Origin of the sequence: Microcoleus sp. N3A4 (genome assembly GCF_036701805.1) — a bacterium.
Taxonomy (GTDB): Bacteria; Cyanobacteriota; Cyanobacteriia; order Cyanobacteriales; family Microcoleaceae; genus Microcoleus.
Window position 1 is genome coordinate 1 of the sequence record NZ_JAUBRJ010000027.1, and the last position, 57,026, is coordinate 57,026.

The 57,026-nt window shown below is 46.2% G+C and carries 57 protein-coding genes and 3 pseudogenes (1 of these 60 running past the window's edge); 22 read left to right on the plus strand and 38 right to left on the minus strand.

Features of this window, described 5'->3' with window-relative positions; all coding sequences use genetic code 11:
* Positions 1–245: 245 nt before the first annotated feature.
* The 3 genes from QUA56_RS16895 to QUA56_RS16905 form a co-directional block, all read right to left on the minus strand.
* Entirely contained in the window at positions 246–533 is a 288-nt protein-coding gene (locus QUA56_RS16895; RefSeq protein ID WP_332948930.1) for a YggT family protein, read from the minus strand.
* Between the two features lie 231 nt (positions 534–764).
* The gene (locus QUA56_RS16900) at positions 765–1,088 is read right to left on the minus strand and encodes a hypothetical protein (RefSeq protein ID WP_333359559.1); all 324 of its coding nucleotides are present in this window, start codon (positions 1,086–1,088) and stop codon (positions 765–767) included.
* A 74-nt stretch (positions 1,089–1,162) separates the two neighbouring features.
* Positions 1,163–1,531 (minus strand): YkgJ family cysteine cluster protein, encoded by a 369-nt coding sequence (locus QUA56_RS16905; RefSeq protein ID WP_333359561.1) that lies wholly within the window; start codon positions 1,529–1,531, stop codon positions 1,163–1,165.
* 490 nt (positions 1,532–2,021) lie between these two features.
* On the opposite strand from QUA56_RS16905, the gene psb30 reads away from it, so the two are divergent.
* Positions 2,022–2,162, plus strand: a complete 141-nt coding sequence (gene psb30 / locus QUA56_RS16910) for a photosystem II reaction center protein Ycf12/Psb30 (RefSeq protein ID WP_333198166.1) — start codon at positions 2,022–2,024, stop codon at positions 2,160–2,162.
* Positions 2,163–2,268: 106 nt separating this feature from the next.
* On the opposite strand, the gene recJ is transcribed toward psb30, so the two are convergent.
* Positions 2,269–4,365: a single-stranded-DNA-specific exonuclease RecJ gene (gene recJ / locus QUA56_RS16915; RefSeq protein ID WP_333359563.1), complete on the minus strand. Its 2,097-nt coding sequence runs from the start codon at positions 4,363–4,365 to the stop codon at positions 2,269–2,271.
* Between the two features lie 371 nt (positions 4,366–4,736).
* On the opposite strand from recJ, the gene QUA56_RS16920 reads away from it, so the two are divergent.
* Positions 4,737–5,642 carry a bestrophin family ion channel gene (locus tag QUA56_RS16920; RefSeq protein ID WP_333359565.1) on the plus strand — a complete coding sequence of 302 codons (906 nt, stop codon included), beginning with the start codon at positions 4,737–4,739 and terminating at the stop codon, positions 5,640–5,642.
* A 255-nt stretch (positions 5,643–5,897) separates the two neighbouring features.
* Here the strand turns inward: QUA56_RS16920 and lnt are convergent, their stop codons facing one another.
* From lnt to QUA56_RS16935, 3 genes are all read right to left on the minus strand, one after another.
* A complete protein-coding gene (lnt, locus tag QUA56_RS16925) occupies positions 5,898–7,649 on the minus strand; it encodes an apolipoprotein N-acyltransferase (RefSeq protein WP_333359567.1) in 1,752 nt (583 codons plus the stop codon).
* A 316-nt stretch (positions 7,650–7,965) separates the two neighbouring features.
* A complete protein-coding gene (psbA, locus tag QUA56_RS16930; RefSeq protein WP_333359568.1) occupies positions 7,966–9,048 on the minus strand; it encodes a photosystem II q(b) protein in 1,083 nt (360 codons plus the stop codon).
* Between the two features lie 548 nt (positions 9,049–9,596).
* On the minus strand, positions 9,597–9,944 hold the full coding sequence (locus QUA56_RS16935; protein WP_333359570.1) for a histidine triad nucleotide-binding protein: 348 nt from the start codon (positions 9,942–9,944) through the stop codon (positions 9,597–9,599).
* Between the two features lie 258 nt (positions 9,945–10,202).
* Between QUA56_RS16935 and QUA56_RS16940 the strand changes: the two genes are divergently transcribed.
* The gene (locus tag QUA56_RS16940) at positions 10,203–11,732 is read left to right on the plus strand and encodes a YifB family Mg chelatase-like AAA ATPase (RefSeq protein WP_333359572.1); all 1,530 of its coding nucleotides are present in this window, start codon (positions 10,203–10,205) and stop codon (positions 11,730–11,732) included.
* 250 nt (positions 11,733–11,982) lie between these two features.
* Here QUA56_RS16940 and QUA56_RS16945 read toward each other — a convergent pair whose 3' ends face one another.
* Positions 11,983–12,600, minus strand: coding sequence for a Uma2 family endonuclease (locus QUA56_RS16945; protein ID WP_333359574.1), 618 nt, complete (start codon positions 12,598–12,600; stop codon positions 11,983–11,985).
* A gap of 128 nt (positions 12,601–12,728) precedes the next feature.
* Positions 12,729–14,132: an NB-ARC domain-containing protein gene (locus QUA56_RS16950; protein WP_333359576.1), complete on the minus strand. Its 1,404-nt coding sequence runs from the start codon at positions 14,130–14,132 to the stop codon at positions 12,729–12,731.
* Between the two features lie 418 nt (positions 14,133–14,550).
* On the opposite strand from QUA56_RS16950, the gene QUA56_RS16955 reads away from it, so the two are divergent.
* Both QUA56_RS16955 and QUA56_RS16960 read left to right on the plus strand, forming a co-directional pair.
* A complete protein-coding gene (locus QUA56_RS16955) occupies positions 14,551–15,063 on the plus strand; it encodes a hypothetical protein (protein WP_333359578.1) in 513 nt (170 codons plus the stop codon).
* 33 nt (positions 15,064–15,096) lie between these two features.
* The gene (locus tag QUA56_RS16960) at positions 15,097–15,627 is read left to right on the plus strand and encodes a hypothetical protein (protein ID WP_333359580.1); all 531 of its coding nucleotides are present in this window, start codon (positions 15,097–15,099) and stop codon (positions 15,625–15,627) included.
* A 106-nt stretch (positions 15,628–15,733) separates the two neighbouring features.
* Here the strand turns inward: QUA56_RS16960 and QUA56_RS16965 are convergent, their stop codons facing one another.
* The 4 genes from QUA56_RS16965 to QUA56_RS16980 form a co-directional block, all read right to left on the minus strand.
* Positions 15,734–16,216, minus strand: coding sequence for a DUF433 domain-containing protein (locus QUA56_RS16965; RefSeq protein ID WP_333359582.1), 483 nt, complete (start codon positions 16,214–16,216; stop codon positions 15,734–15,736).
* Positions 16,217–16,322: 106 nt separating this feature from the next.
* Positions 16,323–16,580 carry a type II toxin-antitoxin system HicA family toxin gene (locus QUA56_RS16970; RefSeq protein WP_333359584.1) on the minus strand — a complete coding sequence of 86 codons (258 nt, stop codon included), beginning with the start codon at positions 16,578–16,580 and terminating at the stop codon, positions 16,323–16,325.
* A complete protein-coding gene (locus tag QUA56_RS16975; protein WP_333359586.1) occupies positions 16,573–16,779 on the minus strand; it encodes a type II toxin-antitoxin system HicB family antitoxin in 207 nt (68 codons plus the stop codon). The genes QUA56_RS16970 and QUA56_RS16975 overlap by 8 nt, the downstream gene beginning before the upstream one ends.
* A gap of 113 nt (positions 16,780–16,892) precedes the next feature.
* Positions 16,893–17,123: a hypothetical protein gene (locus QUA56_RS16980; RefSeq protein WP_333359588.1), complete on the minus strand. Its 231-nt coding sequence runs from the start codon at positions 17,121–17,123 to the stop codon at positions 16,893–16,895.
* Positions 17,124–17,275: 152 nt separating this feature from the next.
* Here QUA56_RS16980 and QUA56_RS16985 point away from each other — a divergent pair, with 152 nt between their 5' ends.
* Positions 17,276–18,166 (plus strand): ABC transporter permease, encoded by an 891-nt coding sequence (locus QUA56_RS16985; protein ID WP_333359590.1) that lies wholly within the window; start codon positions 17,276–17,278, stop codon positions 18,164–18,166.
* Positions 18,167–18,358: 192 nt separating this feature from the next.
* Here QUA56_RS16985 and QUA56_RS16990 read toward each other — a convergent pair whose 3' ends face one another.
* From QUA56_RS16990 to petN, 3 genes are all read right to left on the minus strand, one after another.
* Positions 18,359–18,613: a DUF167 domain-containing protein gene (locus QUA56_RS16990; RefSeq protein ID WP_333359592.1), complete on the minus strand. Its 255-nt coding sequence runs from the start codon at positions 18,611–18,613 to the stop codon at positions 18,359–18,361.
* 116 nt (positions 18,614–18,729) lie between these two features.
* Positions 18,730–19,323, minus strand: a complete 594-nt coding sequence (locus QUA56_RS16995) for a DJ-1/PfpI family protein (RefSeq protein WP_333359593.1) — start codon at positions 19,321–19,323, stop codon at positions 18,730–18,732.
* 91 nt (positions 19,324–19,414) lie between these two features.
* Positions 19,415–19,504 carry a cytochrome b6-f complex subunit PetN gene (gene petN / locus QUA56_RS17000; RefSeq protein ID WP_071883976.1) on the minus strand — a complete coding sequence of 30 codons (90 nt, stop codon included), beginning with the start codon at positions 19,502–19,504 and terminating at the stop codon, positions 19,415–19,417.
* Between the two features lie 447 nt (positions 19,505–19,951).
* On the opposite strand from petN, the gene QUA56_RS17005 reads away from it, so the two are divergent.
* Positions 19,952–20,431 (plus strand): hypothetical protein, encoded by a 480-nt coding sequence (locus QUA56_RS17005; protein ID WP_333359596.1) that lies wholly within the window; start codon positions 19,952–19,954, stop codon positions 20,429–20,431.
* Positions 20,432–20,506: 75 nt separating this feature from the next.
* Here the strand turns inward: QUA56_RS17005 and QUA56_RS17010 are convergent, their stop codons facing one another.
* The 7 genes and pseudogenes from QUA56_RS17010 to QUA56_RS17040 form a co-directional block, all read right to left on the minus strand.
* Positions 20,507–21,181, minus strand: a complete 675-nt coding sequence (locus tag QUA56_RS17010; protein ID WP_333359598.1) for an SDR family oxidoreductase — start codon at positions 21,179–21,181, stop codon at positions 20,507–20,509.
* 157 nt (positions 21,182–21,338) lie between these two features.
* On the minus strand, positions 21,339–21,950 hold the full coding sequence (locus tag QUA56_RS17015) for a methyltransferase domain-containing protein (protein ID WP_333359600.1): 612 nt from the start codon (positions 21,948–21,950) through the stop codon (positions 21,339–21,341).
* A gap of 234 nt (positions 21,951–22,184) precedes the next feature.
* Positions 22,185–23,228 (minus strand): biotin synthase BioB, encoded by a 1,044-nt coding sequence (gene bioB / locus QUA56_RS17020; protein WP_333359602.1) that lies wholly within the window; start codon positions 23,226–23,228, stop codon positions 22,185–22,187.
* Between the two features lie 17 nt (positions 23,229–23,245).
* Entirely contained in the window at positions 23,246–24,550 is a 1,305-nt protein-coding gene (gene bioA, locus QUA56_RS17025) for an adenosylmethionine--8-amino-7-oxononanoate transaminase (protein WP_333359604.1), read from the minus strand.
* Positions 24,551–24,764: 214 nt separating this feature from the next.
* A complete protein-coding gene (locus QUA56_RS17030; RefSeq protein ID WP_333359606.1) occupies positions 24,765–26,177 on the minus strand; it encodes an adenylate/guanylate cyclase domain-containing protein in 1,413 nt (470 codons plus the stop codon).
* A gap of 391 nt (positions 26,178–26,568) precedes the next feature.
* Positions 26,569–27,288, minus strand: a pseudogene (locus QUA56_RS17035) (adenylate/guanylate cyclase domain-containing protein); the annotation flags it as partial.
* A 135-nt stretch (positions 27,289–27,423) separates the two neighbouring features.
* Positions 27,424–28,038 (minus strand): annotated as a pseudogene (locus QUA56_RS17040) (Tll0287-like domain-containing protein); the annotation flags it as partial.
* A 291-nt stretch (positions 28,039–28,329) separates the two neighbouring features.
* Between QUA56_RS17040 and QUA56_RS17045 the strand changes: the two are divergent.
* Both QUA56_RS17045 and QUA56_RS17050 read left to right on the plus strand, forming a co-directional pair.
* Positions 28,330–29,079, plus strand: a complete 750-nt coding sequence (locus tag QUA56_RS17045; protein WP_333359608.1) for a class I SAM-dependent methyltransferase — start codon at positions 28,330–28,332, stop codon at positions 29,077–29,079.
* 150 nt (positions 29,080–29,229) lie between these two features.
* Positions 29,230–30,588 carry an FAD-binding oxidoreductase gene (locus QUA56_RS17050; protein WP_333359610.1) on the plus strand — a complete coding sequence of 453 codons (1,359 nt, stop codon included), beginning with the start codon at positions 29,230–29,232 and terminating at the stop codon, positions 30,586–30,588.
* Positions 30,589–30,719: 131 nt separating this feature from the next.
* Here QUA56_RS17050 and QUA56_RS17055 read toward each other — a convergent pair whose 3' ends face one another.
* Together QUA56_RS17055 and QUA56_RS17060 are read right to left on the minus strand one after the other, a co-directional pair.
* Complete coding sequence (locus QUA56_RS17055; protein WP_333359612.1) at positions 30,720–31,109, minus strand: hypothetical protein; 390 nt, start codon at positions 31,107–31,109, stop codon at positions 30,720–30,722.
* Positions 31,110–31,508: 399 nt separating this feature from the next.
* Complete coding sequence (locus tag QUA56_RS17060) at positions 31,509–31,676, minus strand: hypothetical protein (protein WP_333359614.1); 168 nt, start codon at positions 31,674–31,676, stop codon at positions 31,509–31,511.
* 163 nt (positions 31,677–31,839) lie between these two features.
* Here QUA56_RS17060 and QUA56_RS17065 point away from each other — a divergent pair, with 163 nt between their 5' ends.
* Positions 31,840–32,121, plus strand: a complete 282-nt coding sequence (locus QUA56_RS17065; protein ID WP_333359616.1) for a hypothetical protein — start codon at positions 31,840–31,842, stop codon at positions 32,119–32,121.
* Between the two features lie 222 nt (positions 32,122–32,343).
* The gene (locus QUA56_RS17070) at positions 32,344–32,532 is read left to right on the plus strand and encodes a CsbD family protein (RefSeq protein WP_333359618.1); all 189 of its coding nucleotides are present in this window, start codon (positions 32,344–32,346) and stop codon (positions 32,530–32,532) included.
* 276 nt (positions 32,533–32,808) lie between these two features.
* On the opposite strand, the gene QUA56_RS17075 is transcribed toward QUA56_RS17070, so the two are convergent.
* From QUA56_RS17075 to QUA56_RS17085, 3 genes are all read right to left on the minus strand, one after another.
* Positions 32,809–34,776 (minus strand): calcium-binding protein, encoded by a 1,968-nt coding sequence (locus tag QUA56_RS17075; RefSeq protein ID WP_333359620.1) that lies wholly within the window; start codon positions 34,774–34,776, stop codon positions 32,809–32,811.
* Between the two features lie 6 nt (positions 34,777–34,782).
* Positions 34,783–34,971 carry a hypothetical protein gene (locus QUA56_RS17080; protein WP_333238797.1) on the minus strand — a complete coding sequence of 63 codons (189 nt, stop codon included), beginning with the start codon at positions 34,969–34,971 and terminating at the stop codon, positions 34,783–34,785.
* Positions 34,972–35,240: 269 nt separating this feature from the next.
* Complete coding sequence (locus tag QUA56_RS17085; protein WP_333359622.1) at positions 35,241–36,374, minus strand: cob(I)yrinic acid a,c-diamide adenosyltransferase; 1,134 nt, start codon at positions 36,372–36,374, stop codon at positions 35,241–35,243.
* A 227-nt stretch (positions 36,375–36,601) separates the two neighbouring features.
* Between QUA56_RS17085 and fraC the strand changes: the two genes are divergently transcribed.
* The 5 genes from fraC to larE all read left to right on the plus strand — a co-directional run bounded on the left by fraC (position 36,602) and on the right by larE (position 40,972).
* On the plus strand, positions 36,602–37,123 hold the full coding sequence (gene fraC / locus QUA56_RS17090) for a filament integrity protein FraC (protein ID WP_333359624.1): 522 nt from the start codon (positions 36,602–36,604) through the stop codon (positions 37,121–37,123).
* 9 nt (positions 37,124–37,132) lie between these two features.
* Complete coding sequence (locus QUA56_RS17095; protein WP_333359626.1) at positions 37,133–38,131, plus strand: DUF5357 family protein; 999 nt, start codon at positions 37,133–37,135, stop codon at positions 38,129–38,131.
* 217 nt (positions 38,132–38,348) lie between these two features.
* Positions 38,349–39,122, plus strand: a complete 774-nt coding sequence (locus tag QUA56_RS17100; protein ID WP_333359628.1) for an ABC transporter permease — start codon at positions 38,349–38,351, stop codon at positions 39,120–39,122.
* A 123-nt stretch (positions 39,123–39,245) separates the two neighbouring features.
* Positions 39,246–40,025: a Uma2 family endonuclease gene (locus QUA56_RS17105; protein ID WP_333359630.1), complete on the plus strand. Its 780-nt coding sequence runs from the start codon at positions 39,246–39,248 to the stop codon at positions 40,023–40,025.
* Positions 40,026–40,144: 119 nt separating this feature from the next.
* Complete coding sequence (gene larE, locus QUA56_RS17110; protein ID WP_333359718.1) at positions 40,145–40,972, plus strand: ATP-dependent sacrificial sulfur transferase LarE; 828 nt, start codon at positions 40,145–40,147, stop codon at positions 40,970–40,972.
* Here larE and QUA56_RS17115 read toward each other — a convergent pair whose 3' ends face one another.
* Entirely contained in the window at positions 40,973–41,431 is a 459-nt protein-coding gene (locus tag QUA56_RS17115) for a hypothetical protein (protein WP_333359632.1), read from the minus strand. It abuts the gene before it with no gap.
* A 5-nt stretch (positions 41,432–41,436) separates the two neighbouring features.
* Positions 41,437–41,730, minus strand: coding sequence for a polymorphic toxin type 24 domain-containing protein (locus QUA56_RS17120; RefSeq protein WP_333359720.1), 294 nt, complete (start codon positions 41,728–41,730; stop codon positions 41,437–41,439).
* 288 nt (positions 41,731–42,018) lie between these two features.
* On the opposite strand from QUA56_RS17120, the gene QUA56_RS17125 reads away from it, so the two are divergent.
* Positions 42,019–42,741: an SGNH/GDSL hydrolase family protein gene (locus tag QUA56_RS17125; RefSeq protein ID WP_333359634.1), complete on the plus strand. Its 723-nt coding sequence runs from the start codon at positions 42,019–42,021 to the stop codon at positions 42,739–42,741.
* A 232-nt stretch (positions 42,742–42,973) separates the two neighbouring features.
* Here the strand turns inward: QUA56_RS17125 and QUA56_RS17130 are convergent, their stop codons facing one another.
* Complete coding sequence (locus tag QUA56_RS17130) at positions 42,974–44,815, minus strand: polysaccharide biosynthesis/export family protein (protein WP_333359636.1); 1,842 nt, start codon at positions 44,813–44,815, stop codon at positions 42,974–42,976.
* A 330-nt stretch (positions 44,816–45,145) separates the two neighbouring features.
* Here QUA56_RS17130 and QUA56_RS17135 point away from each other — a divergent pair, with 330 nt between their 5' ends.
* The gene (locus QUA56_RS17135; RefSeq protein ID WP_333359638.1) at positions 45,146–45,841 is read left to right on the plus strand and encodes a class I SAM-dependent methyltransferase; all 696 of its coding nucleotides are present in this window, start codon (positions 45,146–45,148) and stop codon (positions 45,839–45,841) included.
* A gap of 13 nt (positions 45,842–45,854) precedes the next feature.
* Here QUA56_RS17135 and QUA56_RS17140 read toward each other — a convergent pair whose 3' ends face one another.
* Genes QUA56_RS17140 through QUA56_RS17150 form a run of 3 tightly spaced genes read right to left on the minus strand, consistent with a single transcriptional unit; the run spans position 45,855 to position 46,785 of the window.
* Entirely contained in the window at positions 45,855–46,211 is a 357-nt protein-coding gene (locus tag QUA56_RS17140) for a DUF4864 domain-containing protein (RefSeq protein WP_333359640.1), read from the minus strand.
* A 42-nt stretch (positions 46,212–46,253) separates the two neighbouring features.
* Positions 46,254–46,571, minus strand: coding sequence for a hypothetical protein (locus tag QUA56_RS17145; RefSeq protein WP_333359642.1), 318 nt, complete (start codon positions 46,569–46,571; stop codon positions 46,254–46,256).
* 43 nt (positions 46,572–46,614) lie between these two features.
* Positions 46,615–46,785: a hypothetical protein gene (locus QUA56_RS17150; RefSeq protein WP_333359644.1), complete on the minus strand. Its 171-nt coding sequence runs from the start codon at positions 46,783–46,785 to the stop codon at positions 46,615–46,617.
* 63 nt (positions 46,786–46,848) lie between these two features.
* On the opposite strand from QUA56_RS17150, the gene QUA56_RS17155 reads away from it, so the two are divergent.
* The 4 genes and pseudogenes from QUA56_RS17155 to QUA56_RS17170 form a co-directional block, all read left to right on the plus strand.
* Positions 46,849–47,487 carry a histidine phosphatase family protein gene (locus QUA56_RS17155; protein ID WP_333359646.1) on the plus strand — a complete coding sequence of 213 codons (639 nt, stop codon included), beginning with the start codon at positions 46,849–46,851 and terminating at the stop codon, positions 47,485–47,487.
* A 105-nt stretch (positions 47,488–47,592) separates the two neighbouring features.
* Positions 47,593–48,360 carry a YebC/PmpR family DNA-binding transcriptional regulator gene (locus QUA56_RS17160; RefSeq protein ID WP_333359648.1) on the plus strand — a complete coding sequence of 256 codons (768 nt, stop codon included), beginning with the start codon at positions 47,593–47,595 and terminating at the stop codon, positions 48,358–48,360.
* Between the two features lie 10 nt (positions 48,361–48,370).
* Positions 48,371–49,930, plus strand: a complete 1,560-nt coding sequence (locus tag QUA56_RS17165; protein WP_333359650.1) for a hypothetical protein — start codon at positions 48,371–48,373, stop codon at positions 49,928–49,930.
* 261 nt (positions 49,931–50,191) lie between these two features.
* Positions 50,192–50,371, plus strand: a pseudogene (locus QUA56_RS17170) (YebC/PmpR family DNA-binding transcriptional regulator); the annotation flags it as partial.
* 9 nt (positions 50,372–50,380) lie between these two features.
* Here the strand turns inward: QUA56_RS17170 and QUA56_RS17175 are convergent.
* From QUA56_RS17175 to QUA56_RS17190, 4 genes are all read right to left on the minus strand, one after another.
* Positions 50,381–50,983 (minus strand): Uma2 family endonuclease, encoded by a 603-nt coding sequence (locus QUA56_RS17175; protein ID WP_333359652.1) that lies wholly within the window; start codon positions 50,981–50,983, stop codon positions 50,381–50,383.
* Between the two features lie 270 nt (positions 50,984–51,253).
* Positions 51,254–53,128 (minus strand): adenylate/guanylate cyclase domain-containing protein, encoded by a 1,875-nt coding sequence (locus tag QUA56_RS17180; RefSeq protein ID WP_333359654.1) that lies wholly within the window; start codon positions 53,126–53,128, stop codon positions 51,254–51,256.
* Between the two features lie 159 nt (positions 53,129–53,287).
* Positions 53,288–56,596 (minus strand): PAS domain S-box protein, encoded by a 3,309-nt coding sequence (locus QUA56_RS17185; protein ID WP_333359656.1) that lies wholly within the window; start codon positions 56,594–56,596, stop codon positions 53,288–53,290.
* A 382-nt stretch (positions 56,597–56,978) separates the two neighbouring features.
* Positions 56,979–57,026, minus strand: partial view of an AAA family ATPase gene (locus QUA56_RS17190; protein WP_333359658.1) — the end only. 3,072 nt of this gene lie beyond the right edge of the window; the window shows 48 of its 3,120 coding nt (coding positions 3,073–3,120); its start codon lies off the right edge, out of view; the stop codon is at positions 56,979–56,981.

Below are 57,026 nucleotides of genomic sequence, written 5' to 3' on the forward strand. Positions count from 1 at the left end.
TTGGTAAAAAGCGTTTTTTACGAGCGCTCACGTCGTCCATAGCGAACGACCTATGCCGCGAGCGAGACGCTCGCACTATATAATTCCGATGCCACCGGAATTGATATCAACTGTAATGTACGAGTAACTCCCCAGCTTTTCAACCGGGGAGTTCATGACAAAATCTCAAATCTAAAATTTAGTTGCCGGCAGCTAGGTCTGCCCAACAATTTAGGCTAGAGGCTTAAAAACTTAAGCTTTTCCAACTACAATGCTGTTTGCAAGCTGGTCAAAAGACCGATCAAGAATTCCGATCCGAACTGAAGTACAAAAAACGCAATCAGCGGCGAAAAGTCAATCCCTCCTAGGGGGGGGATAATCGATCGGAATAGATTGAGGTAAGGGTCTGTTAACTGACTCAAAATCGAAAACGGGGGGTCGTACCAATTAATGTTAGGGAACCAGCTTAAAAGCACCCTAAAAATCATTAGGACTACATAGATTTGCAGAAATGTCGCTAGCGTGGTTGCCAAAAGGCCTATGGAATAACTCATATATTCTGGTTGAAGTTTGAGTAAAGTTTACAGACGCTTTAAGTTTAAGTTTAGCATAGGTGGGGGAGAGGGGGAGCATGAGGCTGTTTACGGGCGCGCTAGAAGAGCAACGGTCACAATAAAACTCGCTCTTGGCTTCACAGGCCAGAAAGGCCCGTTAAGCGAGAATGGTGCTCGGGGCGTGAGTAGCCCGCATCGATCTGCCCGACTAATCTAAAATTTTAAATTGATTCAGGAGTCTTGGGCGATCGAACCCTCGCTGTTGTGGGCCTGTGCGTTGCCGTTTACGTCGCCGAGTTGCAGCCGCACGTCATCTATTGCCTGATTTAGCTGGGCAATTTTATCTTCTAAACTCAGCCTTGCTACTTCCATTCCTTCGGCTTCGAGTTGGCTGGCTTTCCTCTGGCGGAGTTTTCTAGTTTTTGCGTCTGAAGGTTCACTCAGCAAAGCTTCAGCAGCGCGCCGCGACAGCACCGCGCCCAAAACTGCACCCACCAAGCCACCAACTGCGGCTCCCGCAATAAATCCCCCTGTAAAACCCTCTCGATTGCTCATGGCTCAACTCAACTGCGTGATATTTCCTTGATTTGTTTATTTTGACACTCTCCCGGTGAGAAACCGGGAGATTGTTAGTTGTCAGGTAAGGTGAGAATTCCGACTTCTTTGTTGAAGCGGATCATCTCCAAAGATCGATCGCCATAAAGGTCTTCAATGTGCTCTAAGCAGCAGTCGATCGCGAAATCGTTCAATTGGGCCGGCTCAACGCCGTACATATCGTGAAACACCTCTGAGTCTACCCGACAAAAGCGCGGTCGATCGGCATAAATTCCGCATTCTCGGGTCGCTTTGTCAAAATTGATACACCAACCGTCATCTCCGACTAAGCTCAAGTAGAGCGCTAATTCGTCTTCAGATAAATACTCGTCTAAGTCAGGGCGTTCTGTTGGATCGAGGTAACAACAAGCACCGCACTGCTTTACGCAACGCCAAGTAGCCATAGTTTTATTTTAGATTTTAGATTTTAGATTTTAGATTTTAGATTCGGAGGATTATGTGGAAAATGCCAAACTTTAGGAGATTAAGGCTCTTTAAGTATATCAATTGCCAGCGCCGGAGGCGGATCTCCGAAGGGGCGGTGCGATTTGAGATTTGAGATTTTAGATTCGGATCGCTTTCCGGGAAGGGGCATCAAGTCCGCAGTTCCCTGTGACCAAGACTTTCAAATGTGGTACCCGCCACGTGATTTATCCGTGGAATCAATCCAAAATCGAAAATTGAAAATCCTTGCGTCCCCCGAATTTATCCCTGGGGTCAATCCAAAATCTCAAATCTCAAATCTAAAATCGAATGACTGGGAGGTCGATCGTAGTTTACATTTTGTTGAATTTTGTAAAGTTCCTTAAAAAATAGGGACGATAGCCCGGTAAAATCAGAAGCGGATTTTCTAATTCAACAATCTAGACTTACTCACTACAGTCAGGAGGACACATGGACTTTATAACCGATCTTTTCAGCGGCCTGGGCGGTATAAACTACCAACTCATTATTCAGGTAGCTTTACTAGCAGCCGTCGTGCTTTCGGGCCCGATCGTGATTTTTCTGCTGGCAGCTAAAGGCGGCGACTTGTAATTTTAGCACGCTCCGGGGCGATCGAGAGTTGAGAGTTTAGAGTTTTAAATTATTCAAAATTCAAAACGCTCGATCGCCAATTTTCCCTGCTGCACGAGCTTTCTTATCAAATACCGAGGGCGTGTTTAGCAGTTTGAATCAAATTCTCAAAAAAAGGTAGAGATACATCAACTTCTCTAGCATCTTTACGGGAGTTGCCTAACAAACCGATGTTTTGTCCGGGTGCAACAGCCAAAACTTGCCCTTGAGAGTTGCGAATTCTCAATTCCTCGATCGATCCGGCGGGAGACAGACTGCAAGAATAAGTGCGATCGCAATAATCAAACTCCACTTTTCCGAACATCGGCGGCCTGGAACTAGCAGCACTTGCGGGCAGCCGGACACCCAACAATTCTAACTCAACCGATGTCTTGCCATTAAAACTATTTTCCCGCAATCGGTAAGCAATATCAACCCGCCGAGGCAAAGGAAAATATTCGCCCCAACGCCAAGCAATCGCCTTCACACTAGCCGATACTTTTCCATCTTGAGTTGCAGTTAGTTTAACGTGACCTCCTTTACCGACAATTTTCTGTTCAGTTATGCAAACATTAGGCGTCCAAAATACAGGAGCCTTATTTTCAATCCCGCAAGGTTCTAGAGCATCAATTTGTCGGTAAAGGTCGAGATTAATCTCAGCCAAATCTGCCCGCACGTCAACTGAAACCAGCGGCTTGAGATGTTCCGGCTGCAAACATTGATTAGCAAAAATTGACAGTTGATTGCGGAATTGTTCGAGATTATCCGCCGGCATCGAAAAACCGCCAGCCGCTTTGTGTCCGCCAAATTTAGTTAATAAATCCGCGCAAAAATTCAGCCCGTCAAATACATTAAACTCAGGAATTCCCCTCGCCGAACCCCGGATGATTTTATGCGAAACCGCCCCTACAGCATCGTTCTCGCCAGCCTCATCCTCAAAAGTACCGATAAAAACCGGTACGCCGTAGCGTTCCACCAACCGAGAAGCTACAATCCCGATCACCCCGTGGTGCCAACCGGGCTGCACGACAACTAAAACCCGTTCCTGCTGCAAGTCGATCGCACTTTTCTCACACCAAGCAATGGCTTCCTGCTCAATTTCTTGGCACAATTCCTGCCTGCGCTGATTGATTTGTTCGCACTGCATCGCGTTTTTGAGAGCCAATTCGCGATCGTCCGTCGTCAGCAACTCTATCACAATTTGAGGGTCAGCCAGCCGCCCCACAGCATTAATCCGGGGCCCGAGCCTAAAACCAATATCTTCAGGCTTTAAGGAATTCTTAGTTTTATTTTGCAAGTTGAGAATTGAGGAACTTTCCCCACTTCCCGGCTGCACTCCCGCCACCTGAATCAAAGCCTGAATACCCGCCAATTGCGAGTGAGGCAACAGCCGCAAACCCCGCTTCACCCAGCGCCGATTAACTCCTGTCAAAGGCGCTAAATCCGCAATAGTTCCCAGCGTAAATAACTCCAGCAGCGGATTCACCAACCCCCCAACTTTCTGCATATCCTGGGCCAAAGTAATCGCCAAAACATAAGCAACGCCTACGCCAGCCAAACCGCGATAAGGTGAAGATTCTGCAATTAATTTCGGGTTGAGAATAGCATCGGCAGGCGGCAGTTTTGGCGGCAAATCGTGGTGGTCTGTAATAATAACTTTGACACCGAGTTCTCGCGCTCTGGCAACCGGGCCGTAAGCTGCAATTCCGTTGTCAACCGTGAGAATGAGAGCGACACCTTCGGAGTGAAATTCTTCTACAATGCGATCGTTAATCCCGTAACCTTCCCGCATCCGGCTGGGAATAGCATAATCCACATTCGCGCCCAGAGCCCTGAGAGCTCGCAGCAACAAAGCCGTGCTCGTCATCCCGTCAGCATCGTAATCGCCGCAAATCGCAATTTTTTGCCCTCCCGAAATCGCTTCCCGCAACAGTTTGACACTAGCAGCCAAATCGGGAAACTCATCCATTGGCGCGGGCAAAACCAGAGATTCCGGTTCGATAAACCCTTGCACTTCTTTAACAGAATCGATGCCCCGGTTAATCAGCACCTGTGCCAGCAAGGGCGACAAACCGATTTCGGCGGCGAACTGTTCGGCTTGCTGTGTTTGAGGCGAATAAATTTGCCACCGTTGGTTCGGCAATCGGTGAAAATGCGGGGGCACAGATGTCGGTAGCTCTTGCACGGAAGCTGAGGTCTAAAGATACATAGTTAATTTTACCGAATTAAGTGCCTCAGTCCATCAATTTTAGATTTTAGATTTTAGATTTTAGATTGAGGCTAAATATGAGTTTTTTGGGTAAAATCCAAAGGTTGTTTCTAGGAAAGCTTTTTTCGGAATACCTCACCCCACCCAAATAGGGATACAAGCCCCCGATAGCAGTCGTGGAGACCAAAAAATTTTAGACAAAAGTTCAAACCAGCCAGATTTATCTGTGGAGTCAATCTAAAATCTCGAATATCCAATCGACTGGCGGCAGCCGCAGAACTAAGTTTACCAGGCATTTTCGCCGCCCGCGCTAGGGCGCTGAGTGCTAATTTAATCAGGAGACTTGCATGAGTGGCGATCGACCGCCTTGGTTTAAAATTGCATTACAGGTTCGGGGGTCTGTCATTCTCTCAATTTTGCCCCGCGTTTTTCTGTGCGGTGGCTTTGGAGTTTTTATTGCGCTACTGCACTTTTTAAATTGGCCGGTTTCCTTGCCCATTTTGTCGAGTATTGTACCGAGTATTGTCCTGGGTTTACTGTTAGTTTTTCGGACCAATACAGCCTACGACCGATTTTGGGAAGGTCGAAAACTTTGGGGTACTTTAATCAACAACGTCCGCAATTTGGCGCGCCAAATCTGGGTAGCAATTGAGGAAAAAGACCCGCAGGATATCGAACTCAAAAAGTCAGTCCTGCGCCTGTTACCTGCCTTTGCAGTGGCGATGAAACTGCACTTGCGGCAAGAATCAGTAAATCCAGAATTAGAGCCGTTAATGTCCCCAGCGCAGTACCAAAAGCTCAAATCGATCAACAATCCCCCGCTAGAAATTGCCTTTTGGATTGAGGATTACTTGCACGAGCAGTACGAACGCAATTGCCTCGATGTCTATCAGTTAACTGGTATGAAGGAGTTGATCAACTCTATGATTGATGTATTAGGCGGCTGCGAGCGGATTTTGAAGACGCCTATCCCTATGGCTTACGCGATTCACCTGAAACAACTATTGTTGCTTTACTGTTTGGCACTACCCTTTCAGATGGTGAACGATTTGGCTTGGGGAACCGGCCCAGTTGTAGCTTTAATTAGTTTTACTTTGTTCGGCATCGAAGAAATCGGCATTGAAATAGAAAATCCCTTCGAGCACGATACCAATGATTTGCCTTTGGACAGCATTTGTGCTACAATGCAGCGCAATATCGACGATTTAATTTCTTTATCTCCTAGCATTCACGCTCGCGTGAAAGATAAGTAGAATGATTAGTTGTTAGTTGTTAGTTGTTAGTTGTTAGTTGTTAGTTATTGGTTGTTAGTTATTGGTTGTTAGTTGTTAGTTGTTAGTAACTGTAGGGTGCGTCGCTATTGAAAATTACTGAAACAAATTGATAATTGAGTGAGCGACGCACCTAAGCAATGAGTGAACTGTAGGGGCGGGTTCACGAATAATCTTCACAGTGCAAACAGATTTAATAAACCCGCCCCTGCCCCACCAGAAAACTCTTTACTAACGTTAATTTCTAACAATCAACCGCATTAACCCAGCCAATACTAACAATAAAGGCGTCAGCCAATCTCCCCACCGCACGTACAAAGTCCGAGTTTGCCGCCGATAAATAGTAGCATCTCGGACTTCATAAGTATTAATTCCCGACTTCCAAACCGTCTCGCCGCGAGGATTTACAAAAGCAGAGTAACCCGTATTAGTTGCGATAACTGCCCATCTATCCGTTTCAATTGCCCGCATTACATCGAGAGCGTGATGCTGAGCCAGCATCGGCGGTTTGTAATGGGCATTGTTGGAAGCTGTGAGCATAAATTCGCCTCCATTCGCCGCCTGATATCGGAAATTTTCCGCAAACGCCGAATCGTAACAAATTCCGACAATGGCGCGGCCAAACGGGGTATCAAACAATTGTTTAGAATTTCCGGGTACTAAATGAGCATCTAAGGGAGAAAGCCGATTAATAATCCCGCCTAAAATTTCGTAAAAAGGGATATATTCGCCTAAAGGCACTAGCTTTAGTTTATCGTAGCGGCCGATAATTTCTCCCGTGCGATCGATCGCGAATAAGCTGTTAGTGATACTATTGTCTTGCTGTCCGAATCCTCCAATCCAAGCCACCACACCGCGTTCGAGAATAGCTTGGTAAAAGGAAAGAGTAGAACGCTGATACTCGTTTGTCCAGATAAAAGGCAAAGCTGTCTCTGGAATTAACACAGCATCGACTTTTCTGTCTGCTAACTGTTTGTATCCAGTGGTGTAACCTTCCAAAGCTCGCCGCCAACCCCCTGATTCAAACTTAATCTCGTTAGGAATATTGCCTTGAATAATGCCAATTTTTAATGAGGTTCCCGCTTCTTGAATTAAGGGACGGTTGTACAAACTCCATCCTGCTATATGCAAAACTAAACACAGACTCGCAGGCAAAATATAAGCAATCCAATTCTTCCTTCTTCCTTCTTCCTTCTTCCTTCTTCCTTCGAGCCAAGCTTCTGCAATTAAGCCATTTACTGCTACAATAGCGGCTGTTACTGCGCTGGGCCCGGAGAGTTGACCGAGGTGCAATATTGCTAAATTGTGCGGGCTTTGCGTGTAAGATAGTGATGTCCACCACAGCGAACCTGTACTCCAAATACTTTCTAAGGCGCACCACAAAGCTGTGCCAATTAAAACGCGAATCACAGGCAAGATGCCTGTGCCACTAATTTTTGGGGAAATCACAGGCAAGATGCCTGTGCCACTAATTTTTGGGGAAATCACAGGCAAGATGCCTGTGCCACTAATTTTGGAAATTGCGATCGCAAATAGCCACGCCCAAACGGCGACTAATGCGGCTCCCCAGAGGGTGATGAATGCCCAGCAAAAAAGTGCGATCGCCAAACTCGGCCACCAAGGAACTCCCAACCAAGTCATCGGGTGAATTCCCATAATCCAAGATAAAGCTAATCCGTGATAGCCAATTCCCCAGAGTGAAGGAAGAAGGAAGTTCGGCAACGGATTCTGTAACGGATGTAACGGATGGATTTTGAGGAAAGAAGGAAGAAAGAGAAATTTTTGTTTTTGTTCTTGTATTTTTGGCTTTTGATAACTGACAACCAAAACCCACAGGGGAGCTAATGCTACCCAAGCCAACAGCCAAGCATTTACTGGTGCGGTTGTCAATCCCATCAAAATGCCGCTAAAAAGTGCGATCGTCCAGGCTAATGTTTTAGATTTATGAACCGCGAGTTTTTCAAATTTGTGCCTGTTAAATATCGCCACTTTGATGATTGCTAAAAATAATAATTCTTAATCAATATATCAGATCGATCGGGAAGTTCGGCAACGAGCAGTCTACGGGATTTAACGGATTGAACAGATTTAACGGCAGGAAATCTCTTAAATCTCACATCTTACACCATTCTCAAGAACAGGCAAGATGCCTGTGAAGCGAAGAGTGTATTTCTTGTGGGGTGGGCATCCTGCCCGCCCATAAAAGGCTTGTTGAGAATGGTGCAACATCTGAGTTAAATTCTACTTGCCAAAACAAAAAGCGCCCCTATTTCTAGGAGCGCTTTTTGTTAATCAAAAGCTAAATTTAGCCGTTGATGGAAGGAGCAACCATTGCTACTGGGGTAACATCACCAGCAGCCAAGTCGAGGGGGAAGTTGTGAGCGTTGCGCTCGTGCATAACTTCCATACCCAAGTTAGCGCGGTTGATGACATCAGCCCAAGTGTTGATCACGCGACCTTGCGAGTCGATAATCGATTGGTTGAAGTTGAAACCGTTGAGGTTGAAGGCCATCGTGGAAATACCCAAAGCGGTCAACCAGATACCGACAACTGGCCATGCACCTAAAAAGAAGTGCAAAGAACGGCTGTTGTTAAAGCTCGCGTATTGGAAGATCAAACGACCGAAGTAGCCGTGGGCTGCGACGATGTTGTAGGTTTCTTCTTCTTGACCGAATTTGTAACCGTTGTTTTGTGATTCGGTTTCGGTTGTCTCGCGAACCAAAGAAGAGGTAACTAAAGAACCGTGCATTGCAGAGAACAAAGAACCACCGAAGACACCAGCTACTCCCAACATGTGGAAGGGGTGCATCAGGATGTTGTGCTCGGCTTGGAACACGATCATGAAGTTGAAGGTGCCGGAGATACCCAAGGGCATACCGTCAGAAAAGCTGCCTTGTCCGATCGGATAAATCAAGAATACTGCGGTAGCAGACGCCACAGGTGCAGAGTAGGCTACGCAGATCCAAGGACGCATTCCTAAGCGGTAGCTCAGTTCCCACTGACGGCCCATGTAGCAAAAAATGCCGATGAGGAAGTGGAAAACTACGAGCTGGTAAGGGCCGCCGTTGTACAACCACTCATCGAGGGAAGCTGCTTCCCAGATTGGGTAGAAGTGAAGCCCGATCGCGTTAGACGAAGGCACAACAGCACCAGTAATGATGTTGTTGCCGTACATCAAGGAACCAGCTACTGGTTCGCGGATGCCGTCGATGTCCACTGGAGGAGCAGCGACGAAGGCGATGATGTAACAGACGGTGGCTGTCAGCAGAGTAGGAATCATCAGAGTCCCGAACCAACCCACATAAATGCGGTTATCCGTGCTAGTTACCCACTCGCAGTAACGTTCCCAAACGTTGGCGCTTTCACGACTCTGTAAGGTTGTTGTCATTTGGTTTATGATTGCTTAATTGAATTTTCAAGGTTCATTGTGGGGATGCCCCACGCTTATATTAGTAACACTATTCACTAAAGTTTGCCAAGGGATTAGTGGTTACTATTTAAATATTTTACAAACATTTACAAAAGCTAAATTTTTAGTAAATTTTTGTAGTCTTTTACAAAGTAAAATTAAACGCCGAACGGGTTAAATATAGCGGTCTGAAGAACTGAATATATTGTATTTAGGTGGGTTCAGCAGTTCGGTCAAATTATTGTTGTTCAGAGCGATTTTCTTTCTATTTAAAGATATCTTAATTAGGTATTGAAGAGATTATTTTTAATATTTGTTCACATATCGCTGGTGGATGCGGTGAGCGTAAATTTTTATCGGGAGAATACTGAAAACCGGGTTTATAGTGCGATCGGGCTGCATTCTCAATCTTGTGCCATCAACCGGGTTTATTGACCAAAAAGAAACCCGGTTTCTGAGGCGCTTGGCAATAGAAATAAACCGGGTTTCTGAGGATGAGTCCGCAAGTTATGCGTAAAAATTAGCCTTTAGCCTGGGGGCCAGTTCATCTGCCGACCGCCGAGAATGTGAAGGTGCAGGTGGTCTACAGTTTGGCCGCCGTCGCTGCCGGTATTAATGACGACGCGATAGCCGTTGCTGAGTCCGAGTTGTTCTGCTACCCGTTTGACAGTCAGCAGCAGGTGTCCCATGAGAGCATTGTCTCCCGACTCGGCATCGGCTAATTTGGGAATAGGCTGTTTGGGAATGACGAGGATGTGGACGGGCGCTTGCGGATGGATATCTCTGAACGCCAAGGCCAAGTCGTCCTCATAAACGATGTCTGCGGGAATCTCTTTGCGGATGATTTTGCTGAAAAGCGTTTCTTGAGTTGTCATGGGTGTTAACGAAGTTCGGCAACGGATGTAACGGATGTAACGGATGTAACGGATGTAACGGATGTAACGGATGTAACGGATGTAACGGATGTAACGGATGTAACGGATGTCGGGAAGAGGGAAGACGCAGCAGGAGAGAAGGAAGAAGAGAAAAGGAAGAGGCAAGAAAAGTTTTTCTTACCTCTTCCGATATTCATTAGTCATTGTTAATCATAATAGATGATGAATCAAGGACAGGCAAATTAAGGATAAAGAAAAATGCTTGCTAGGGTTTGGAGTGCATCGATCGTAGGAATTGACGCGGTAAAGGTGGGTGTCGAGGCTGATGTATCGGGGGGACTGCCGAAAATTGTGGTTGTGGGGTTGCCGGATTCTGCGGTACAAGAAGCTAAAGAAAGGGTTAAGGCGACGCTAAAAAATTCGGGATATGCTTTTCCGATGCGGAGTATTGTGATTAATTTGACTCCGGCGGATTTGCGGAAGGAAGGGCCGAGTTTTGATTTGCCGATCGCCATTGGCATTTTAGCAGCATCGGAACAAGTCAGCCCTGAGCTTTTGGGAGATTATTTATTTTTGGGGGAACTTTCTTTAGATGGAAGTTTGCGGCCTGTGGCTGGGGTTTTGCCGATCGCCGCTGCTGCTCAAAAAATGGGTATTTTGGGATTGATTGTACCGATGGCAAATGCGGCAGAAGCGGCTTTGGTACACGGCATATCTGTTTATGGTTTTGAGAATATTTTTGCAGTTACTGATTTTTTGAACAATCCTCAAGTTTATTCGCCGGTACAAGTAAACGGTAGAGAAGAGTTAGCAAAAAGGCGCATTCCCGGTTTAGATTTAAAGGATGTAAAGGGGCAAATTCACGCGCGGCGGGCTTTGGAAATTGCGGCGGCGGGGGGACACAATTTAATTTTTGTGGGGCCGCCAGGGAGCGGTAAGACTATGTTGGCGAGGCGTTTGCCGGGTATTTTGCCGCCGCTGACTTTTGAGGAAGCTTTGGATGTGACTCAGATTCATTCGGTGGCTGGGTTGTTGAAGGATAAGGGAAGTTTGGTGAGCGATCGGCCTTTTCGCAGTCCTCACCATTCGGCATCTGGCCCTTCTTTGGTAGGTGGCGGCAGTTTCCCGCGTCCGGGTGAAATTTCTTTAGCACATCGCGGCATCCTTTTTTTGGATGAATTAACTGAGTTTAAAAGAGATGTTTTGGAGTTTTTGCGACAACCGCTGGAAGATGGTTATGTGACGATTTCTCGGACTAGACAATCGGTGATGTTTCCGGCGCAATTCACTTTAGTTGCGAGTACGAATCCTTGTGCTTGCGGTTATTACGGCGATTCGATCCAGCAGTGTACTTGTTCGCCGCAAAAGAGGGAGCAATATTGGGCTAAACTTTCGGGGCCTTTGATGGATCGGATCGATTTGCAAGTGGCGGTTAATCGTTTGAAACCGGAGGAAATTACGCGACAGCCTACAGGGGAGGAGTCGGAACCGGTGCGGGTGAGGGTGCAGCGGGCGCGGGCGATCGCTACTCGCCGTTTTCAGTCGGAATCTAGTTTGCGCTGTAATGCGGAAATGCAAAGCAGTCACATTAACACGTGGTGTCAGTTGGATGATGCTTCTCGGAATTTATTGGAGATGGCGATTCGGAAGTTGGGGCTTTCGGCTAGGGCTAGCGATCGTATTTTGAAGGTTGCTAGAACTATAGCCGATCTGTCGGGGGATGAAAGCTTGAAAACGAATCATGTGGGGGAAGCGGTGCAGTATCGGACGATCGATCGGATGCAGTAAGGTAAGGTGGATTGGCGATCTTTTGGGTCTTCCGTACTTACCGCTGCTCATTTATCTGAAATTAATGGCATAAATTTTTACACAGCAAAGATTTCCGGTCTTACTTTAGTTAATTTGGAGCAATTTTTTACTGCGATTCATACCTAGATTGGGTTTTAACTACTTAAATTAATAGTTTGGCACACTAAGTACGGAAGAGCCACAATCGGAGTGGAAAAGAGTTTTGTTGTATCTGCCTTGGTAACAATTTTTAGACATCCAAAACTTGCTCTGCTGTCAGCGCTAATTCTGGGAAAGTTCGGGATATAATTCGCTCAGTTCCTCGGTAAGCAGTCATTTTATAAACCCCATGTTCATCAAGTAGATAAACAAAAACAGTCGGCTCTTTCGGGTTGCCTAAATAGTTTCTGCTGCCCAAAGCTAAATAATCGACAATCCAATATTCAGAAATTCCCAGCCGCTGATATTCATCCAGCTTGTCGATATAATCATCTTCCCAATTTGTTGAGACAACTTCCACAACTAATTGTGGGGGTTCAGTTAGGGCTGAGGGGGCGAAAGGCTGCGATTCCCAGAGGGTTTTGTCTACTACAGTAAGATCGGGATGGCGGCCTTGTTCTTTACCATTCGGGGTTAAAGTCCTGACTACAATTCTGCCAGATACCCTGTAATTCAGGTTGAATATTTTTACCTCGTCTTGGAATGTATTTTCAATAAAATCAGCTATATTTTCGTGCAGTCTGATTGTTGGTAAGATTTTAACAATTTCTGCATTAACAAGTTCATAGCGTCCGTCTTCATCGGGAAGTTGCTTGATGAATCGATCGAAGGTGAGCATTTGTTTAGGTTTGGTAGGAGTTGCGGTCATATTTGGCTCTCATTTAGCTATATTTATAATACAAAGTCCTGTTAGATATCCCTCTTATTTCTTAGTTCGCGAAGGCGGACTTCGTTTGACAAGGAGCGGTTTAAACCGCCGATTAATAAAGGGCCCAGCTATTCTGCCACCATTTTAACATACTGTTTTAACACAGGTGGAATCCTGAAAACTGTTTCAGCTTCATAGCTCAATTTTTCGAGCATTCCGCGTCTTGCTAAAGATTGAATTGCTTTGAATAATTCGCCTTGTGACCCTTGACAGTTTGCCATCAATTGGGTAAGTAAAACAGGTTCACTTTCATTGCTGATTAGGCAGATCGCCTGTTTTTCTATTTCCGACAAGCGCTGATAGTGCTGCTGCAATATCGGTGTCAATTCATCGCTTGAAAATACTGGTTGATAGCTTAAATATTGAGATACTCTACCGCCAAATAAGTTGTTAATTGTTTGAGCAACTAATTTTAACCAGAGGGGATTGCCTTGATAAAGCTCAATCAATTCTGGCCATTGTTCTTCATCCAATAAACCTTTCTCTCTCAGAATTTCGGTTGCGGCTTCACCTAAACCGGTTAACTGCAACAAACATACTGCTGAATTATCGTCGGTGAATGTGAGGATGTCTGAGGGAGGTTCCCAACTATTGAGGATTAAGCAGCTATTGTGGGGAATTTCGCCGAGGAGTTTAAATAGGGTTCCGTAATTTTCATATCCGGGTTTGTAATTTCCTGCAAGTTGCCCGCTGCTGAGAATTTGCTGTACGTCATCGAGTACGATCAGACATCGATTTTCGCGCAATGTTTCTATCAGTATTGACAATTGAGTATCGATATTGGCGGGAAAGTTAATTTCTGGTTGATTTGAGAGAAATTGAATGAGGTTTTTGAGGGTTGTTTCTAGGGGTGGGGAGGTGCGGAGACTGCGCCAGATGATGCGATCGAATTGAGTTTGAATTTGGGGGATGAGGTGACGGGCGATCGCACTTTTGCCGGTGCCTGCCATGCCCGTGATGGTGAGGAGGCTGCAGTTTTGACGGGCGATCGAGTTTTCGAGGGCGGTGAGGGGTGAGTTGGGGTAGTTGTAGAAGGTTTTGAGCTCCGGTGCATCTCTTAAATCGAGTCGCGGTTTCTGTTGGGTGTTGTCTTCATTTGAGGTTTGCGTTGGGGGTGAGTTTTGGGGAGTTGTTGGAGGGTGTGGCGTTTCTGTGCAGAAGTTGATGTTACCCTGTTCTAAAAAATTATAATTGAGGAAATTAGAATTGTGAGAAACTTGATACCTCTCCATTGTGGAGCGCAAATTTGATTTCATTACATCTTCATCTAATATTTCTGACAGAGTTTGCCATAACTTTGAGGCAATATTTCTGACATGGCGTTCAGTACAATGAACCTCTTTAGAAATTTCGGAGTATCTTTTACCTTGCCACGTTCCCCGTACTACTGCCTGTTGCAGATCGTCCAATCGTTTGCCGGTCTTAGCGAACACCAAGCCATCGGCCAACCTTAAGAGTTCTTGAACATCCATTTATTGGGTAAATGTAGGAGGTTTTATCTATTGTATCAGACTTTTTCTGACGTTTTATGGCTAAGAAGGACAAAATATGACTTTTAACGGCTCGCTAATTTTATTAACTCCTGGCAAATTGTGACATTCTCCTACTTTCCAATACATAAAAATTAAATTAAAATTTAATCACGGGCTTTAAAACAATCTTAGGCAACCTCAAAGATTTTAACAATGTAAATCTGACTGGCGCAACTATGCCAGATAGCACCGTCCATCCCTAACGGTTAAAAAAGTTGCTCAAAATGTGGCTGCATCCGCTACTCCAGCGGTTAAAGAAGTTGCTCGCAATGTTGCTGGATCGGTGAGCAATGTCTAGGGGCTTTTCGCCTCGTGAAATGTTCGTAAATATTTTCTAAGTTACCATAGGAAAGAAATCATGTCTAGTGCATTATCCCTACCGCAAGCTAATTTAAAAATGGCTCTCTGGCAAGTCGATGCTGATGCAATGAGTAGCAGCGACTTGTATGTCTGGTTAAATGATATGGGCTTGCCGCATGAAGTCTCGATGCGGCTGCATGAACTCGCCACATACACGAAAAAAGCTGCTAACAAAGTTTTATTCATCGGTAAAATTCTCCTGATTAAAATCATAGAATTTGTCAAAGCGCATCCCAATTTAGTTATAGGGGCTGCTGTTGGCGCCGCTGTAGGAATTTTGGCAAATTCGATACCATTTGTCGGCCCGTTATTAGCACCTTTGGCAACAGCGCTGGGTATCCCAATTGGTGCAATTGCCGGCCACCGACTCGATAAACTTGCCCAAGGCAAAGAGGTGTCTGATGATGGAATTATTGGAATTGCTCAAGACATGATTGAGATTGCCAAAGCATTTTTTAAACTACTGATAGACGTTTTCAATACAATTTTCCGCAACGTCATCACTGCCTAATTGCCCAAATTAGCAAAAAGATTGAGGTCTAATATGTCTGCAAATAAAACGCCAACCAAAGAGCAAATTCTGAAGTCAATAGAGCAACTGGAAAAAAACCCACATGATAAATTAGGGATTTTAGCAGATATTGGCATTGGTGTAGTGGGGGCTGCCGGTGCTGGTGCGGCGGTGGCAGCTTTCGGTGGTGCATCATTTTTATTTGGGTTAGTAGCCGTTGCACCTCCCGTAGGATTAGTTGTTGGCGGTGCAGCTTTAGGTGCTGCTGCTCTTGTAGGGGTAAAACGAATGTTATTTGATGGCAATTTTGACCAGGGAAAACAAGCAGAAATGCTTAAACAGTTAAAAGAACAGCTAAGAGATGTTGAAGCCAAAGAAAGATCCTCTAAGCTGCAAGACAGCGATAAAACTAAATTTATTGTTTCCTTGAAAGAACCCGTCAGGCTCAATTTAATTAGCCCGAAAGACGCTCAGGATTTAATTAGGGCCGTAGAAAGCGGTCAAATAGCAATCAAAGAGGCGATTAAAATGGTTGAGGATGTGGTTAAAGCTGCAAAACCATAACTGCCTTCTGACTGCGTAACCTGGGAATACTAAGTTGTAAGTCTGCGATCGCCCTTACTTAAACCAAGTGCGATCGCCCTTCATAAGTAACTACTGATACTCTACTTTAGCAGTCTATTAAATCTCCTGCTTCTAATTCTTGCCATTCTTTATCTTCCTGGTAATGTTGCAACATTGCCTCAGCTTGTTTTGCTAGAATGTTTCGCCTCTCTTCTAGCGGCAATTTCATAAATTCTTGGCGGCTGGGACAGTCGGCTCTTGTTGGTATTTCTAAAGCTATATCGATGGGCTGCTTTTGAATCTGACGATGAGCGGAAATCAATGCTTCTATTCGATCGCCTTCTGCGGCTTCCGCTGCAATGTCAGCATCAATTTCATCTCGGTTAGCATGATAATAAGTCAAAGCGGCATAGACTTGAGTGAGAGTTAAATGCCCGATGCGATCGGCAATTTCTTCTGCTCTCAAACCTTGCTTGTACCAAATAGCAATCCGGCGGACTGTAACACCCGTCCCGGCAATAATCGGACAGCCACCGTGTATCTCAGGATTGCGGCTAATTAAAGTGCCTATATCGGTGATAGTTGACAAGATTTTTTCCCCGCCAATGTCTGATGGTTCTCTTATAGGATAGCACTGTCAGAGCAAGTGCGATCGCCCTTCCTTGAGTGAAGTACGATCGCCTCTTTCAATATATCTAAAGATTTCTCAAAAAATCTTCAACAGAAATCCCTGCCTGATTTAGAATACTTTTGAGGGTTCCAACTGCCAAAGTTTTGCGCTGCACTGGTACTACACAGCCAACCTCGATCGCGCCTTGAGGATTCGACTCATCCTCGATCGGTAGTTGTTTCTTCAAAATAGCATGACTGCCTCGCTGCCGTACTTGAATAAAGCCTAAGCGTTCCAAAGCCCGGATGGCTTCCGCACTGCTAACTCGTGGTAGTTTAGGCACTTAATACCTCAAATGTAGTTAGCAGACGGGGGGAAGTTTTAGGCAGAGGGAATTCTTCTAAATAAAGTTCCGTTGCTTCTTTGAGATTGCCGATCGCCTCTTCTATCGTTTCTCCTTGGCTAGCCGTTCCCACTTCAGGACACTCGGCTACATAAACATCCTCTTCCCAATAAACAATTGCCGTGAAAGTACAAGACATTTTTTTGCCAAATTCTCCATACTCAATTTAGCATATCCAGCACCGTTTTTCAGTCGCGATCCCCCTTCCTTGAGTCCTGACTTGAGCAAGCGTGCGATCGCCTTTTGCCGATTTCATAATTGCTCAATATCTAATGGCTGTGCTTTTCCTTCGGAAATTTCCTGTTTGGCACGTTTTGCAGCCACAATCAGCGATTGTTGTGTGTTTTGAAAAGATAAATTCCACTGCTCTTCATCCCTTAAATCTTCAATATATTCTCGCAGGTGTTCAACCACTCTATCTTGCAGAGTTTCCGGCAAAGATTCCATGATTTTGACCAAAGTGGCGATCGCCCTTGATGACATAGCTTTATCCTCCTAATAAATCAAGTTTTTATTTAGCATATTTGATGAGCTTATTCTCAATTTTAGACCGATCGCCCGCCCAACACCACCAATACCTCCAGACTTGCTACTGTAAAGATAGTTAGATTTAATCAAAATCAGCGCAAGCAATTATGAGCGGTACTGTTACATCCCCCAACAACCTCAAGCAGCAGCGATCGCCCTCAACGGCTATTACAGCCTCGAACAGTTCCCTGCTGGGCGACTTCATTCAAGAAACACTCGCATTAACCAAGCGCCTGTTTATTCAATTGCAGCGCCGCCCCTCGACGCTAGTTGCAGGAATTATTCAGCCGCTGATGTGGTTGGTTTTATTCGGAGCTCTGTTTAAAAATGCTCCCGCCGGCTTGTTCGGCGAAAGCCAAAATTACGGACAATTTCTCGGCGCTGGTGTAATCGTTTTTACTGCGTTTGCCGGAGCCCTGAATGCCGGTTTGCCGATTATGTTCGATCGCGAATTCGGATTTCTCAACCGTTTGTTAGTCGCGCCGCTGGCTTCGAGATTTTCGATCGTCCTGGCTTCTGCGATTTTTATCGTCACCCTCAGCTTTATCCAAACGGGGACAATCGTTACGGCTGGAGCCTTTTTGGGATCGGGATTGCCCGGAATGGCGGGACTCGGGGCGATCGCCCTGATTGTCCTGCTGTTAGTTTTGGGCGTCACCGGTTTGAGTCTAGGTTTAGCCTTTGCTCTTCCCGGTCACGTAGAATTAATAGCGGTAATTTTTGTTACTAACTTGCCGCTGTTATTTGCCAGCACAGCCCTCGCGCCGCTGTCGTTTATGCCTCACTGGCTGCAAGTTGTGGTGACTCTCAATCCTCTGAGTTACGCGATCGAACCCATTCGCTATTTGTACTTAAACAGCGATTGGTCGCTAGCAAGTGTCGTGATGCAAGCTCCTTGGGGTAATGTTACCTTTGGAGGAGCGCTGTTAGTATTGCTAGCCTTTGATGTCGTAGCGCTGCTGAGCATTCAACCGCTGCTGAGACGCAGGTTTGCTTAGGGCGATCGTTTAACCTGCACTGTCAATTGTAGGGACACGGCAATGCCGATATTTGTCCCTACAGATATTGCGTACAACCTACAGCAGATTCGACATTTATGAAGACCGCCCCAGATTATTCTATCCCCGTAGGGACACGGCATTGCCGTGTCCCTACACTTCATCAATCTGGAATACGCTGTATCTCGATCGCTACTTTTCAGAATTAGTATAAGTTGCAGGTTCGATCGCAATTTCCACAAGTTTATTTCTGGAGAAAAAACCGGATTTAATGCCGATCGCCGATTTCGGCACTTTAAACTTTTTCGCCAACAGCACGATTAATTCTTGATTGGCTTTACCCTCAACGGGCGGCGATTTGAGATGTACTGTGAGACTGCCGTCAGGTTGTTCTTCGATGCTTTGCTGTTTGGAATTCGGTTTAACTTTGACTGTGAAAATAGTCATGTGACCAATAACTAATAACTCATGACTAATAACTAATGACTAATAACTAATAACTAATAACTAATGACTAATGACTAATGACTAATAACTAATGACTAATGACTAATAACTAATGACTAATGACTATCTGAATGTTCGATTTTTGTCCCTAAAACTTTCAGAAATTCAGCCAGCCAGTTAGGATGAGCCGGCCACGCGGGGGCAGTAATTAAGTTGCCATCGACTACAGCGTCGGTAACGGGAACTTCTGTATATTTGCCGCCGGCCCGGAGTACATCGGGGCTGCAAGCGGGGTATGCAGTGCACCGTTTGCCTTCGAGTACGCCGGCGGCGGTTAGGACTTGCAAGCCGTGACAAATAGATGCGATCGGCTTTTTGCTGTTGGCAAAGTAACGGGTAATTTGCAGCACTTGTTCGTTGAGGCGGATGTATTCTGGGGCGCGTCCTCCGGGGATAACCAAAGCGTCGTAGTCTGCCGGGTTGATTTCGTCAAAAGTGGCATTTAAAGTGAAGTTGTGACCGGGTTTTTCAGTGTAGGTTTGATCGCCTTCAAAGTCGTGAATTGCGGTGCGAATTTTTTGGCCGGCGGCTTTTTCCGGGCAGACGGCGTGGACGGTGTGACCTACCATTTGCAGTGCTTGGAAGGGAACCATTACTTCGTAGTCTTCTACAAAGTCGCCGACTAACATTAAGATTTTTTTGGCTGTCATGTTTGCAACTCCTGTTATTTTGAGTGTGTTAAATAGGATTTTAAAAAATGCGGGGCTGTTAAAAAGCCTGCCCCGCAAGCTATTCTGGAATCTAGAAACCGTTGCGTCCCCAAATTACCATTGAAATTGAGAAGGAGAACAGAACTAGCACCGAAACCCAACCGAGTGACAAAATATCCATAGCTATTTATTGAACAAACTGTACAAAGTGACTTCAACCCTTTTGACATCCACCCCGACCTGAAGGTACGGGGATTCCCAAACCTCACGATTTGAATTTCTGCTTCTTCGCCACTGCCTCCACCCTAAAAGAGATTTGGTCTTATGTTCGCTCCACAGACTAACCCCGCAAGCCCTGCGGTTTTTACGTATCAAATACCAAACGGAATTCTTCGTAGTTTTGATTCTAGGGATGTTTACCATTGCCCTATCCTCTTTTCCCGGTCTACCGATTTTGCTTCGCCGCCAGCACAAGGCTGAACTTCGCTCGTATAGGCTGTTTGATCCATCGTCTCGGGTGGGTCGTTGACCAATTATATTGTAATATAAAGCCGTCCTAAAAGGACGAGGTTTCTACCCAATTTTCTGATGATAAGTCAATTTGAGCCATTTTTGAAATGAGGGCACCGTGAAGGACTCGTCAAATTTTAGTGCTGCTGAACGGGTAGAATCTTTGAAGGCAGGGAGTGTTGCTGCTTTGTCTTGTTTGCTGGCTTTTGGGGCGATCGCCCTTGGTAATAGCTTTATTCTGGCGGATAGGTTGGATTCTCTGGCGAGTTTGCAGGTAAGGGAAATTGACCTAAATTTTGCCTTGAGAGGGGCGATCGCACTTTTGGGCGGTTTTTTGTTCGGCGTGACTTACCGCTATGCGATTCGCCGAGATGTTAATCCGCAGCTTAAATCGGGCGCGGTGTTGGCTTTTGGGTTGGTGCGGGCTTTTGGACAGTTGGATGCTGGATTGTTTTTTGAACCCGGGAAGATGCCCGCCCTACAGGAGTTATTGCCGTTTGCTGTTCGCGGTGCCGAGAGTGTGGTGTTGTTTGCGATCGCGGGTTTGATTTTGGATTGGGCGATCGGGCGATCGTGGATTAAGCCTTTCGATTCTTGAGTGCGATCGGCTTTATTTCTTAGTCCGCGCAGGCGGACTTCGTTTGTGTAGTAGCGATTTCAATCGCCGAATCATCTACAGATTTAATACCTCAAATTCTGGATTGCCGTAAAGCATTTGCCTGTCTACCGCCGACAAAACTTTATTGTTAGCAGCATCAGAAACTAAACACTGACAAACTAGCTGCGCTACATCCGCCCGGTGAATAGTTCCAGCAACTCGACAATCTTCTGTTAAAATACCGTTGCCTGTTGCAGGTTCCGATTTGAGTCCGCCGGGACGAATCACTGTATAAATCATCCCGCTTGCTATCAAATGATTTTCGGCTTTTTCCTTTTCAATTAACACCGGGCCTAAAGTTTCCAAAACTTGCGGTTGCAAAGCAGCGGCACTGTTCCCGCTGCCGATGGATGAAACTAAAATAAATTTTTGCACGCCTGCTTTGACAGCCGCATCAATCAAGTTTTTGTTGCCCAAATAATCGGCTCTTTCTCCATCTTTTGGCAAGCCGCCAATTGTGCTGATTGCGGCATGAATTGGATCGCCTCCTGCCATCGCAGCTTCCACAGCCGCTGCATCCAAAGCATCGCCAGTCAAGACTTTGATGCCCGTGGTTTCTAATTCGGTGCTGGTTGCGGGCGATCGCAAAAGTGCAGTTACTTGCATCTTTTGTGCTGCCAGACATCTCGCGATTTCTAAGCCGACGCCTCGACTAGCACCCGCTAAAAAAATGTGGAATTTCTCTGTCATATTAATTTGGATTTAATTGGTGCACAAATTGGTTTTCTTGACTGTGGAGTATTATATAACAATCCTCTGTCAATTTGTGAATTAGTTTTTTTTTACCGCAGAGGGCGCAGAGGGCGCAGAGGAAGAGAGGGGAAAGATTGTCAATTCCCGATTTATATTAGATTTTTCTGCCTACCATTACTACCCAAGATTGAGCTTCGCGGGGTAAGCCGGGTGGGCGATAGTAGCGATCGACAATTGCAAATCCCGCTTGTTCCAAACAAGGCGCTAAAGTATCATATTCCCATCCGGCAGTATAGCGTTTTCCGGTTGGCCGCTCGTCGTATCCCTCCCAATTTCCCCGGCACATTGACATGACAATTGCACCGCTAACAACTAAGGCTTTGTGCAAATTTTGCAGCACTTTCACCATCTCGTCGCTGGGAACGTGAATCAGGGAAGCATTGGCAAAAATACCGTCAAATTCTGCATTTGGCAAGTCGAGATTCAGAAAAGATTGCTGCCAAACTTCGCATCCCGATAACTTCTTAGCTATTTCTACAAAAGCTGGAGTTGCATCTAAGCCGACAACTGTGTGTCCTTGGCTCTTGAACGCTACTAAATCTCGTCCCGGCCCGCATCCTATATCGAGAATTTTACCGGGATTGCGGGGCATGGCAGCCGTCAGTGCGGATCGATTTTGGGATACGTCGTGATGCCAAGTTCCTTCTCGGAAAGATTCGGCAGTTAGCTGGTATTCTGCGATCGTAATTTCTTCGCGTTTGTCCACAATTTCCCCCCTTGTATGATTTTAGATTTTAGATTTTAGATTTTAGATTGAAGAATGTCAACCGTAGAAACCGGGTTTCTGGCTACAATCTAAGAACTTAAGGCTGAGGCACTTGCTACGTCATAAAGCCCGGTTTCTCTCCCCCATGCGTAAGCGTGAAGTAGAGATATTAGGTAGGGACACGGCACTGCCGTGTCCTACTCTATTTCATTCGATTGAAAACTACTATAATAGTTAAACAACCAGGGTTTTTTGTTCGGATTTGGCAACTGCTGAATCAACTTCTAAGAGAGAACCTTCTGGGGATTCGATCGCAAATCCTGCATCTCGAATCATGTCCCAATCTTGATGTGCAGCTTGTCCGGGAGTCGTCAGATAATCGCCAACAAAGATAGAATTAGCGGGGTAGAGTCCGAGAGGTTGCAGCGATCGCAAATGCACTTCCCGTCCCCCAGCAATCCGAATTTCCTGGCTGGGAAGCAAAAATCGGAACAAACAGAGAATTCGCAAACATTGGCGGGGAGTTAACCTGTTCACATCTGCAAATGGCGTACCGGGAATCGGAATGAAAAAGTTAACCGGTACGCTAGTAACGCCCAAGTTGCGAAGCGAAAGCGCTAAATCGATCGCATCATCATCGGATTCGCCCATCCCCAAAATGCCGCCGGAACAAGTTGTGATTCCCGCAGCTTTTACGTGTTCGACGGTTTCAACCCGATCGCCAAAAGTGTGAGTGGTGCAAATGTCCGTGTGATATGATTCGGAAGTATTGAGATTGTGATTTACGCGATCGACTCCAGCCTTGGCCAAACGATGAGTTTGTTCCTCGCTCAACAATCCCAAACAAGCGCAGATTTTTAGGTTATAATTTGCCTTCACAGTCTCGACAGCATCCAAAACGCGATCGAAAGTAGATGCGCTGGGTTGGCGGCCCGAAATCACCAAACAAAACGTACCTGCTTTTAAATCTGCTGCGCGTTGGGCCGCATCCAGAATTTTCTCCTTAGCTAAAAGCGGATATTTCTCAATTTCCGCAGTCGAAATTTTCGACTGAGAACAATAATGGCAATCTTCGGGACAAAGGCCGCTTTGAGCGTTTAGCAAATAGTGCAGCCTGACTCGGTTTCCCCAGTAGTGGCGGCGCACCCGATAAGCTGCGTTTAGTTGTTCCAGCAAAACCTCATCCGGTGCGCGCAATACGGCTAAAGATTGCTCGCGAGAGAGACATTTGCCCGCCAGCGCGCCGTCAGCCAAATCGTTCCAATTGGGTAAATTCATTACTAAAATTAAAGGGTTTACAGAGTATCCAAAACCTGACGAATTACCCGATAAATCGATTCTAGTTCATCAGGAGAAATGCAGTATGGAGGCATCAAGTAAAGCGTATTCCCCAAGGGGCGGAGCAAAAACCCCGCTTCGAGAAACCTGGCTTTCAATACAGGAGCGATGTCATTAAAATACCCCGAAACGCTTTCGGTTTTCACATCCATTGCTGCGATGGTGCCGCAAGTCCGAATCCGTTCGAGTTTAGGATGATTTCTCAGCCATTGATTCAGATATTGGCGGTGCAATTTTTCCATCCCTTGATACACACTTGGGTTTTGCTCCAAAAGCTCCATCGATGCTACACTCACCGCACAAGCTAAAGGATTTCCGGTGTAAGAATGACTGTGAAAAAAAGCTTTGTCCGGTTCATCTCGCCAGAAAGCTTGATAAATATCCTCCGATGCCATTGTGACAGCAATTGGCAAACAGCCGCCAGACAATCCTTTGGACAAACACAGGATATCCGGTGAAGTTCCAGATTTAACCGAAGCAAACAGTTCGCCCGTGCGACCAAAACCCGTCATTACTTCATCGTAAATCAACAATACATTAAACTGGCGGGCAAGTTGGGCGATCGCCTGCAAAAACTCAGGGCGGCACATTCGCATTCCCCCGGCACCTTGCACCAAAGGTTCGATAAAAATTCCCGCATAGCCGCCCTGCTTTAACAAAAACTCCAATTTATCTAAACTCGCCGCCTCCTTGCTTTCCACCTCCTCGTCGCCGTCAAAAGTCGCTGGAAAAGGAACAACATCCCCAGCAAACATTAAAGGTGCAAAAGATTCCCACCACAGCGAACTTCTGCCAGCAGACATCGCCCCCACAGTATCGCCGTGATAACCTCCCTCAAAACTAATAAAGCTCGTGCGATTAGTTTCTCCGAGATTGCGCCAATATTGAAATGCCATTTTCAGAGCAACTTCAACAGCAGTCGATCCGTTATCAGAAAAGAAAATCCGCGTTAAAGAAGCAGGCGTATGAGTTAGCAATTTACTCGCAAGTTTCTGGGCAGGTTCGTGAGTAAATCCCGCAAAGATAACGTGTTCTAACTTTTGGGCTTGTTCGTAAAGAGCCTCCGCCAGAACCGGATGGCTGTGCCCGTGAACAGTCACCCACCAACTAGAAATGCAGTCGAGAATTTGCCGCCCGTCTGCCAATTCCAGCACCGATCCTTTGCCTCGAATTACCTTCAGCGGCGGGCCAGCCGTTTTCATTTGCGTGAAGGGCTGCCAAATCGGTGAAGTAGAAGAATTATGTTCCTGATTCGCCGTCATTTTTACCAATCAAACTAATATCAAGTTCCCTTTTAATATAGCAATTTTAACTCACTTATGAACTTTTTATTTTTTCTTGTTTCTTCTTCTCTTCCTTCGTCTCCTTAGCGTCTTCGCGGTTCGTTCAAAAAAATCTAGTTTGGTGTTAGGAGTGGTGGCGCTGCAACATCTGCCGCCATATCAGGTATTCCCGGGTGATGGTTAAAATTATCAGTTAAATTTTTCTGCCTTTTAGGAAATAAGTCGTCATTGCTCCTTTGCCTTTAACATTAATTTTACCGCGCTTTTCCAACAAATACTTATCGCACAGCAACTCATAAGTTGAGCTGCTAACTTGAATTTTACCAGGAAGTCCCTGAGATTCCATGCGGCTTGCTGTATTCACAGCATCTCCCCACAAATCGTAAATAAACTTTTTAGTGCCGATGACACCTGCGACAACAGGCCCAGTATTAATGCCAATGCGGATATTGAGAGGTTTACCGCATTCGTCGCGGAATTTCATAATTTCTTGCTGCATTTCCAGGGCCATTTCGGCAATAGATTCGGCGTGATTTGTACAGGGAAGCGGCAAACCGCCTGCTACCATATAATTGTCGCCGATCGTCTTAATTTTTTCTAAGCCGTATTCTTCGCTTAAGCGATCGAAAGCTGAAAATATTTTGTTAAGCAATTTGACTAATTCTTCAGGAGACGTGCGAGAGGATATTTCGGTAAAGCCCACAATATCAGCAAACAAAACCGTAACCTCGGCAAATCCGTCCGCAATATTTATCTGGCCTTGTTTTAGGCGATCGGCAATCATTACGGGTAAGATATTTAATAATAAACGTTCCGATTTTTCTTGTTCGGCGCGCAATATTTCCTCAGCTTGTTTCCGCTGTGCGATTTCCTTGTATACTCGGTGAAACATTTGATTGAATGCGACCATGAGTTCTCCCAACTCGTCATCGCGCTTGACAGACAGAGAGTAGAAATCAGGTTTTTCTCGATCTTTGCTCAAAGCGTCTCCGGCAGCGATCAAGTCATCGCGCAATCTCAAGAGAGGTGCAATTACTGTCACCCCTAAAAAGAACATAGTCACCGAAGTGACAAAGGCTGATATAATGATGACTAGAACCGCAATCCGCCCAATAAATGCGTAGAGTTCCGGTTGAACGGTGGAAGCATCGTGGCGCACAATTAAGATGTAATCGCCTCCCAAATGTCGCTCCGTCCAAGCAATATCGTAGCGCTTGCCATCGAAATTGTGATGGTGAACTATACGAGCATTTTTTAGTTGCTTTAAACTGATTTCTGGGCGTTCGCCAAGTGTATATATTAGCTGACCGTTAGCTTGGTAAATAGACAGTCCTAACACTACTTGAGAATCCTTAATAATATTTTTTACTTCTTCTTGCAAGAAAGTGCGATCGGATATATCTTGTTGGAGCAAAAACTCTAGGGAATCAACAGTCGCCCGAGATACTTGTTCTAATTGACTTAAAAGTTCATTTTCTCGCCGAAAATAAGAGGGAACTAAAATAATTCCCTCTATGACAAGAATGCTAGCAAATATCCACAAAGCTATTTGCCTAGACAAGCGAGATTTGAAAAAACCCAAGAAAGATAAAATCCGCAATGACATAAAATTTACTATTTGGCAATGGCCTAATTTAGGACATAGGAAAATAAACCCGGTTTCTCGTAATAAATTTTTGGTTTGTCAACAAATCAACTGCGCCGAAACCGGGTTCCTCACATCCTCTGTGTAATTCCTGTAATTGTCAGCAGTCAACAGCCAGCAGCTATTAACTGTTATTTCTTGGGTGACGACTAACAACGAATGACTGATGACCCACCCAAAAATGGATACCACCCCCCGACTTAACTCGTGGATATATAAAAATTTTAGACCAAAGTTCAAGATCCCAGATTCACCTGTGCAGTAAATCTAAAATCTAAAATCTAAAATCTAAAATCTAAAATTGACTGACTTCGGACTAACTAGCAGACCCCTTAATAATATAATAAACAAATTAAACTGAAACTGCGCTGACGAGCCTGCCTTCAAGCAGATAAGTATTCATATCGCCCTTGCCTTTGACGTGGATAACTCCTCTGTCTTCAAACAGATACTTATTTCGCAAGATATCGTAAGTTGATTGTGTGACTTGAATCGCGCCGGCAATCCCGTGGGATTCCATGCGGGCTGCTGTATTAACGGCATCGCCCCAGAGGTCGTAAATGAATTTTTTAGTGCCAATAACCCCCGCAATTGCAGGCCCGGTATTGATGCCGATGCGAATGTTAATTCCTGCATGATGTTTGGCATTAAATTTGGCTAATTCCTCCTGCATATCTAAAGCCATTTCAGCAATGCTTTCGGCGTGGTTGGTGCTGGGATTTGGCAAACCTCCCACTACCATGTAAGCATCTCCAATTGTTTTAATTTTTTCCAAGCCGTACTTTTCCGTTAAACCATCGAATGCTGAAAAAATTTCGTTGAGAAAATCGAGCAATTCTTCGGGAGATATTTGTGCTGAAAGCACGGTAAAGCCTACGATATCCGCAAACAAAATTGTGACTTCTGCGAAGCCGTCAGCAATACTGCTTTGACCGTCTTTTAGCTTAGCAGCAATGGATTCGGGTAAAATATTGAGCAGCAGGCGATCGCACTTTTCCTGTTCTTTTACCAATTCTACATTAGTTTCTTGCAATTGTGCCGTCCGTTCCCTGACGCGCTGTTCTAATTGTTTAGCATTTTGGCGCAACCTGCTGATAGATAAAGTTAATCCTGTCACCCCTAAAATTGAAAGTCCTGCTAACAGTAAAAACAGGTATTTCAGTTCGCTGCGAGTATTTTTAGTGATGGTATCGAGAGGTTGAGTAATTTCTAATATCCCCCGTACATCTCCCACTTTCCAGTCTTTTTTGGGACTGAATGAGTTAGTGTTGTGACAGCTAACGCAGCTAGGAGTTAGAATATCTGCCTCGGCATATCGAAATGCTGGCTTGCTGTGAAAATCCTCACGTCGGAAAAATTTTTCTGTCGGATTTTTCATCAAATAGGTAATAGCTTGCCGTTCAAAGTCGTCTCGTACTCCGCCTTCTTTTCGCCGCCAGGGAAACGGGTAGTCGCTGTAGAGACGAACTGATACTTCGGGATTTTTGTTGGTGATATGGTTGCCGAGTTCTATTAAGAAGGTGGCAGGTACGGGAACTGTTACTTTTGTCGGGTTGTAGTCGTGGGTAAAGTTAATTGTTTTAGCGGTGTTAAGAGGATTGACAACATCCGAACTGTAAAGGGTGCGGGCTTCTTTAATAGCTTGGGCATAGAGGGTGGCATTTTGGAGGGCTTGCGATTCAATTAGGGTGGAGGAAAGACGAGACATATGTGCCATCGCTACTCCTACACCTACACAAAATAAAATTGTCACCGCAAGGAGAATTCGCTTGTAAATTAATTGGCTGATGGCAGCCCGACTGCGAGAAATTAACTGGCGCATGGTATCCTCAAATGTGAGGTTGAATCTTTAAGTGATTTTACGCACTACTAACATAACACTGCTTTTTTAGGTCGCTTTGTCGGCGTCGGGCTAAACCCAGACGGCGTAGTGCAAGGGATTGTTTATTGTTATTTACAGCGAGTGTTGGGGTTCTCCGTAAAAGTACGCATAACTTTATAACGGTTTTCAGTTGAGATATCGGGTAAAAACACGGCACTGCCGTGTCCCTACTTCACGCACTTATTGCTCTATCTCGGTTAGGATAACAATTGTAGTCTATGGTTGGCGATCGTGAATTCTGACTCTACTGTCTCACCTACGAACAACGAAATTTTTCCGGGAGAAGTTTTCGTCAATACTGCCGATTTTGATACCGGCATTCGGCGACTTTTACCTAAATATGACGAAATGCTGGATGTATTAGCAGGCTGCATTGCTAGCGCAAACCACCGCATTTTAGAACTCGGATGCGGTACGGGCGAACTCACTTTAAAACTTCTCCAACGCTACCCGTCTGCGGAAATAATTGCTGTCGATTACTCCCCGCGAATGCTTGATTTTGCCCGCGCCAAAATAGAGTCGGCAGGATACGCAGCCCGGTGGACTGGCATAGAAATGGACTTTGGAGAATGGGCAAACAATCCAAATTTTTTAGGCTGGGGCGATAAATTCGATGCTTGCATTTCATCTCTGGCAATTCACCATCTTGAGGATGAGATGAAATTGAAATTGTTTCAACGCATTCGCGAAAGTTTAAATGGTAATGGCTGTTTTTGGAATGCTGACCCGACTTTAGCAGAATCGGCAGCAATGAAAGATATTTATCAAGCGGCGCGAGAAGATTGGGCGCTAAATCAGGGGGAAACCTTAGCACAAATTCGGGCAAATGTGGGGACGAGTGTCTCTTACGGGTATTCTAATCCCGATCGCCTAGCTACACTTTCGGCACAATTGGAAATGCTAGCAAACGCTGGATTTGAGACTGTTGCAGTTCCTTGGAAATACTACGGTATGGCGGTATTTGGGGGATTTGTTAATTGAAAAAAGCAATCTTGGACGCAATTGTCGCGATTCAATCGACTTGTAAGGTGCGTCAGGCTGAGGATGTGCGCGAAATAATTAGGGTTTGCGTCAGACGCACCCTACTGGCTTTTATAAAATATATAATACTGTCAGGATTGAGGAAACAAAATGACTGCAACTGCGATTCAAAGTATTGACTGGGATGCTTTTTCTTCGGAACTCTCGGGAATCGAAATAATTAGCGATCGCGCGCAAGTTTTCAAGCTATCTCAAGACTATTATCACTTCAGTCCAGTTTTGCAACCTATCTTAAGTGATAAAACTGGAGATTTAGTAGTTCGTCCCGCCAGCGAAGCCGAAGTTTTGCGGATTGCGGCAGCCTGCGTCAAATCCAAAATTCCGCTAACTGTCAGAGGTGCAGGAACGGGCAATTACGGGCAGTGCATTCCCCTCAACGGCGGCGTCATTTTAGATACCACCAAAATGCACAGTATCCGCTGGATAAAACCGGGTTTAGCTTGCGTAGAACCGGGGGTAAAAATGTCGGTTTTCGACAAACAAGCGCGAGAAACCGGTTGGGAATTGCGGATGGTTCCCTCAACCTATCGCACCGCAACGATTGGGGGATTTATCGGCGGCGGTAGCGGGGGAATTGGTTCGATAACTTACGGGCAATTGCGCGATCGGGGAAATCTTCATGCCGTTCGAGTCGTTACAATGGAAGACGATCCCCGCGTCATCGAATTGCGCGGCGATGAAGTGCAAAAAGTCAATCACGCTTACGGCACAAATGGGATTATTACTGAGTTAGAAATTCCCCTCGCCCCTGCTTATGCTTGGGCGGAAATTATCGTCGCTTTTGATGATTTTATGACATCGGCACATTTCGGTCAAGCTTTGGGCGATGCTGACGGAATTATCAAAAAACTAATTTGTGTTTGTGCTTGGCCGATTCCTGCTTATTTTGCTGCTTTCCGCGAGGAGATTCCTGAAGGTAAGCACTGCGCTTTGTTAATGGTAGCTGAATCTTGTCTGGAACCGCTGCAAGATTTGGTGCGCGAATATGGCGGCACAATTTGCTATCAAAAAAACGCGCAAGCAGCGAGCAAAGGTGCAGCAATTGCTGAATTTACTTGGAATCATACAACTCTGCACGCTCGCAGCGCTGACCCGTCTCTGACTTATTTGCAGACGCTTTTTCCCCCAGATAAAGGTTTGAAATTGATTGAGGAACTGTACAATTATTATGGGGATGAGGTGATGATGCACTTGGAGTTTTTGCGGATCAATGGCAGGGCGATCGCCGCGGCTTTGCAAATAGTTCGCTACACTACGGAATCACGGCTCAATGAAATTATTCGCTATCACGAAGACCAAGGCGCACTGATTGCTAATCCTCACACCTATATATTGGAAGATGGAGGGATGAAAAGTATTAATGTGGAACAGTTGCAGTTTAAAGAGTTGGTCGATCCTTACGGTTTGCTGAATCCGGGTAAAATGCGGGCGTGGTTGGAACGGGATTAAGGGCCAAATGATGTTATAACTCACGCAAGTAGCAAATTGAAAAAAGGTTCGTAGTTGCGCTTTAGCGCCGGCCGGCGGTTGAAACCGCTACCAAACAAACGAAGTCCGCCTACGCGGACTAAGAAAGCAATTTAAGGGACGGGGGCGGTAATTTCTGTAGGTGCGATCGCCCCTTCAGAAGGTACAGCTTGCTTTTCCAGTAGTTGGCGCTGTTTGTTCCGAAATTCTGCCGCCGCATCGTTCAAATTTTGGCGCTGTTCGGTATTAAAGTCTTCCATGCTGCGGCCGTTTCCCAATCTGGATCTGTGAATTAAATCAAATATTCCGCTGCCGCTGCTGCGGCCGGAAAAAGGGTCGGTGTTGTCTTGAGTTTGAAAGTCTTGCAGCGGTTGGGCATTATTATTATTTAAACTGCTGGCTTGAGCGAAGGTTGCTTGAGGCGAGCAAAGAGCACAGGTGGCGATCGCGCTTGCAGCAACCCGAATCATCAATTTGCCCGATTTAGAAGTTTTGCTGTTCATAATTTGGGAGTTGAACCTTCAAAAACACAATTCTATCTAAACAATATTCTGACTTGCGACTAAATATTATATTACTTTTTAAAAGTTTAGAGCCAGGTAGGGACGCGGCAGCGTCCATTGGTGTCAACTTAAGGACGATCGTGGGATGACTGCTATTTTAAGACAGAGCTCACCTTCGCTCGATCTTACCTCTGTCACTGAGAATCAAGGACACATCACGCCCCCCGAGCGGGGTTAAAATCCGAAAAAGTATGAGAGGGTGTCGAATCGGCACTGCATTTTAGGAGCCAAAAACGTCCAGCTCGATCGGGCAATCTCTGCATACAGCCTGGGAAGTACCAGGCTCACCCATAGAAGAAATAGAAGCTCTTATGTTGTGTTGGCTGACTCCTGAAAGCTTTAAGCTGTTACGCTTAATTCGCCGATCGCCAAAACTGCGCGATCGGCCGGAGCCCTCGCCGGTGCTACGACTGTTGACGTTATCGGTGATGGCAGAGCCGTGTTGAGCTTGGTATACCGTAGAATTTCAGGGTTAGGTGAAGTGATACGGGTATTTGAGCTAGTCATAGCAAAAGTCCAGTCCCGAGCCGATAAATTGCCTATTCCTATTGGTAGGGAATCAGTGTACCCAAATTTTAGTGCCATCTCGATTGCGGATGATTCAACTCTCGAAGCTCTCCGAAACAAACTCAAATCGAATCAACATTCAACAATGGAATTGGGGGGTCGAATGATGATAGTAGAGGCATTTTACCACCAGCCCGTCGCCACTTGGTACACAAAAAATAGCACGGTTCACGCTTATATGCAACGCCGGATATTTTATGCAGTTCTCAATGATTTATATTCGTCAGTAGCTGTGGAATTAGCTCAACCCCACGCACGCATTTCAGTAGAGATGGTATTTCGTGGACTGTATGATTTTTCGCGAGCTGTGTGGCGGGATAAAAGTACAAATGTAGTTAGCTATTTAGTTAAGACTCCTAAAATGTTGGGCTCGATCAAACAATAACGTCAGCAACACCCTTGAGAATGCCGCTTACTCTCAGGAATTCTGGGGATCAACTGCTTAAGTTGACACCAATGGGTACGGTGGTGCGTTGTCCCTACCGGATATTTTTTACTTCACTCAACTGAAAACCCCTATTAAGTTAACAGCAAATCTATCTAAAGACGGATTCAGACTCAACTAGAAAATCATACTTTAGTAGTTGTAGAGTTAGAATAATAAATAATGAGCATTGAAGATAGACTCAAAGCAACTGCTAAGAATGTTGAAGGCAAAATCCAAGAGGCTGTTAGCGAAGTTACAGGCAATCAGAAAGATAAATTAGAAGGTCAAGCCAAGCAGGACGAAGCATCCGCAATTCACCTGAAAGAAGACCTCAAAGATAAAGCAAAAGACATTGTAGACAAAGCTTAGTGACAGTATTCGCTACAAATTTCCTGCCTACTCAATCCAGCAAACATCTCGTTTGCTGGCTTTTTTTCGGCCCAAACTTGTATGGTGCGTCAGGGGGCACGCCGCGACGCAAAGAAACTAAGGCTGCTTGATGCACCATGCTCAACTAAAGATCGCTGCCATAAAAAAGCTAGGGATATCAATCCCTAGCTAGAAACATAGCACAATTAGTTTTTAAAGTTGGCGCGGGCGACGATCGGCTTTATCCAAACCTACTCCCACCCGCTCCCACCTAAATTAAATCAGCACAATATCTGATGCAGTCAAACCTGGTTTGCCGTTGAGCACTGCCAGTGTAATGCCTTGCCTGTTCCCAGCACCGTCAGGGTCGTAGAGCAAGCGACCGCTGGCAGCTTCGTAAACGAGGAACGGTTGCGATGGACTCGCCCCTGCCGGAGTCAGATTGTTGTTGTAAGTCCCGCTGTCGAGCACTAATAACACGTTAGAACTAGGTCGATTTGGCAGCGTATTGTCTAATGGTGGTAAGAGGAAGGAATCGTACTGGAGTACCAACTTGTCTCGGCCGGTTTCAAAATCCCCGATTTGGTCTGGGTTACTACCCAGGCTGCCGTTGGAGTTGACCGTGACGCCCTCGCCGAAGTTGTTGTAGTAGAAGCTGTCATTGCCACTGCCACCAATCAGCGTGTCACCACCGGGCCCGCCGCCGAGAGAGTCGTTGCCGTCACCCCCGAGCAAATAGTCGTTCCCGAAGCCGCCCAAAATCGTGTCGTTTCCGCCGCCAGCATCTAAGGTATCGTCCCCGTCAACTCCTGGGGTAACAAGACTGGTGGGGCCGCCGAACAGTATGTCATCGCCAGCACCGGTAGTGATAACATCTGTACCGTTGCTGCCAGTGATGAAGTTGCTGCCCAAGTTATCAGTAATGACGTTTGGCGTTGATTGGACACCGCTAAAGTTGACACCAGTAGCGTAGGAGATGGTGTCGTTACCGCCAAGGGTGCCAATTAATCGATCGCGCGTGGTGCCAAACACGATTCTGTCATCCCCTTCACCGCCGTTCATGAAGTTGGTGACGCCAGGGGTGCTGTTGGCAATTAACAAATCGCTGCCCAGGCCGCCGTCGAGAGTAATCAGCGCAGCATTAGTACCGGCAAAAGAGGCATTGAGCGTATCGTTGCCGTCTCCACCGGTGGCTAGAGTAAAGATGCCGCTCAAGCTGTCATTGCCTTCGCCGCCGATCATTGTATCAGTAGAAAAAGCTGCAACGAGCGTGTCGTTGCCCGTGCCGCCGTCGAGCAAGTTCCGACCGGCGAAGCCTGGAAATGAACTCGATGCGCCTACACTCGAAAGTGCAGTCACCGTCGCCGACACGATGAAGTCGTCGCCTGCACCTCCCTGCGCGGTATCCTGCGTGGCAAAAACCCTGATCGTGTCGTTGCCGTCGCCGCCGTCCAAAAAGTTTCTGCCGCTGCCAAAGTCGCCGATCGGGCCGTAGAGAGAATCGTTACCCCCACCGCCGAGCAAGGTGGTTCTCTCAATGCCGATCGTGATGGCCCTCGAATCAAACGGGCTGGTTTGGGTAGTGTTGGTAATGACTAAGATGTCGTCGTCAAGATCGCCGGACAGGTAGCTGCTGCTGGCCACACCTCGTAGCGTGTCCTTGTCTTTACCACCGAAGAGACTGTCTCTCTGATTGATACCTACAATCAAGTCGTCGCCCAAGTCGCCCCGCAAGTAGTTGCTACCTTCATTGCCAGCGAAGCCAATAGCCAAGCCACCAGGTAAAGAGAGGTTGTTGCCGCCGCCTGCGATGAAGAAGCCGATGGCGTCATTGCCCTTGCCACCGTAGAGGGAGTCTCTTCTCTGCGACCCTCCCAGTATGGTATCTGCGTCCTGATTACCAAATATGAGGTTAGCTTCGACAGTACCTTGGAGGAAGTCCTCGCCCGAGCCGCCGAACAACGTAGCCTGGGCTTCAGCGACTATTGTGTCCGAGCCTGCGTCGCCATACAGCACCGCCGGAGTGCGCTGGGATCTGATTGAGTCTTCGTCGTCGCCGCCGTACAGGGTATCGTTGGGGCCAACTGAAATCAGAGTATCGTTATCGGCTTCGCCAAATATTAAGCTGCCGCCCAGGGTGGAAGTTCTAATCGAATCCGCCCCGGCTCCGGCGAAGATTGTATCCGGGCCCAGTCCCGGAAGGTTTAAATCAACTTGATTAGGATTGTCATTTAGTGTTGTCATACAGCTTCACTCCTCTACTTCTTGTTGGTCATCGCTTGTGCGACTACAGACACTGCCTAGAACACCGAATGTTTGGATGCCGCTGTAGTTTAACCTGTTTGCCAGCCGCAAGTCTAGCCTACTGGCGTTAACCCTGTCTAGACTTTCTCCATCGCGGACTTTTTGCTTGTAAGCTTTTATTTTCAATGTCTTCACCCTTTAATAATCCTTTTGCACAGTCTCAGGTGCTCACGCTCAAGAAGACGCGGCTCATATTCTTAATGTTCCATTCTGGATTGGCGGTCGGGGATCGCGTCCGGGGCAGGAACTTAAATATTAAAAAAGGCTGATCGGGGCGATCGGGAAGACAATGAAAATTGGGAGATTGCTTACTTGGTTACAAGGCTTTGTGGCAATTTCTGGTTTCCCAGGCAGGGCCGTCTTTAAATAACTGGTACGATCGAACTTGCCAACTGCTGGGGGAGCTAAAAGTCTACGCCCCGCTTTAGTTCTACGCCCCGATCGCCGTAGTGTTTGTGACAGTATACCTCGGAGTGTACGCTTGCCAAGTCAAAGTAGGCGTGGGGTTTGTGACAGCGCCCGGTGATAATGATTTCTGTATCCCGCGGCTTGCGTAGCAGGGCTTCGACGATCGGCTCTACCGGCAGCAGTTCTAAGTCTACTGTGGGATTGAGTTCGTCGAGAATAATCGTTTTGTACCAGCCGCTGGCGATCGCACATTTGGCGATTTCCCAGCCGCGTTCTGCTTCAATGCAGTCTAACTCTTGCTGTTGCCCCCGCCAAACTATAGCATCCCTGCCGCACCGCTGGTGGTCTACTAGCTGCGGGTAACTTTGCCGCAAAGCTGCGATCGCCGCATCTTCTGTATAACCGGTGCCGCCTTTGAGCCACTGCACGATTAACACCCGGTGAGATTGGTCTTGGCTGATACCCCTGCCTATTGCCTGCAAAGCTTTGCCCAAAGCGCTTGTTGACTTGCCTTTGCCCGCTCCCGTGTATATTTCTATACCCGAAATATTGTGCTCTGCCGCTGCGGGGTGATAGTGGGGCTTCATTTCTGAGTGCAAGTCGGCAATCTCCAGCAAAGCTTCGGGGGCTGCTCGGCCTGTGGCGATGACTTCTAAATATTCTGGTTTGTTTTTGAGGGTTTGGACTACTTCGTCAACTGGCAGCAAACCCAAGTCCAATACGGGGTTTAGTTCGTCTAGTACCACGACGGAATAGAGCTCGCTGGCGATCGCTCCTTTGGCGATATCCCAGCCTCGCTGAGCTTCTGCGCGATCGAAGCGGGTGATTGCTTCGGCCCCAAAATATTCGGATCTGCCGGTACGCACTTGGTCGATCAAGTGCGGAAATGCCCGTTGCAAGGCTTCTATTGCTCCGTCTTCGTCGTAGGAGCGGCCGGGGCCTTTGAGAAAGCGCAGCAACAAAACTCGCGTGGGCGAGTCAGAATTGATACCCAGCCCGATCGAGCGCAACACTACTCCCAAAGCTGCCTGAGACTTGCCTTTACCAGCGCCGTCGTAGACGTGAATCTGACCCGCTGCGCGTTCCGACCGGGATGAGGCTGTCCGAATACCAATGCCATTCCTTACCATAATCAGCAGTTATTTGAGTCTGTCTCGGGGTGGGTATTCGATCGCGCGCCTTGAATGTTTAATATTTCCATTCAGTTGGCGGATCTCAAAAGATTATACGATAAGTCCTAACCCCCAATCTTCTAAGCAGCGATCGAACGCAATCAAGGGCTCAAACCTGCGGTTAAAATTATTCCGCTTGTGCTGTACAATTAAAATTTAACACGGGCTGATATACCTGAAGGCTTATGATTGCGAGTGTTTTCCCATTTCGGACTGTTTTGGTGCAAATTTTAATTATGTTTTTGGCAATCGCGATCGAATCGTGGTTTCTGCAAAAACTACTTAAACTCGGCCCCAAAACCAGCATTGAATATACAGCCATCCTCAATCTATCTTGCACTTGCATAGGCTGGTTAGTTTTCTTTGGCATGGAAAGCGTTCTTCCCAAAGATTTGCGGGAACAGCTTATCGGTTATATTTTATTAGATCGAGGGGAGAATGTTTACGCTCCAATAACTATGATAGCAGTCTCAGTATTGGCAGTAACTTTTCTAGCTAAATGGCAGGGATTTAAAATCGTAGAAAACATGGTTTATGGCAATAAAAAAGCTTCTAAACCTCAGTTTATAGGGCCGCCCACCCTCACCCGCCGTCCTCCCAAAAAGACTTTTCAAGTAACTACCCAGTTTGGGGGACTTTTAATCGCCCACACTGTTAGCAATGTCGTTATTTTAACCGTGTTGTTTTTGCAAAGCGTCAATAATTAATTTAAATTTATGATGAAGCAATTGTTGGATGTCACTCAGCAACTCACTAAGCTGACGAACAACCTTTGGGAAACCAATAAAAAAATCCAAAAGGCGATGATTCCGCCTAAAGTTGTCCACTGGAAAACGCCTTTACTGCTCAGCATCTTTTTAGCTTTGCTGTCAGTGGCGGCAGTCACTGACTGGCGGACGAGAACTCTGATTTTTGATATGAGCTGGTTATTTTTTACACTTTCAATGGGTTTGCTAACCAGCCAGCAACCTTTTGTGATTAAAGGAGTAAGTCTGAGTCCGTGGGTGACAAGCATCTTAATTGGCTTGTGGTTGCTGGTAAGATTGCCGGCGGATAAGAAGGAAATAGCATGGATATCCGGCCCAATTATAGCAGTAGTAATTCTTGCTACAATAGAGATTTGGAATAGCGAGTCAAAACGGGAAAGTATCAGGTCGTTGATGCGCCCTCAGTTTGTGATGATTACCCTAGTTCACCTGCTGTTTTCGTGTTGGTTTGCATTTCACTTTTTAATTCAAGGTTGGATACAACAGTATCCGAGCATTTTATCGCAGGATTTGAGGCAAAGCGATTATGTGGTGACATTTCAACAGCCAACTATTAATCGCTCCCGAGGAATTGTCATCCTCAATGCAATGGAGCGATACCTGCAAAATGAAGCCCGCACGAAACCGTGGGCGCAGGTAGAGCAAATGTTAATAGATATTGACAACGAGCGATTTTTTCTGCGGAATCAAGCCTTAAAAACAACTGGGATAGTCCCAGAAGATGCGAGCTGGGATGTCAAAACTTCGATCGTCCAAGGAGAGTCCCGCTATCAGTTAGAGATGCAGGCAACTTGGCTGGGGCTGGTTTTTAGACCGGAAATATATTCGTTTACCAAATCTTGCGAGGTGTTCGATACAGGCAATAGGGCGACTGTAACCTGCGATGCAATCAAACGCTCTCAACCCGGACAGAAAAAAGATGGAACTGCGCGAGACAGTCAAGTTTGAGCCTGAGACAGGCAGCTAGCTAATTGCGTGCGAGAGACGGGAGACGGGGAGACGGGGAGAATGGAAAAAATCTTCCCTCGGAATTCTTGACGCTTGACTTCTACCGTTAACATCCACCCGTTAAATCTGTGACATCCGAAGAAAGCAAATCTGTTGCCAAATTTCCTTCTTCCTTACACTAAAGTATGGCGAAAATTTCCAGCGGGTTAATAACTAGATGAATTTGAGAAGAATCTTGACAGTCGCGACCAATGTATTTTGGGAAGTAATTCGCGATCGCATCCTTTACTTAATTGTGATATTTGCTCTGTTGATGGGAGCATCAGTACGGTTGATACCGGAATTGGCGGCGACAACCGAGAAGAAAATTATCTTAGATGTCGGTTTGGCTGCTATGAGCATTCTCGGTCTAATTGCCACAGTCTTTGTGGCTACCGGACTGGTCAACAAAGAAATTGAAAAGCGCACTGTTTACCTGTTAGTTGCTAAGCCGATAAGTCGGGCTGAGTTAATTGTGGGCAAGCACTTAGGGCTGTCGGCGGTGCTGGCGGTGCTTGTAGCAGCAATGACTGTTATCTATCTGGCTATTCTGAGTTTGAGCCGGATTCCTTACCCTTTGGAAAGCATTTTAATCGCCTCGTTGTTTGTCTGGTTTGAGCTGTGTCTCATGGCCGGTGTCGGGATTTTATTTGGGGTGTTCAGCAGTTCGCTGCTGGCAACTTTACTGACATTTGGCGTTTATTTGATGGGACATTCGACGCGGGATTTAGTGGCTTTGGGCAAGTTAACTAAAAATCCTGGAATTGAACAATTGATGATGGGACTTTATCTGGTTTTGCCGGATTTAGCCAGATTCAATTTGAGAAACGATGCTGTTTACGGACAAGTACCTTACTTGGCGGGTTTGATTACAGATGCTGGCTACGGTTTGCTGTATGTGGTGCTGCTGCTGTCAATTGCGATCGCCATATTTTCCCGTAGGGAATTTTAAAACGCACCTTCGATACTTTCAAAAGCTTGAGCAGATCGAACGATCGCGCTAAAATATAGAGGAGGCGATCGCTCAGAAATCTCGACTAAAACTAAAATTTTTATTGGTAAAATGAGGTGACTTATGACTGCTGCAATTCACAAACCGATATCGCAGCTCAAGATTACCTGGCCGCTGCTACCCGATGATTTTATCCTACCAGACGACCCTGTAGACGATACAGACCATCCGTTGCTAGCTCATGGTTTGCGCCAGTCTTTATTTGGTTCCCCCGAACTAATACAAGACGCACTCATAGTTTCTAATTTTGCTTTGTGCGCTGCTGTGGACGATCGCACTATTTGCAAAGCCCCAGACTGGATGTACGTGCAGCCGGTTCAACCTTGGCCTCACAACTATCCCCGCCGCAGTTACACGCCTCATACCGAAGGAACAGTCCCTTTTGTAGTGATGGAATTTCTGTCAGTTACTTACGGCGATGAATATTCTGTCGAACACACGGAAGAAATCGGCAAATGGTTTTTTTACGAACAAGTAATCAAAGTTCCTCGCTATGTCATTTTTCGACCGCATACGGGCAGAATAGAAGTTTATGCGCTAGAATCGGGGCGTTACGAGAATCAAAATCCTGATGAAAACGGGCGTTATTTAATACCTGGATTAAATCTATTTTTGGGAGTTTGGCAGGGAACTCGCGAAGGTAGAACGGGATATTGGCTGCGCTGGTGGAATGCGGAAGGAGAGTTGCTGTTGTGGCCGGAAGAACGGGCAGAAGATGAACGACAGCGGGCCGATCGAGAACAGCAAGATAAAGAGTCAGCCCAGACGCTGCTGGAACAGGAAAGACAGCGCAATCAAGAACTTTTGGCTCGATTGGCAGCCCTCGGCATCGATCCAGAATAAGCTGTTTTGCATTTAAATAGTACCTTTGGGCGGGTTTTATGCCTGCCCCACAAGATGTTGAAGAGAAATCACCCTGTAAATTAGATTGCGATAGCTTCGCAGTAATAAAAGTTGAAATTATGTTAGTGGAAAAACTCGCACAATTAAAAGATATTTTCGCGCAGATGGAACGGGCGCTGATTGCCTATTCCGGCGGAATTGACAGCACTTTGGTGGCAAAAATTGCTTTTGACGTTTTGGGCGATCGCGCATTGGCAGTCACGGCTGTTTCCCCCTCTCTACTGCCCGAAGATTTAGAAGATGCGCGGATTCAAGCAGCAGAAATAGGCATTGCCCACCAGGAAGTAGAAACTCAGGAAATGGCAAATCCAAATTACACTTCTAACCCGGTTAACCGCTGCTATTTCTGCAAAAGCGAACTGCACGATACTTTGAAACCGCTAGCACTAGCAAAGGGTTATCCTTATGTGGTGGACGGGGTTAATGCGGACGATTTAAACGATTACCGTCCGGGGATTCAGGCGGCAAAGGAACGCGGCGCGCGATCGCCTTTAGCAGAAGTAGGAATTACTAAATTTGAAGTGCGGCAATTGGCAAAAGAATTGGGTTTGCCTTGGTGGGACAAACCGGCTCAACCTTGTCTGAGTTCGCGCTTTCCTTACGGCGAAGAAATCACGGTGGGAAAGTTGCAAAGAGTGGGGCGCGCCGAACGGTATTTACGGCAGTTGGGACTGAAAAATTTGCGAGTGCGATCGGACGGAGATACGGCGCGTATTGAGTTACCCGCCGAGGAAATTAAGGAATTTGTGTTAAAGACAGATTTGCCTGCATTGGTGGCGGTGTTTCAAGAGTTTGGTTTTGTGTACGCGACTTTGGATTTGGAGGGATTTCGCAGCGGCAAATTAAATCAGGTTTTGAAACCGGAATTGTTGGGGGTGAAAGCTTGATTAATTATCCTGAAAAAACGTCACTACAACAGTGTGTTCGTCCCGATCGCATTTAACTTGAAAATGTCGCTGAGGATATAGTAATTTTAGGCGACTTTCCCACATCTGAGCTAATGCTTGTCCCAAATACAATAAATTGTCGATGCTCGCGTTTTGGGCACCGGGGAGAATATCATCAATGTGCTGGTGGTTCATCACCTGCTCAATTGCAGCGACATCATTCCCCAGTTTGATTTTCCACTGTTCGTATATTTGACTGTTAAAGGCTTCGGACAAAAAGATACCGCCTTCATGTTCGACAAAATCTGGCCAGAATAGTTTTGTGAAAGCTATAGCAATTTCAATGTTAGCCGCTCCAAAAAGATAATCCCAAAGTGAAAAATCATCGCCGTTGGCTTTTTTCCACTGCTGAAAATCGATTAGTTTATCTGCATTCAAAGATATTTGTTTGATGAACATAATTTCTAGGGTATTTCATCCAATCTAGCTGGCCTAACTGTTTTCTCCTGTTTCACGAAAATGTCTCCTGCTGGGTTTTGGTTGTGTTTGTATTCAACCGCGTGAGGTGTCGGCACATTTGCATGAGCCTTTCCTGTCAAATCTACTCGCTTAATTGCCCGTCCGCTGTCATCGTAGACGATATAGCTGGTAATGTTTTTGCCCTCCATGCGGTAGAGTAAGTTTCTGGCACCTGCTCCATCTAGAGGAAATCTCCCGCTGACCTGGGTTCCGACGGGTATAAGGGTGCTAGCGGGGATGCCAACTGTTCAGTCAACTGGTTTAGACATATATTAGTCCTCAAGTGAGTGAGGTACGTAGTTGGGCTTCAGCCCTCAAGCGTCTGGGTGGTTATGTAAGCTGTCAGTCATACCTCATCTTTTTGAGAAAGGCTATATATTAGTCCTAAATTATTTTACCATCTCAGTTTGATATATGTATGGTACTTGGATTGTTACAGCTCGCAATTTCAAGAAATTTGCATCAATCCTGACAGCTTGTTAAAACAATAGCATAAACTGAAGTAGCAGCAAGCTAAAAAAAGTTTTATGAACGCTAAATTTAGGTTAATTTCCGTCGTGTTGGCTTTGTTATTATGCGCGTACATCCCGTTTCGGGTTCTCGCTAACCCCCAATCTTCGGGAGATACGGTTAGCTCTGCATTATGGTGGCAAGTTGCTGTGTACAATCAGGTACAACAAATTAAAGACAAGCAATATCAAGGGTGCGTGTGGGGCGATTCTATTTCCTCGGCTTTGGGCGATTCTTTGGGCGAACAAAACTTTAATTTTGCGATCGGCGGAATGAGTACGGTTTCCCTGCTGGAACAGCTTAAGCTGGTAGTTCCTTTGCGGTTTACGTGCGAAAAAACTATTATTGCGATCGGTACAAATGATGCTATGTACGGCATTAGCGACGAGCAGTTTGTCAGTAACTTAAAAGAGGCGATCGCCGTGATGCGATCGCTCGGAACCAAACAGATTATTCTGATTCCTGCTTTTTACTCAACTCTTGCCGCCAGCTACAATCCTAAATTTGCCGGAACAATTGCCAGAGTTGACGAAATCAATGTTCTCATCAATAAAGTAGCCGCCGACGAAAATCTGACCGTGGAATCTAGCGGTATACAAGCCTTGTTTAAAGAAAAAGCTCTGAATGAAGATTTAACAATAGACGGCGTTCACCTCAATGCCAAAGGTTTAGATATATACAGAAAAGTTTTGTTAAATATTTTGAATCCTTCCTTGACAACTCGCAAGTTTTTCGATTAAATATCTGTTTAAGTTATTAATTTTTATGTCGGCAGGTGCGGACTTGATTTGCGTGCTTTCAAATAGAAAACCGGAATTGATATCACAATCTCAAAAGTGACGCACGCCCGGAATAAATGGTGCCTCACTTTTGAGATTGGGAGCTAATGATTGAGAATATTATTCTTCTAACGCACCCTACCGCTACTCAAAAGTTTAGCAACTTATAACGGTTATTTTACCGAAGATGATATCAAGGAGTAGTTGTAGTTTGCTGCTGCGTTTGCTGCTGCTGTAATTGCTCCCGCTGAAGTTGAAGCTGGTCTTCTTCCTGCTTCCTTTGGAGCTCGAGTTGCTGCAACTGAATTTGATAATTCTGCTCCTGCTGCTGTCTTTGGAGTTCAAGTTGCTGCTGCTGAAGTTGCTGCTGCTGATTTTGAAGATCGATCTGCCGCTGTCTGTCTTGATTCTGTAATTTAATTTGTCTGATTTGATTTCGCCGCTCGAAATCCCCTCCCAAAAATAAGTTTTGAAAAGCGTTGATAGTTGTTTGAAACCCAGTAAAAACTCCGCTAACAGAGCCGATCCCAGTTGCAACTCCTGTTATTGGCTGCAAGAAACTGTTGATATTGTCTGCTACCCTAGCATAGCCCGATCGCGCTACCAGAATCACATCGTTGTTGCGGAGAGTTGGGTTATTATTAGGATTCAAGCCTTGAGCAAAATCCACCTCGATCGTGCGGCGAGAAACAGTACCGTTGGGGTTCAAACGCAATAGTTCTACCTTGTCTTTTTTTGCCCGCAATTGATTGAAACTGCCTGCAGTCAGCAAAGCTTGGTGCAGGGATGTACTCGGCCGCACCAGCAAAGCCCCAGGTCTAATTACTTCTCCTACAATATTGATGCTAATCGCGTTCGGAGAAAAACTGCTATTTGCCACTTGAGAAACTTCAGCTAAGTCTACAGTAGCTGCTGTCGGGATAATGACGCTATCTCCTTCTTGCAGCAAAATATCTTGACTGGCGTCGCCTTTTTGCAGCAAATCCCACAGATTTACCATGATAGTTTGTTCGTTGCCACCTCTGACTTTGCGGCGGATTTGCACGCGGCGAATGTCAGCTTCGGTGGTGATACCGCCAGCAATTTTGAGTGCTCTAGTGATCGTTGGTAGCCCGACAACGGCTCCTGCTCCTTGCTGTTGCTCGATGGTGACAAAACTCAGTTCTGTTTGTTGGTTGGTCGATCGCAAATCAGCAGCAGATATAGTATAAGGCCCAGGCCGGTTTACCTCGCCGACAATGACCACACCAATTGGTTTAGTAATATCAGCGGAAAAATTAGCACTTGCTCTTTGACGCACTTCTTCAGTATTGAGAGCACTTGCTGTCGGTACAAAAATTGTATCTCCATCTCGGATCGTGACATCTTGACGCAAATTTCCGGTGTCTAAAAAATCCTGCAAATTAACAGTAATAACTTGCTCAGACGCGCCTCTGCGAAGACGGCGAATTTGGACATTTCGCATATCTCCTGCTGATGTCACCCCTCTTGCAAGTTGCAGCATTTCCATCAAAGTCGGGAATTTTACTCCTCCTCCGGTTCCTTCTCTAGTGGGATTAATCTTGTAGGAACCCGGGCGAGTAACTTCACCGGCAAGACCTATATTTAGGGGGCGAGCGAGGACCAGAGTCACAGTAACAACGGGAACATTGATGAAGGGTTCGTATCGCTGGGTAATCACGTTAGCGGCTTGTTGCAGCGTCAACCCTTGAATTGAGACGCTGCGAATGATTGGCAAATTGAGCGTCCCGTCAACTAACACTTGATATTCTTTGCTGAATTCAGGAACGCCGAAGATATCTAAAGCAATGCGATCGCCCGATCCTAAAGTATAAGCTTCTTCTTGTGTCAGCGAACCAGAATTGCCGGGAGGCAAACTCGAACCCGCAGGTGGCGGCGGCGGTACTCTCGGCCGGTTAGGAGTGGGTGCAGGAGTTCTGACGGCAGGCAACTGAGCTATACTGGGCAGCGAACTCAATAGCACCAGGAGTGCTGACAAACTCAGACTTGTAGCGGTTTGAACGGTATGTTTCATCTTTCTTCCTGGTTGCAGCCGGCCAATGAACGAGAGCAATTTAGCTAGTTGATTTTAGTTTATTTTCCCTGCTGTCCAGTGTAGCCTCGCTTCGCTGCAAAATCCACAGGTGGAAGCATAAAAATTGTGCGATCGCACTTAACTACTTTGTACCTTGTTTGTAAAGAAACTGTAAAGCCCGCGAACTGTCCTCATGATTAGGATCTCGTTTGAGCAAAATTATTCATACATAAGTCGGGAGACAAATCAACCCGCAAAAGAAATGGATAAAAAAAACGCCTTGATTTGAGGTAAAATCTTAAATAATTCTATCTGCGGGACAAAGACATAGTGTCACTAAAATTGGATAAAGTAATTCCCTGGGGACGGTGCTTGGATGAATACATAGGAATGTTTAGCTTGACATCAAGTGACCTCAAGCTAGCCATTCTTGATTGTGCGGGCGGGCCGGCGAGTTTCAATGCCGAAATGACTCGCCAAGGTAGAAAGGTAATTTCTTGCGATCCAGTTTATCAGTTTACTGCGGTGGAAATTGGCGATCGCATCCAAGAAACATATCAAACTGTGATTGACGGTGTTAAAGCCAATTTAGATGGCTACCTGTGGAACAATTTTGAATCGCCGTACCAGCTAGGCGAAGTGCGAATGAAGGCGATGCAGGAATTTTTAGAAGATTTTCCCTCTGGCTTGCAGCAAGGCCGCTACATGAATGCTGAGCTGCCGATTTTGCCTTTCAATGACCGCCAGTTCGATTTAGCTTTGTGCAGCCATTTCTTATTTGCTTATTCTCACTTGCTTTCCGAAGAATTTCATCTGGAAGCAATTACAGAAATGTGTCGGGTTGCAAAGGAAGTCCGGGTATTCCCTCTATTGCAGAGTTTTAGCGGGGAGGAATCCGAGCACTTAAACTCGATTATTACCGAATTAAAAAAGAGAAGTTTTCGTGTGGAAATTCAAGAGGCTCCCTACGAGTTTCAAAAAGGCGGAAATAAGATGCTGCGAGTTAGCAAAAAAAGCTCAGCATAAAAGCAAGCATAACTTATTCTTCTGTTATGGGAACCAAATAACAGCCATTAATTCGCCAACTATTATCAAACTGTTGTTCCATGACATAAATTGCTCTGACTGGTATGCCTTGCGAGTCCAGCAACAGCACCGGCTGAGCGGGAATTCCTTCTACAGTGGCGAGGTTTTCAAATAATACCGATCGCGGACGGTAGACAGCTTCATAGGCAAGTTTTACCATGTGCATAAAGTTTTCGGCTGTGCGAAACTGCTGCTGAATTCCGGGACTGGCGAAGGCAAAAGCCCCAGCAGCATCGTCTTTTTGAAATGCTTGCAGTTGCTTTTCTACGACTGAGCGAATGGTAGTGCGATCGCTATCAGTAATGTGCATAATTTTGATAAGAAAGTGCTGTTAGGGCTGGGCGCGTCCAAATTACTGAGGGCATGGCAATTTGCGATCGGTCCCCAGACTATCTGCCCATTGCTTAACCCGATCGTACCGAATGCCCGTCTTGTTTGTCTGGTAATCTTGCAAGGCTGCGAGACTCTGGGCGATCGTTTGTTCTTCGCTGAGGGGTTGAAACTCATTTGCTGTGTCAATTTCTCCAGTAATTCTAATCAAGAACCGCAGAGCTTCATTTACTGCTTTAGAATCGGGAAACATCTCTGCAACATCCGGTTCTAAACGAATATTTACACCACCAAAGGTCTGATGTCCAAATCCTACCCTTCTTACACGTAACTTCCTCAAATCTTATTCCGACCGAAGCTCATCCTCCATCTCTGTTTCATCCTTATTCATAAACTTCAATATCTTTGATATACAGCATATTCCATGTATGTGCGGTACACATAATCTTCTCGTCAGTAAGGTGCGTCGCCCTCAAAAATCTGGAAGTTATATCTAAGATATCGCAGCGACGCACCCTACGGATTAACTTGTTTTCATCCCACTCGAATTTCATAAAGATCCTAAATCAGCATCTTTGATATAATATTACACCTAGAAGCCAAACTAAAACCAACTCATGCCACAAACAGTCTGGATCGCACGACACGGAAACCGCATCGACTTCGTTAACCCGGACTGGTTTCTCACCGCAGAACACCGCTACGATCCCCACCTTTCCGAAGACGGTCACGTTCAAGCGAAACAACTCGCCAATCGCCTCAAAGGTGAAGGAATTTCTCATATTTTTGCTTCCCCTTTTCTGCGAACCGTCCAAACAGCAAATCACGCGGCAGAAGCTCTCGATTTGTCAATTAAACTAGAGTGGGGACTGTGCGAATGGCTGAATCCTGAATGGATGACAGAAATGCCGGAAACTGAGTCCGTCGAAGCTTTGTGCAGGCGTTTTCCCAGGATTGATGCTTCCTACAAAGGCGGTATTGCTAATTATCCCGAAACTGGAGAAGCTTGTTTCAAAAGGGCGGGGGAAACTGCTAAACGCCTCGCGGCTGAGTTTCCCGAGGATATGTTATTAGTAGGTCACGGTGCGTCGGTTTTAGGAACTGCGATCGGGCTGGCGGGCGGTGCGGAAACGGAAATTAACGCTTCTCTGTGCTGTTTGGTAAAAGTGGTGCGCCAAGATGTACAATGGTCGATCGCACTTAATGGCGATACTTCTCACCTGACTGACTCTGAAGCCGCGATCCGGTTTAATTAACTGTGCACTCAGTTTATGTACTCTGTGTGCAGTGTGCACCCTACGTTAATCCTGACTGCTGACTAATGACTACTGACTAATGACTACTGACTAACAATAATCGATATGGCAGGACACAGTAAGTGGGCGAATATTAAACGCCAAAAAGCTAGAGTTGATGCCGTTAAAGGCAAAGTTTTTGCTAGAATATCTCGCGAAATTATTGTCGCAGCCCGCAGCGGAGTGCCCGATCCCGCTGGCAATTTTCAATTGCGGACGGCTATAGAAAAAGCCAAGGCGGCGGATATTCCTAATGAAAACATAGAAAGGGCGATCGCCAAAGGTGCCGGCTTGGCGGGGGGAAGTTCGGATTTAGAAGCTATTCGCTACGAAGGTTACGGCGTTGGCGGAGTTGCTATTCTGATTGAAGCGCTGACAGACAACCGGAACCGCACGGCGGCTGACTTGCGAGAAGCTTTTACTAAAAATGGCGGCAACCTGGGCGAAACTGGTTGTGTGGGCTGGATGTTCGACCACAAAGGAGTTTGTACTGTACGCGGCCCGATTGATGAGGAACAATTGTTTGAAGCGTCGCTAGAGGCGGCTGCCGAATCTTATGATTTGATATTAATTGATGAGGATACTGAAGGTGCAGAGGTATTGACAAGTGTGGCTAATTTGGAACAGTTGGCTGATGTTTTGAAACAAAATAATTTTGCAGTTTTGCAGTCGGAAACTCGCTGGATTCCCAGCAATACAGTGGAAATAGACACTCCTGAAAAAGCTCGATCGCTCCTGAAATTAATGGATGCACTGGAAGATTTGGACGACGTGCAAAGCGTGACGGCTAATTTTGAAATGTCAGATGAATTGATGTCTTTGAGTATGGTTTAATGGTTGAAAGATGAGGGATGGGAGCCTCCTGCTGGCACTGCAAAAGACGAAAAATCGCCAGCAGGACGATCGCGCTACACTATTATTACCAGGAAACGAATCCCTATCTGTACGCGAGTGGGGAGTGTCAATCCAACGCATTGCTGAAAAAGCTGCATTGAAAATCTCAACCCACAGTAAAGCCATGCTAGATAACAACGAAAGCAAAAAAGACAGCACCCACTCAGAAGAAGTTCTGTCAGCAACAGAAGTATCAGAAACCAAGGATCGATCCAAATCGGAGGTGCAGGCTGAACCAGGGTATAAATCCAATTGGTTCGGTTCCGTTTTCGGAGCCGTCTCTGCAAGGGCGAGTGCAGTAGGAAATGCGGCGACAAGTGCGGGAAGTGCGATCGCGAATACTGCGAGTGCGGTAGGGAATGCCGGAAGTGCGATCGTTAATACCGCGAGTGCGGTGGGGAATGCAGCAAGCAGTGCCGGAAGTGCGATTGTTAATACCGCGAGTGCGGTGGGGAATGCAGCAAGCAGTGCTGGAGGTGAGATTGTTGTTAATACCGCGAGTGCGGTAGGCAATGCGGTAGGGAATGCCGGAAGTGCAGCACTCCAATTTCCCAATTTTTTTGGTTCATCCCTAGTTTTTATTTCGCAGAGTCCTATCCTGAAAAAACTGACCCAAAAGTTCAAAATCGACTGGTTAGTTAATGCTATAGATGCTGTTGATGTCGTAAATGCCGAGGCGCAAGTTCGAGAGTTGCAGCGCCAATATCCTCACAAGAAACCTCAACAAATCGCACATCGCTTAATGGTGGAAAAAGCCTTGCTAGCTGCAGGAAGTGGCTTGGTGAGCAGTTTAGTTCCCGGCGTGGCTTTGGCGTTGTCTGGCATGGATTTAGCGGCAATGACGGCGTTATCCGCCGAGTTGGTTTATCAAATTGCTGCCGCCTATGGCATGGATTTGCGATCGAGCGATCGCAAAAAAGAAGTTGTCGCTATTTTCGGTTTATCCTTGGGGAGCAATTTAGCGATCGAAGCTGGAGTTATGCTCGTCAGCAATATTCCCTTGGCGGGTGCGGTAATTAATGCTAGTGCCAGTGCGACAATGATTTACGCGCTGGGATACGGTGCTTGTCGGTTTTATGAAGCGCATCTCGATTCCTCGAAAATCGAAACCAAGCTCGAAGATTTACGAGAAGTCTTGCAAGCGGAAAGTGAGCAATATTTAGAGAAAGCGATCGCACAAGAAACGGTGATGGATTGGATTTTGGTGTATGTCGTCTATACCACCCAAAAATTCACCCGATGGGATGAGTTATTACCCCAATTACAAGCGGCCAATTTAAATCCCAAGTCTTTAGCTGAAATTGAAGCTGTGAAAAATAAGTCTAAATTGCCTCCCAAGTTGGATATTTTACTCGAACAACTCGAACTCGACTTTGCCGAACCACTTTTAAAGCGATGCACTGAGATGATAGAGGCTGACGGTGAAATTAATGAACAAGAGGGGAAAATTTTGCTGACAATTCAACGGGCTGTTTTGAGCAAAAGAAAGCAAGCTCAAAAGCAAGCCTAGCCAACTTCGATCGAGGATGCGGTATCGGAAGCCACTGAAGCACAAACTGAAGTCTAAGCTAGATCGCAAACTCCTCCGTGCGTTCACGCCCGGAAATGTCAAATCCAATGCTCATAAACTGGCTCAAGCGAATGGGGTACAACTCTGGGACGATAACAGTTAATTGATTTAGTGATTCGAGCTAAAAAATAAGGGATATATGAACCCATAATCCCAGTCTATGAAAGAGCGGGGAGTATCATTTGAAACAAAAAAACTTTCTTTGCAGTTTTGCAGTCGGAAACTCGCTGGATTCCCAGCAATACAGTGGAAATAGACACTCCTGAAAAAGCTCGATCGCTCCTTAAGTTAATGGATGCACTGGAAGATTTGGACGACGTGCAAAGTGTGACGGCTAATTTTGAAATGACAGAGGAATTGATGTCTTTGAGTATGGTTTAACGATCTAAATCACCAGATTTTTGCCATCCGCAAGACAAATCCCGGTAACTCTGGATCTGCGCTGACTGTTTCAGGATTATCTAAGATTTCAGGTTCGCGATCGGGACGGTAGATGTAGACTTTTCTGTTTTTGCGATCGAGCAAAAAGCCGAGCGATACACCGTTGTCAATATATTCTTGCATCTTGTTTTGCAATCCCTTGAGAGTGTCACTAGCAGACCGCAATTCGATCGCAAAGTCTGGACAAATGGGTGCGAATGAGGCTTTTTGTTCTTCAGTTAAGGCATTCCAGCGCTCTAGTTTAATCCATGAGGCATCGGGGGAGCGAGTTGCTCCATTGGGCAAGGTAAAGCCTGCACTGGAGTCAAACGTTTCACCTGTGCCATCTTGTTCTGCCCAGTTTGCAAGTTGTAGGGCAATCTTACCGTTGCGGTTCCCTGTATCTGAAAAGGCGGGTGACATGATAATGACTTCCCCACTGGCAGTACGCTCAATTCTCAAATCGCGATTAACTAGACAGAATTCATAGAACTGTTCAACAGTCATCGATTGGATCGCAGGGAAATTGACCGTCATTGGGACGCTTTGGGTTTGAATTAGCAGCGTCGTCATGGTTTTTCCTCAGTTGGTGCAGGTGTCACAGAATACCTTGAACTTATCATATCTTAGCTTGGCGATCGAAAGTCTTAGCCGATCGGGGAGTCGGACGCTTGTATCCGTTTTTGGGCTGAGTCAATCGATTTTAGATTTTAGATTTTAGATTTTAGATTTTAGAATTGAAGCATTGACCCCACGGATAAATTCGGGGGCTCCTTTATCGGATACAGGTTTTTTATTTCTCCAGGGATGAATCCGGGGGCTTGTATCCTGGATGCTTGATTGTCAATAATCTTTTTTCCCAGTCAGCAAATAAGTAACCATGTATCCCTTGCCCTTAACTTGAATGGCGCCGCGCTTCTGAAAAGAATATTTATCTTTTAATATCTCGTAGGTTTCGGCAGTGACTTGAATGCAGCCGGTAATCCCGTGGGATTCCATTCGCGAAGCAATATTTACTGTGTTGCCCCAGAGGTCGTAAATAAACTTTTTTAAGCCGATGACGCCGGCAACGACAGGGCCACTGCTAATCCCGATCCGAATGCTGAAAGGTTCCGAATGTTCTAAACTGAGGAGCCGAATTTCGTGTAGCATATCGATCGCCATGTTCGCGACTGCCTCGGCGTGATCCTTGCGGGGCGTAGGCAAACCGCCGACAACCATGTAAGCGTCACCAATAGTCTTAATTTTCTCCAAACCGTGGCGATCGGCCAAGTGGTCAAAAGCCGAAAAAATATCGTTGAGCACTTCCACCACCGCAGTCGCTGAAATTCTCGACGAAAGTTCTGTAAACCCCACAATGTCCGCAAACATCACAGTCACTTCCCCAAAACTTTCGGCAATATTATGTTCATTGTCCTTCAAACGCAGGGCGATCGCTGCCGGCAAAACGTTCAGCAGCAGTTGCTCGGATTTAGCTTGTTCGAGTTCCAACTGCTGGTAAGCAGCCTGCAACTGTTCGGCTTGGCGAATTCTTTCTCGGGCTAGCTTTTCGATTTGGGCGGTGCGGCTCAAAGCTGTCAGCATATATGTCACCGGAATCAGAGTCCACAGCATCCCCATCGTCAGAGTTCCCCAAGAGCGCCAGTGCTTGCGAATCCTGCGAATTTCCGGCGTTGCGGACACGTACATAGACCACTGGCGGCCGTTAATTTTCAGCAGCCTTTTGCAAGCTGTATACTCCGGGCCTGGATTGTAAAGAATCGGGCAGTTTTGTCTGAGGGATCGTTCCGCAGCGGCTGATGCTGGGATCACTTCTTGGCTGGCGGATTGGAACAGCACCGCAAATTGCTGAATAGGGCCGTCAGCAGGCAGATTTTTGAGAACGGGGTTGCCCGTGTGCGGTAACAGCGGCGGTGCTTCTTGCTTGTCTGGAGCCTGGCTGGCGAGATAAATGGTGAGGTAGTCGGTATTGCGTCCTTTTAAAGAGGTTTGGAAAATATCTTTGCCTCGAAATACGCCCAGAACAAATCCTTGCAGCAGTTGGCGGCGGGATTCCAGGGTAGTCGGTTTAGTGCTGTTTTCGTAAATCGGAACTATGGCCAAAAGACCTAGTTCCGGGGAATTGCCCTGGGTTAGGCCGACGTAGTTGGTGACAATCATTTCTCCAGTATCGCGGCCTCGATCGAGCGCGGCGCGGATTTCTGGGTGGGAGGCGAGGTCAAAGCCCAATACTGTCTCGTTTCCGGCTGTTGGTTCGACGTAGAAAGCCGGGAAGTATTCGGAACGCTCAGGGGCCTTACGCAGTTCTCCTCGGGGGCCGCGCTCTGTAATCTCGAAGCTGGAGTCGGTTTCGCTTCTGGCTTTGGTTTCGTAGTTGCGCCGCTGAGAATAGGGGATGCGGGGGGCCCAAGCCAAGAGTTGCAGGCTGGGGTGGACGGATAGGGGACGGGCGACAAACCGGGCAAAAGAGGAACGCTCGACGGCGCTAAAGGCTTTCATGTAGTCGCTGAGGGCGAGAACTGCGTCTAAGTCGGAGTTTAGCTGGCGTTCGATGCCGATCGAAATATCGTCGATGCGGCGGTGCATTTCGTAGTCGCGGCGGTTGTCTTCCCAGTCCCAAACCAAGGCAAATGCCAGCGCCGACAGTCCGACACCCAAAGCGAGCGTCAACCCGGCTGGAATGTAGCGAGACCAGGATAAAGGTAGTTTTTTCAGCATAATTGCCTAGCGAATAAGGGCAGCAGATTAGCACACCGCTGAATGCGATTTATTTCGGCGCCTTGGTGCGGTTAATTCAAAACCCGGATAACTCAAGCACCGACGGCAATTGGGAATTAAAAGTTAGATATTGAAACTTTTAGATTAATGGACGATCGCTCAGCACGGGATTTCTATCCAGAATTCCGCTCCCTGTCCCGGTGCTGAGATGCACCGCAGGCTTCCCCTATGTTTTTCTACCACAATCTGATGGCTGATGGATAATCCCAAACCGGTTCCAGAGCCGACCGGTTTGGTGGTGAAGAAGGGGTCAAACAGCCGTTTGCGAACGTCTTCGCTCATTCCCGGGCCGCTGTCGGCGATGCAAATGACGATGCGATCGCACTGACTGAGCTTGCTATTACTATGACTTTTCAACCCGGCTTTTTTCATGAGGGTGCGAATCACGATCGTCCGAGGTTGCGGTTGGTTTTCTAGAGCGTCGATCGCATTGCTGATAATGTTGAGAAATACTTGGTTCAACTGCCCCGGACAACAGTAAACTTTCGAGATTTTTCCGTATTCTTTAATAATTTCAATCCGGCTTTTTCTACTTGCCTGATGGAAGCGGTGCTGCAAAATTAACAGCGTACTGTCAATTCCTTCGTGAATGTCTACCAACTTAATTTCTGATTCATCCAGTCGCGAAAAGTTCCGCAGCGACAACACAATTTTACTGATTCTTTCTACTCCTACTGTCATGGAATTTAGCATTTTTGGCAAGTCTTCCTTCAGGAAATCCAACTCTAAGTCCTTAACTCTTGCAGCAATCTGAGGAACTGGGGACGGGTAGCATTCCTGGTATAGATTCAAGAGTTCTATTAAATCGTTAAAATAGTTGTATGCGTGACCGATATTGCCGTTAATAAAAGTTGCGGGATTGTTGATTTCGTGGGCGATCCCAGCCACCATCTGACCGAGGCTCGACATTTTTTCTGATTGAACTAATTGGATTTGAGCGTGCTGTAGCTGTTCGTAGGCTTCTTGCAATTGGGCTGCTTGTTTTCTCAATTGAGATTCGGAAGCTTGGAGTGCTGCGGCGGAAATTTTGCGGTTGGTTATATTTTCAATCATCCCTAAGTTGTAAATAGGTTTTCCTTCGCCGTCTCGAATCAAAGTAGCTGTCACGTTTACCCAAACAATTTTACCTGTAGCGGCTATCTGGCGGATTTCGATTTGATAGCTCGTAACTTGTCCCCGATCGAGAGCACCAGCAACTTCGAGATTTTTTTGATAATCTTCGGGATGCCCAATTTCTATAAATGTTTTGCTCAGCAATTCTGCTGCGGTATATCCCAGCATTTCGCAGTAAGTTTTATTGACTCGCACTAACTTGTTATCGTCTAAATTGGCTAAGTAGATAGCAATTGGTGCATCTTCAAAAATTGTGCGAAATAGTTCCTCGCTGGCGCGGACTTGAGCTGCTAGGGAAAGTCGGTCGGTGATGTCTTCAAACGTAGACAAAATGCCGACAACATTGCCGTAATTGTCGTGTAAAGGTATTTTATTTGTCTCCAGACAGCATTGGGTGCCGTCGGCTTGCATTTTTGATTCTATGATGTGATATTCTGGGGTGTTGGTTGCCATGATACGGCTGTCGCCGGCTCGAAAAACTTCTGTTTCTTCGGGCTTCCAGGGCATATCGAAGTCTGTGAGACCGGCGATTTCACTGGGGTGATTGAAACCTGCGAGTTTAGCAAAGTTTTTGTTACCTCCCAAGTAAACTAAATCTCGATCTTTCCAGGCAATTAACTGAGGGATGTTGTTGATTACCAACCACAGCATTTTCTGGGATCTTTGCAAGGCTTCCGTTCGTTCTAGGACGCGCTTTTCCAGTTCTTGATTGGCTTGTTGCAGGGCAATTTTTGACTCGCTGAGGGCGATTTCTGCTACCTTGCGATCGCTGATGTCGATTGTCACCCCCTCCCAAAGTATATCGCCGCTCGGTTGCAGTTCGGGGCGGGCGATGGCGCGAATCCATTTCAGTTTTCCCGATCGCGTTACGATCCGCCCTTCAAATGTCCAAGGTTTTAAAGTTTCGCCTGAAATTGCGACTGATTCTAACAGAGGTTTTAGGTCTTCTCGATGCACCGTTAACCACATTAAATCGGAGTTTTTTTGAACTTTTTCTGGCTCTAATTCGTAGAGTTCCCAACAGCCGGAACTGACATAAATGAATTCATTGGAACCGTCGGGACGCAGCAAGTATTGATAAATCATTCCCGGCACATTGGCGGCCATTTTTTGGGATCGGGTTTCGCTTTGCCGCAGTGCTGATTCTGCTTGTTTGCGATCGGTAATGTCAATCAACAAGCCGTCCCAAATAATGTCATCTTTTTCGCCCCGTTCTGGTCGCGAAGCCCCGCTAATCCACTTAATGCGATCGCCCGGGAAAACTAATCTGCCTTCCCACCGCCAAGGCTCTAAAGTTTTAGCTGAGATAGCAACAGATTCCTGGAAGCTTTGGGCATCGTCTGGATGAAGCATTTCGATCGCGAGAATAGCTGAATTTTGGAGTACCTCTGGTTCTAATTCGTAGAGTTCGCGGCAGCCGGAACTGACGTAGGGTAATGACACAGTGCCGTCTGCTGCTAACTGAAATTGATAAATCATTCCGGGAACGTTGGCGGCTAGTTTTTGAAACCTCGCTTCGCTTTGCCGCAGTGCTGTTTCTGCTTCTACGCGATCGGTAATATCGTAAAATGCCGATAAAATAGCTGCTTCGCCGTTAAAATTAATCGATCGCATCGACATTTTTACCCAAAAAAAACTCCCGTTTGCTTTCTTGAGGCAGATTTGTTCGCTGTCGCTACAGCCGTTTTGTTTGACTAATTCTAGTAATTGACTGCTGTCGCTCACATTAGCATAAAAGTCGCTCTTTTTGCTGCCTACAAACTGTTCAGAACTCAAACCTAAAGTTTTCCCGAAGGCTGGATTTGCGTACAAAATTACGCTGTCTTCTAGGCGAGTAATTAGCAGGGGAACGGGAGTCGCAGTGGCGATCGCCCGCAATCTTTCTTCACTTTCTTCCCTGGCTGTTTCGGCTGCTACTCTTTTGCTAATATCGTTCTGAACTCCGATAAAATGAGTTAATTTTCCCTCGTTGTCTAGGATGGGGGAAACGATTAATTCGTTCCAAAAAGGAGTTTTGTCTTTGCGATAATTTTTGAGAACTACCTTAATTTCTGTTCCCGATCGCAAACTGCTGCGGAGTTTGTCTAATTCGGCGCTATCGGTATCCGGACCCTGCAAAAACCGGCAGTTGCGTCCAATAACTTCTTCGGCACTGTAACCGGTCAGTTTCTCAAAAGCAGGATTGCAGTAGATAATAGGTATGTCAGGCCTAGTAGCATCCGCGATGAGGATGCTGCTGCTCGACGCTGCGATCGCCCGCTCTAGCAAAGACAGGTGGAAAGAGTCTGTTGTCATCGGTGGCAAGATCCAAACTCCCGAGGAGCGGACAGAAAAATACAAAATTATCAATAGCTTGAGCTATTCTTATTCTATGATCTTATTTTTAATTTAGCCTTGTTAACAAAGTCAGCAGGCAAAAACAGCCGGCGGGGGAGACGAGCAATACCATTTTAGATTTTAGATTTTAGATTTTAGATTGGCAATGAGTGATTCATCATGGTTTGGAGTACGGGCCTACTGTTGCCTTCTTGTTTGAAAGTAGTATAAGCGAAGGCATTCCGCATTGATCCAGAAAACAGAAGGTGAAAATACCGAAGGCGGAAAGAAAACAGAAAGTGAAAATACTGATATTTTCAACTTTTTTCTTCTCCACCTTCCATCCGGCTCGCCAACCCTTTTAAATTGACAAGTTGATGCAAGAACCCTGAGCAGTTTTGCTTACTTC

Coding starts and splice junctions, on each gene's coding strand:
- QUA56_RS17125 (WP_333359634.1), top strand. CDS start 42,019: ATGAACGCTAAATTTAGGTTAATTTCCGTCGTGTTGGCTTTGTTATTA.
- QUA56_RS16920 (WP_333359565.1), top strand. CDS start 4,737: ATGAGTGGCGATCGACCGCCTTGGTTTAAAATTGCATTACAGGTTCGG.
- QUA56_RS17140 (WP_333359640.1), bottom strand. CDS start 46,211: ATGCACATTACTGATAGCGATCGCACTACCATTCGCTCAGTCGTAGAA.
- psbA (WP_333359568.1), bottom strand. CDS start 9,048: ATGACAACAACCTTACAGAGTCGTGAAAGCGCCAACGTTTGGGAACGT.
- QUA56_RS16950 (WP_333359576.1), bottom strand. CDS start 14,132: ATGGATGTTCAAGAACTCTTAAGGTTGGCCGATGGCTTGGTGTTCGCT.
- QUA56_RS17065 (WP_333359616.1), top strand. CDS start 31,840: ATGATGATAGTAGAGGCATTTTACCACCAGCCCGTCGCCACTTGGTAC.
- psb30 (WP_333198166.1), top strand. CDS start 2,022: ATGGACTTTATAACCGATCTTTTCAGCGGCCTGGGCGGTATAAACTAC.
- QUA56_RS16990 (WP_333359592.1), bottom strand. CDS start 18,613: ATGACTATTTTCACAGTCAAAGTTAAACCGAATTCCAAACAGCAAAGC.
- QUA56_RS16975 (WP_333359586.1), bottom strand. CDS start 16,779: ATGTCTTGTACTTTCACGGCAATTGTTTATTGGGAAGAGGATGTTTAT.
- QUA56_RS17030 (WP_333359606.1), bottom strand. CDS start 26,177: ATGTCATTGCGGATTTTATCTTTCTTGGGTTTTTTCAAATCTCGCTTG.
- QUA56_RS17070 (WP_333359618.1), top strand. CDS start 32,344: ATGAGCATTGAAGATAGACTCAAAGCAACTGCTAAGAATGTTGAAGGC.
- QUA56_RS17160 (WP_333359648.1), top strand. CDS start 47,593: ATGGCAGGACACAGTAAGTGGGCGAATATTAAACGCCAAAAAGCTAGA.
- QUA56_RS17180 (WP_333359654.1), bottom strand. CDS start 53,128: ATGCTGAAAAAACTACCTTTATCCTGGTCTCGCTACATTCCAGCCGGG.
- fraC (WP_333359624.1), top strand. CDS start 36,602: ATGATTGCGAGTGTTTTCCCATTTCGGACTGTTTTGGTGCAAATTTTA.
- QUA56_RS16985 (WP_333359590.1), top strand. CDS start 17,276: ATGAGCGGTACTGTTACATCCCCCAACAACCTCAAGCAGCAGCGATCG.
- bioB (WP_333359602.1), bottom strand. CDS start 23,228: ATGAATTTACCCAATTGGAACGATTTGGCTGACGGCGCGCTGGCGGGC.
- QUA56_RS17130 (WP_333359636.1), bottom strand. CDS start 44,815: ATGAAACATACCGTTCAAACCGCTACAAGTCTGAGTTTGTCAGCACTC.
- bioA (WP_333359604.1), bottom strand. CDS start 24,550: ATGACGGCGAATCAGGAACATAATTCTTCTACTTCACCGATTTGGCAG.
- QUA56_RS16940 (WP_333359572.1), top strand. CDS start 10,203: ATGCTTGCTAGGGTTTGGAGTGCATCGATCGTAGGAATTGACGCGGTA.
- QUA56_RS17175 (WP_333359652.1), bottom strand. CDS start 50,983: ATGACGACGCTGCTAATTCAAACCCAAAGCGTCCCAATGACGGTCAAT.
- QUA56_RS17060 (WP_333359614.1), bottom strand. CDS start 31,676: ATGACTAGCTCAAATACCCGTATCACTTCACCTAACCCTGAAATTCTA.
- QUA56_RS17010 (WP_333359598.1), bottom strand. CDS start 21,181: ATGACAGAGAAATTCCACATTTTTTTAGCGGGTGCTAGTCGAGGCGTC.
- QUA56_RS17055 (WP_333359612.1), bottom strand. CDS start 31,109: ATGAACAGCAAAACTTCTAAATCGGGCAAATTGATGATTCGGGTTGCT.
- QUA56_RS16905 (WP_333359561.1), bottom strand. CDS start 1,531: ATGGCTACTTGGCGTTGCGTAAAGCAGTGCGGTGCTTGTTGTTACCTC.
- QUA56_RS17085 (WP_333359622.1), bottom strand. CDS start 36,374: ATGGTAAGGAATGGCATTGGTATTCGGACAGCCTCATCCCGGTCGGAA.
- QUA56_RS17100 (WP_333359628.1), top strand. CDS start 38,349: ATGAATTTGAGAAGAATCTTGACAGTCGCGACCAATGTATTTTGGGAA.
- QUA56_RS17075 (WP_333359620.1), bottom strand. CDS start 34,776: ATGACAACACTAAATGACAATCCTAATCAAGTTGATTTAAACCTTCCG.
- QUA56_RS17150 (WP_333359644.1), bottom strand. CDS start 46,785: ATGAAATTCGAGTGGGATGAAAACAAGTTAATCCGTAGGGTGCGTCGC.
- QUA56_RS17105 (WP_333359630.1), top strand. CDS start 39,246: ATGACTGCTGCAATTCACAAACCGATATCGCAGCTCAAGATTACCTGG.
- QUA56_RS17050 (WP_333359610.1), top strand. CDS start 29,230: ATGACTGCAACTGCGATTCAAAGTATTGACTGGGATGCTTTTTCTTCG.
- QUA56_RS16900 (WP_333359559.1), bottom strand. CDS start 1,088: ATGAGCAATCGAGAGGGTTTTACAGGGGGATTTATTGCGGGAGCCGCA.
- QUA56_RS17185 (WP_333359656.1), bottom strand. CDS start 56,596: ATGACAACAGACTCTTTCCACCTGTCTTTGCTAGAGCGGGCGATCGCA.
- petN (WP_071883976.1), bottom strand. CDS start 19,504: ATGGATATTTTGTCACTCGGTTGGGTTTCGGTGCTAGTTCTGTTCTCC.
- QUA56_RS17155 (WP_333359646.1), top strand. CDS start 46,849: ATGCCACAAACAGTCTGGATCGCACGACACGGAAACCGCATCGACTTC.
- QUA56_RS16895 (WP_332948930.1), bottom strand. CDS start 533: ATGAGTTATTCCATAGGCCTTTTGGCAACCACGCTAGCGACATTTCTG.
- QUA56_RS16995 (WP_333359593.1), bottom strand. CDS start 19,323: ATGACAGCCAAAAAAATCTTAATGTTAGTCGGCGACTTTGTAGAAGAC.
- QUA56_RS16960 (WP_333359580.1), top strand. CDS start 15,097: ATGTCTGCAAATAAAACGCCAACCAAAGAGCAAATTCTGAAGTCAATA.
- QUA56_RS17115 (WP_333359632.1), bottom strand. CDS start 41,431: ATGTTCATCAAACAAATATCTTTGAATGCAGATAAACTAATCGATTTT.
- QUA56_RS16935 (WP_333359570.1), bottom strand. CDS start 9,944: ATGACAACTCAAGAAACGCTTTTCAGCAAAATCATCCGCAAAGAGATT.
- QUA56_RS16980 (WP_333359588.1), bottom strand. CDS start 17,123: ATGTCATCAAGGGCGATCGCCACTTTGGTCAAAATCATGGAATCTTTG.
- QUA56_RS17165 (WP_333359650.1), top strand. CDS start 48,371: ATGAGGGATGGGAGCCTCCTGCTGGCACTGCAAAAGACGAAAAATCGC.
- larE (WP_333359718.1), top strand. CDS start 40,145: ATGTTAGTGGAAAAACTCGCACAATTAAAAGATATTTTCGCGCAGATG.
- QUA56_RS16955 (WP_333359578.1), top strand. CDS start 14,551: ATGTCTAGTGCATTATCCCTACCGCAAGCTAATTTAAAAATGGCTCTC.
- QUA56_RS16945 (WP_333359574.1), bottom strand. CDS start 12,600: ATGACCGCAACTCCTACCAAACCTAAACAAATGCTCACCTTCGATCGA.
- QUA56_RS17095 (WP_333359626.1), top strand. CDS start 37,133: ATGATGAAGCAATTGTTGGATGTCACTCAGCAACTCACTAAGCTGACG.